The following is a 57,671-nucleotide window of genomic DNA, read 5'->3' as shown; positions in this document are numbered from 1 at the left end:
TAGTACTTCGTCACCTTTTGATAATTCAGACATCAAACTTTTATGCTCTTTCACACGTTTAGCTTGTGGACGATAGATCATAAAATAAAATACTAAACCAAATACAGCTAGCATAATTAACATTGACATACCATCAGCCCCTTGAGCGGGACCTGCAGCGGCGTGGGCTTGACTAATAAATAAACTCATAAATACCTCTTTTTATTTTTCTGATTAATTTTATAAAATGGCGAAATTACAGCTGTTTATGCTGTTTCATTGTCCGCTAATGAACTAGCTAATGGCGGAACAGGTAAATCACGTAGCGCATAAAACTCAGCAACAAACGTATCTAGTTTGCCTTGCTCTATCGCGTCACGCAATCCTTGCATTACACGTTGGTAAAAACGTAAATTATGCATGGTATTTAATTGCGAGCCTAAAATTTCATTACATTTGTCTAAATGATGTAAATAAGCACGCGAATAATTTTTACAAGTATAACAATCACATTCAGGATCTAATGGGCCAGTATCCGTTTTGTGACGAGCATTTCTAATTTTGATAACCCCGTTAGTAACAAATAAATGTCCGTTACGGGCATTACGTGTTGGCATCACACAATCGAACATGTCAATACCGCGGCGCACACCTTCAACTAAGTCTTCAGGTTTACCAACTCCCATAAGATATCGGGGTTTATTTTCTGGTATCAAGGGCGCGGTATGATCTAATATTCGAATCATATCTTCTTTGGGTTCACCAACTGATAAGCCACCAATAGCATAGCCATCAAAACCGATACTGGTTAAGCCATTAACAGAGACTTCACGTAGATCTTCATACATGCCGCCTTGTACAATACCAAATAAAGCATTGAGGTTACCCTCATGGGCATCTTTTGAACGCTGCGCCCAACGCAATGAAAGCTCCATTGACACTTTTGATTCTTCATGACTCGCGGGATAAGGGGTACATTCATCAAATATCATCACGATGTCAGCGCCTAAACTGCGCTGAACTTCCATTGAGCGTTCAGGTGTTAGCATAATTTTTTCACCGTTCACGGGCGAGCTAAATTTAACCCCTTCTTCGGTGATTTTACGCATTTTACCTAAGCTAAATACTTGGAATCCACCTGAATCGGTTAGAATGGGCTTATCCCAATTCATGAAGCCATGTAAGCCACCGTGTTGTTCGATAATTTCAGTACCTGGGCGTAACATCAAGTGAAAGGTATTGCCTAAAATAATTTCGGCACCTGTTTCTTCTACTTCTTCAGCTTTCATGCCTTTTACTGTGCCGTAAGTACCTACTGGCATAAACGCTGGGGTTTCTATTGTGCCACGGTCAAAGGTTAAGCGACCACGTCGAGCTTTACCGTCTGTGGTGAGTAACTCGTACTGCATAGCGTTTTTTTCTGTTTTATCTGTCATATTTCATCCTTCGCCCACTAGCGAAACAGGCTAGCTGCTTTTACGTTTAAGTGGCTAAACCTAGCCAACTTGTATTTTTTACGATTAAGTATTGTGATCTTTTTTCGTTAACAGCATGGCATCACCATAACTGAAAAAGCGATACTGCTGTGCAACCGCATGTTGATAAGCCGCGATAATATTGTCGTAACCGGCAAAGGCACTGACTAACATCAGCAAGGTTGATTCTGATAAGTGAAAATTAGTAATTAAACTATCAACAATTTGAAATTCATAACCTGGGGTAATAAAAATATCGGTATCACCATAAAATTCACTAAAGGCTTTACCTTGTTCTTTAGCCACTTTAGCGGCACTTTCTAGCGAACGAACTGACGTGGTGCCCACCGCAATAACTTTACCGCCATTGGCCTTAGTTTGCTCAATTTGAGTGACAACACTCGCGGGCACTTCAACATATTCAGCATGCATAATATGGTCAGCGATTTCCTCAACCTTTACGGGTTGAAAGGTGCCTGCACCTACATGTAAAGTCACAAAAGCAAAATCTACACCTTTGGCTTTCAGTGCGGCCATGAGTGCATCGTCAAAATGCAAACCGGCTGTTGGCGCGGCTACCGCACCGGGTTTTTCATTATAAACTGTTTGATAGCGTTCACGATCGCTGTCTTCATCAGGTCGATCAATATAAGGCGGCAACGGCATATGGCCAACGTCATCTAATATGGATAACACTGATTGTTCACCATGAAATTTAAGCTCAAACAAGGCGTCATGTCTTGCTACCATAGTGGCTTTAACTTTACCTTCTAATAGTATTTCACTACCCGGCTTTGGCGATTTACTGCAGCGAATGTGTGCTAACACCCGATGTTCATCGAGTAAACGTTCAACTAAAACCTCTAATTTACCACCACTGGCTTTTTGACCAAACATGCGCGCTGGAATCACCCGCGTATTGTTAAAAACTAACAAGTCTCCCGCTTTGACATGGGCAACAAGGTCAGTAAAATTTTCATCATTAAGCACGCCACTATTACCATTTAAGGTCATTAAACGGCTGGCTGAACGGTTGGCTTTTGGGTATCGAGCGATAAGCTCTTCGGGTAAATCAAATGAAAAATCAGCAACACGCATGGTAAATAAACTAGTTTAAAGGTTAAAAAACGCGTAATTTTAGTGCTGCACGTCACGAATAGCAAGTATTAACTTGTAAAACTCAGCATAGGTTATAACAGCAATATCACCTAAAGTACCTAACTGCTATCACGAGCATAAATAGCGACTATAATTTAAAATTAATCACCTAAAACCTTCATTTTGACGTATGCTGAAATAAAATAACTTAGTCAGGTAAGCACATGAAAAATCTTGCTTTCGCTATCGCAAAAACTATTATCAACGGTTTTGAGCGACATATTTATCTTTACAGTGAAATAACAAAAACGGCAAAAGAACGTTTTGAGCAACAACGTTGGCATGACATACAATTAGCCGCTAAAGCCCGTACTGACTTTTATGATCAACGTATAGAAGAAACACTCACCACTATTAAACAAGATTTTCTGGTCACTGAGTTAAGTGATGAACTTTGGCAATATGTTAAAAGTTGCTATATAGAGATACTTAGTAAACATCCTCAACCAGAGTTAGCTGAGAGTTTTTATAATTCAATATTTTGCCATCTGTTTGAGCGTGAATATTATCATAATGCCTATATTTTCGTGCAATCAACCGCCACACGCTTAGATACGTTACCGACACCAAAAATATTTACCAGTTACTTTCCTGCCGAACAAGGATTGTTTCAAACCATCAACCACATTATGAATAAACAAAATTTTTCAGTGCCATTTACGCACTTGAAAAAAGATATCAATATTCTGATAGCAAAATTTCGTCAACACGCAGATAAAACGCTCTATCAGTTATCAGATTTACAATTCGATATTTTAGATTCTGTTTTCTACCGTAATAAAGGCGCTTATATTATTGGCCGGGTCATTTCCCCAGGTGGTGAAACACCCTTTATTATTTCGCTATTAAACACTGAAAAAGAAGGTTTGTTTATTGACGCTTTGATCACCGAAGGTGAAGATATGGCGGTGGTTTTTGGTTTTGCTCGTGCTTATTTCTTTGTTGATTGTCAGCACCCACACGCGTTAATTGTTTTTCTTAATCGTTTAACCCCCCATAAAACTAGCGCAGATTTATATTCTGCCATCGGTTTTCACAAACAGGGAAAAACCCAGTTTTATCGTGACTTTTTAAACCACCTGAATAACAGTGATGACAAACTTGTACTCGCGCCGGGTATCAAAGGTATGGTGATGTCGGTATTTATGCTGCCATCATATCCCTATGTTTTTAAAATTATTAAAGACAAGTTTTCCCCCAGTAAAAATATGACTCGGGAAGATGTTAAAGGCAAATATCGTTTAGTTAAATTGCATGATCGAGTGGGACGAATGGCTGATACGATGGAATATTCAGAAGTGGCCTTTCCAAAACAGCGCTTCTCAGCCGAGCTACTTGAAGAACTCAATACCGTTGCCCCTTCGTTGTTAAGATATGAAGATGATTTAGTGATCATTAAACATATGTATATCGAACGTAAAATGACGCCACTGAATTTGTACTTGGCAACAGCCAATGATGCCCAAGTAGACAATGCTATGTATGGTTACGGCGAAGCGATTAAACAGCTAATTGCCGCCAATATATTTCCAGGCGATATGTTGTTGAAAAATTTTGGTGTCACGCGCCATGGTCGAGTAATTTTTTATGACTACGATGAAATTACCTATATGAATGAGGTTAATTTTCGCGTTAAACCAGAAGCCGTCACAGAAGAGCAAATTTACGCGGCAGAGCCATGGTACTCAGTTGACCCTGGTGATGTATTTCCAGAAGAAATAGCCACTTTTGCATTAGCCAATAAGCGTTATCGACAAGCATTTTTAGGTCATCATGCTAATTTACTGCAAGCTCAATATTGGCAAGACTGCCAAGCGAGTGTGGCTAAAGGCGTTTTTGCCGATGTTTACCCGTATCCTGAAGAATCACGTTTTTGTCATTGGCAAAGTAAATAAAACCACACGAAATAGCCAAACAACTTTAGTTGTCTGGCTATTTCGCCATTATACTTCAACCTGAACCTTGAAGTATAATGGCTATAAAACCAACAATAATTAATAAAAACCCGCACATCTGCTGTTTATTTAGCCGAACAGTCATTTTTTTTAAATTTACGCTTTACCTTTAGCTCGGCATCAGTATAATTCGAATCTGTTGCAGGGGTGTAGTTCCAATTGGTAGAACAGCGGTCTCCAAAACCGACGGTTGGGAGTTCGAATCTCTCCACCCCTGCCAATATCCTTTCTTATGTTAGATCATGTTAGTTCTTACTAATTTGATTAATTAACTAACAAATCGTATTTATAACAAATTCTAGTTCTTCCTATTTCAAAACTCTGTCATGATAACTGTGATTTCTAACTGTAGCTAAAATGATATGAGCATTAACAAAAGACAATTTGAATTATTACAAGCCATGGGCATCACCGTTTGGCAAAGGCGAGAATTATCCAGCCATAACTTATTGTCAGCTAATGCTACTGAGACTGCTCAAAATAACGCTACAAATAGCGACTCAAGCACCGCAGTTACCTCCCCCGCATTATCACAATCAAGTCCGGATACAACTAAGCAAACAGCACAAAGTGACTATATTGCTGTCGATCTACAGTCATTGCTTAAACAACCGCTATTTAAAGATATTATTCGTTGTTTAGGTGCGAATAGCGCCGATTTATCCATTAGCCATAATAAAATCGATTTAGGTATTATTAATTGGCAATTCACGCCAAATGAAAATATTGAATTTAAGCATAACTGCTTAAGTACACCCGATTTAACCACGCTTGCCAACTCGCCAGAATTAAAAAAATTATTGTGGCAATCAATAGGATCTTTAAGCTCAACATGAAACAAATAATAAACACTACTTTTACGCCTGTGCATCAGGATATAGTTGAACAGCTTATGGTGATTGAACTTGCCTGCCACCCACACCCGTGGAGTGAAAAAACCTTTAGAAGTTGTATCAGTGGGCGATATTTTGGTGATTATTTAACCATAGATAATAGTATTGTCGGTTTTTATGTTGGCGAGTTCATCTTAGGTGAAGCAACATTAATGGATATTTGTGTTAGCCCAGAGCAACAAGGTAAAGGTTACGGTAAAGCTCTGTTGTTACAGTTTTTCGCACACTGTAAAACACTCGCTAGCGACAGTATTTTCCTCGAAGTACGGGCAAAAAATATTAGCGCACAAATGCTTTATATTAATCAGGGCTTTACTGAAATATCACGCAGAACCGGCTATTACCCAAGCAATACCGGCTTTGGTTATGAAGACGCTATAGTGATGTCAAAAAAACTAAAATAAACTAAGCTAAAATTAGGTGAAGTTAGGTGAAGTTAGGTGAAGTTAAATTAAAGTCTGTGTGATTTTGCCATAATAACGCACAGTAAAACCCTGACCATTTCTCTCCTCAACACTTGGGATAATACTGACTTTATTATCGAGCCATTGTGTTTGGAAGATAGTGTCTGGAAAATAGTGTCAGGCAAATTCTGTCTGGCCAAAATTGTCTGGTTAAGCTGAGCAATTACCGCTTAACCTATCTCTAGCCGCCTCAGTAGAATTACACAGCCCTTAACAACTTATAACGATCACTAAATTTATAGCCAATATCAGCCATTAACTAAACCATTACTGCTTGCTATATTATCTTGAGTCATTACAATTATATTTTACCTATTATTTCTCATATTTTTAATAGTCGATTATTCAACACCTTGTCTAAAACATAATAATGTCTCGATTACTAGATTAATGCTAATTTTGGAGCTCTAATGAATAAAATAAATTACTTGCTAGCCATTATGCCACTGGCTTTATCACTCACTGTGCAGGCAAATTCAACGCACTTAAACACGGTTAGCGACGAGCTTGTTAGCCAGCAAAGAGCCGCACTTGCTCACAACACAAAAAATAAAGGTTTTGGCCCACAATCTCCTAGAGATATAGATGCTGTTGTGGGCACAAACACTATTGATTTTGGCACAGCACCCGCCTACGAAACCATGAACTTATGTAACATTCATTTTCACAAAAATGCTGAGCATACCGGTGGACAATTTACCCAATATGCCGGTAATGGTGATGGTCAAGGATATCAAAGCGGCTATCTATATTCAGGAAAGTTAACTGCACAGCAACTACAACCAGTATCTAAAAATGTTTGTCCTAGTAAACACGGCGGCTTACAATCTGGCGATACCATTGAAGTACATTACGTTCATTCATCTGCGCAGATAAAACCTGGAGCGACCTTAGGTGCTTGTTTAAGTGAGTCGATTAAAAACCCCCAACTACGAGTGGAAACTCAAGTCTATGTCCTGGTTAACGATAATAACGCCTTGAACTTTACTCAGTTAACCTTAGTTGGCGAACAAAACGAACAGTATCAAGCATTAAACCTGCCCAACAATACCGGTAAACCCGTGATATATAGTGGCTCAACCACTGGCCCTAGTTATAATGAAGTAGGCTCACCTTTTCAAGTCACTTGGAGTGTTCGACCTGAAGTGGCTAAAGTCAATATTGATACAATAGCTCAGTGGTGTGAAAGCAATGAGTTTAACGAAGATCATGCCCATGGGGTCAGAAACTTAATCACTAATCATGAACTACTTTCACCGATCAAGTAGTCAGATGTTAATAATATCAATAACTCAGTAACACAAAAATAAAAGGCAAAAAGCAAGCCATAGGGTTCGCTTTTTTACCTTAGGCGGTTCTAATTGACCGACAATACAACGCCTTCCTTTTCTTTGCTTTCCTTTACTTTACTTTACTTAAAACAAATCAAATATCTACTGCACTGAACAGACAAAAACTTTAAATAATATAAGCTTATTTAGAAAAATCACATCATCAGTTATAAAACATTCAAAGGCTGATCATACTTATATTTTCTTAACTACTTTCTTAACTATTTTTTAGTTGTTTATTAGTTATTCATTAGATATTCATTAGATAAAAAAGCTAACCCAACATTGATTAAGAGCAGATCAATAATTTAAATTTGCCTTAGCACAATTAAAGAAATGCCCTGGCTAGCAATAACTATTGCCTATCAGGGTAAAAAATAGCAAATAAAGTGACAATACAAGATATTGTTACTGCCCTTCGCACTTGTTTTCGCTATAATGTTGCGCTTTAAAATTTAAGTTAAATTTTTTTCATCCACTTTAAAAACAGGTAATTTGCATGTCTGTACAACAGCAAGAAGTCGACCTTAGACGCACCTTCGCTATTATTAGTCACCCTGATGCAGGTAAAACGACTATCACTGAAAAGGTCTTACTTTTTGGTCAAGCTATACAAAAAGCAGGTACCGTGAAAGGTAAAAAGTCGGGACAACATGCAAAATCTGACTGGATGGAAATGGAAAAAGAACGTGGTATTTCAATTACCACTTCTGTAATGCAATTTCCGTATAACAATTGTTTAGTCAATTTGCTCGATACCCCCGGCCATGAAGACTTCTCAGAAGATACTTATCGAACACTGACCGCAGTCGACTCTTGCTTAATGGTGATTGACGTAGCTAAAGGTGTTGAAGCGCGTACCATTAAACTGATGGAAGTTACCCGTTTACGCGACACCCCTATCATTACCTTCATGAATAAAATGGACCGCGATGTGCGAGATCCAATGGAAGTCATGGATGAAGTTGAAGACATACTGAAAATAAAATGTGCCCCTATTACTTGGCCCATTGGCATGGGTAAAGAGTTTAAAGGTGTCTATAATATTTTGACTGATGAGATATTTTTATATCAGACAGGTCAAGGTCATACTATTCAAGAAAAACGCGTCATTAAAGGCTTAGATAACCCAGAGCTAGATGCCGTTATTGGTAATTACGCTGAAGACTTACGTGAAGAATTAGCACTGGTTGTTGGCGCTTCTCATGAATTTAATCATGAAGAATTTTTAAAAGGCGAATTAACACCGGTATATTTTGGTACCGCATTGGGCAACTTTGGTGTTGACCATATGCTAAACGGCCTAACTCGCTGGGCTCCCAAGCCATTATCGCGCGAAACTGACACCCGAATTGTTAGAGCTGAAGAAGAGAAGTTTTCTGGTTTTGTCTTTAAAATTCAAGCCAACATGGACCCTAAACATCGTGATCGCATTGCCTTTATGCGCATTTGTTCAGGCAAGTACGAAAAAGGCATGAAGATGAAACAAGTCCGCATCGGCAAAGACGTTAGAATTGCGGATGCTGTAACTTTTATGGCCGGTGATCGCGCTAATGTTGAGCAAGCTTATGCCGGCGATATTATTGGCTTACATAACCACGGTAGTATTCAAATTGGCGATACCTTTACCGCAGGTGAAGATATGAAATTTAGTGGTATTCCAAATTTTGCGCCAGAAATGTTCCGTCGTATTCGTTTACGCGATCCACTCAAAGCCAAACAATTACAAAAAGGCCTGATCCAATTATCAGAAGAAGGTGCAGTACAAGTATTTAGACCTTTCAACTCTAACGATATGATCGTTGGTGCGGTAGGTGTATTGCAGTTTGAAGTTGTCGTACAACGCTTAAAAACTGAATACAAAGTTGACGCTATTTATGAACCGATCAGCGTAGCAACTGCACGTTGGTGTAGTTGTGATAATGAGCGTACTTTAGAGCAATTTCAAAAGAAAGCTTATGATAACCTAGCACTTGATGGTGGCAATAATTTAACCTATATCGCCCCTACTATGGTTAACTTAAACCTAGCGCAAGAGCGCCACCCAGATATTGAGTTTCACAAAACACGCGAGCATTAATAAGTGTCTTGTAAGTGAAAACCATTGATAGCCGATAATTTATCCATAAGCGTAATGAAAAGCATCACGCTTATTCACTCAAGTTATCGCCGCTCACTTGAGCCTTTAATCGAAGAAGAGTTAATTTAAATGAATATTAGCAACATCCTGAATGAAAAAGTTAGCGCAGCCATGACAGCGGCAGGTTTACCAGAAGGCACAAACCCTGCGATAAGTTTATCTAACCGAGCAAATTTTGGTGACTACCAAGCTAATGGTGTCATGGGTGCGGCTAAAAAATTAAAAACCAATCCACGTGAACTGGCAACTAAAGTAGTTGCCGCCCTGGACTTAACCGGTATCGCTGAAAAAGTTGAATTAGCCGGCCCTGGCTTTATTAATATTCATTTAGACAAAAGCTGGTTAGCAAAGCAATTAAATGCAATATCAAATGACAAAAATTTAGGCGTAATACAAGCAATAAAGCCTCAAAATGTTGTCGTTGATTACTCTGCTCCTAACCTGGCAAAAGAAATGCACGTAGGGCATTTACGCTCAACCATTATTGGTGATGCCGTTGTGCGCGCGCTTGAGTTTCGTGGTGAACATGTTATCCGCCAAAATCACATGGGTGATTGGGGTACACAGTTTGGTATGTTATTAGCCCATTTAAGCGATAAGTTGGCGGCTGATGAAGTAGCTGAAACGGCCCTATCAGATCTAGAAAACTTTTATCGTGAAGCGAAAGTGCGTTTTGATAACGAAGACGGCTTTGCTGATCGTGCTCGTGATTACGTCGTAAAACTGCAAAGTGGCGATGGCCATTGTGCAAAACTTTGGCAACAATTTATTGATATTTCAATTAGCCATAGCGAAGAGATTTATCAAAAACTCAACGTGACCTTAACCCGTAAAGATATTATGGGTGAAAGTGCTTATAACAATGATTTATCAAACGTTATTGATGAACTCATGGCACAAAAAATAGCGGTAGAAGATCAAGGCGCTAAAGTTGTGTTTATTAATGAAATGGCCAACAAAGATGGTGACCCCTCAGTATTTATCGTGCAAAAGTCTGGCGGCGGTTACTTATATGCCACCACCGACCTTTCAGCTTGTCGCTACCGCAGTGGTAAGTTAAAAGCTGATCGTATTATTATTTTTACTGACGCTCGTCAAGCTTTACACTTTAAGCAAGTTGAAATTGTGGCGCGTAAAGCCGGTTTCTTACCTGAGCATGTCAGTTATGATCATTGCCCATTTGGTATGATGATGGGAGACGACGGTAAGCCTTTTAAGACACGAACGGGTGGCACAATAAAACTAGCTGAATTGCTTGATGAAGCCGTTATTAGAGCTAAAGCTGTTATCGCTGAAAAGAACCCTGATTACAGCGAAGAGCATTTAACTGAAATTGCCAAAAAAGTGGGTATTGGCGCGGTCAAGTTTGCTGATTTATCAAAAAACCGTACCAGTGATTATATTTTCAACTGGAAAACCATGCTGAGTTTTGAAGGTGCTACCGCGCCCTACTTACAGTATGCTTATTCACGTATTCAAAGTATTTTTACTAAAGCCGACTTTTCAGCCAATAATAACTTACCCGCCATTGCTATTGTTGAACCACAAGAAAAAGCGTTAGCACTAAAGTTATTGCAGCTAGAAAATGTTATCGACTCAGTTATTAGTGAATGTACACCCAACTTGCTGTGTAATTATTTATATGAACTTGCCAGTCTTTATATGAGTTTTTACGAAGCCTGCCCAATATTAAAAGATGATATAGCCAGTGATGTACAGCAATCGCGACTGGCACTAAGCTACATAATTGCCAATACGCTTAAACAAGGTTTAGACATTTTAGGCATTGACGTAATGGAACGCATGTAAATAAAATAGCCATTCTAGGTAGTGTTGATTCGCTCATTAAAAAAGTGAATTAACACTTCGAAAATGGTTAGTTAACGTAAAGTGGGGGGAGCAAATGACAGACATGCTAAGCTTTACCGACAGCCATTGTCATCTTGATTTTGACGCTTTTTCTGCAAATTTACCCGACTTACTTAAGCAATGCCAGCAAGCGAATATTCACCATATCGTTATACCTAGCATTGGCCCTAAAAACTGGCATAAGACACTAACACTAGCAAAAAATCACAGTAGTGAAACACTAACATTGCATCCGTGTTTAGGTATTCACCCTTGGTTTCTCAATGACTTACATGCTGATAGTCTGACTGTTTTAGAACACTTAGTTAAAAGCCACCGCAATGAGATTGTGGCTATCGGTGAAGCGGGTATTGATGGCGTTATTGCTCAAGCAGAAAATAATTTAGCGCAACAAATTCAAATTTTTGAACAACAACTGACCTTAGCAAAATCTTACCAATTACCCATTATTGTTCATCATCGAAAATCGCATCAGCATATTGTCGCTATGCTACGACAAAAAAACCTCACTAAAGGTGGAATTATTCACGCTTTTTCAGGTAGTTACCAGCAAGCATGTCAGTATATTGATTTAGGTTTTAAGCTGGGTATCGGCGGCACAATTACCTATCCACGCGCGGAAAAAACCATTAAAGCCATAAAGCGACTACCACTAGCAAGCTTAGTGTTGGAAACAGACGCACCGTCAATGCCATTATATGGTTTTCAAGGCCAAGATAATTCGCCCTTACAGCTGATCAAAGTATTTCAAGCACTGGTAGGCATACGCTCTGAATCAGCGAGTGAACTTGCCCATGCATTGGAGTCGAATATAAACACTGTTTTAGCTTTCGCTAAAAGCTAGGTAAAACATAATATTAAAACATAAATGCTTTACACTAACGGCTAGGTGGCCTGAAACCTTGACGGCTGAAACGATTTAAACCACGGGTTAAGAGAAAGCCAATAACACCGGCAACCATCATCAACAAACGCATAATATCGTATTGATCACGGCTATTTTTAATCAGTTCATCGGCTAATATTGAGCGATAGAGTGAGAGTCGAATATAGCCGTGCAATTTATCTGTGCGCAGTTCCTGCACGAAAGGGATCACATCATCAGTTTGGTTGATTTTTCGCAGACTAAGACCAAAAAGATCATTAATAGATTCTGCTTGCTCTGAACTGGCGATGTTTTGTCCAGTAATACCATAAATATGCACACTCTTTACTAACGGCTGCTGCACTAAATTGTCGGTATATTGCTGTAACTGGCTAGGGTTTTGCGCCAAATAAGGCAATGTGCTTGTTGCTGCTTGTGCTAAATAAAGCTTGCCCATTTTCTTGGCATGAGCTTGGATCTGTAGTTGCTGACTATCACGACTAGTTACCCAAAAATCCATCAAAAATACCAACAATAAAATAGCGAGCGCTAATTGTAATATTTTATTATAAATCGGTGATAATTTAGGGTATAAAGGCTGTTCTATTTGCTTCATCAAACGAATTGCTTCCTATATTTCTATAACTGCATTATAGAACCATATTTCAACTTTTTATACTAGGACAGTTATTTTAAATCGTGTTTTTCATATAAGGCAGTATCGTGACAACCCAAAAAAAATCAGTTTCTTTAGACAATATCCAGCACTTAAATTTAACACAATGGCTACCGGTTGACTCAAGCTCGAACAATATCGCCATTGTTTTTGATAAAGCGAAACAAGCCTTTGTTTTATTTGATAATAATGAATCATCAACCCCAAAAAGTTCAGCAGAAACCCTAGAGCTTATTGTTTTTGGTGATCTTAAAATTATTACCTTAGTCAATTTGCTGAGCGAGTGTGAATTGACCCTGCACTGTCTGCATAAAGTTAATCAACGTAATAACGCCACAAGCTATCGATTTGGCGTACAAGTAAAGGATATTAAACAGGCACGAGATCGCCTCGCCAACTTTAATATTAGTGAACAAATTGAATCGGCGTTATTACTGAATGCGCCAACACTTTCAATACCTGGCTTATTGGTCATGGATATGGACTCAACCACCATAAAAATTGAATGTATCGATGAAATAGCGGCACTGGCCGGTGTTGGTGAAGAAGTAGCAGCAGTGACTGAACTGGCCATGTTAGGAGAGTTAGATTTCAGCCAGAGTTTACATCAACGTGTTGCTAAACTTGAGCATGCGCCTGAAAATATTTTGGCACAAGTCGCCAGTAACATACCGTTAATGGAAGGCTTAGAAACCTTAGTTAGCGAACTAAAAAAACATCACTGGCGCGTCGCTATTGCCTCAGGTGGCTTTACCTATTTTGCCGATCACTTAAAACAAATGTTATCACTTGACGCTGCTGTGGCTAACGTTTTAGAAATAAAAAATAATCTTTTAACCGGAAAAGTGCTAGGTGAAGTTATTGACGCAAAAGGAAAAGCAAATTGCTTAGTACAGCTGAAAAATGAATTTAATATTGCGCCGACACAAACAGTTGCTATGGGCGATGGTGCCAACGATTTAGTCATGATGGCCGCAGCACACTTAGGTGTTGCCTTTCACGCTAAGCCTTTAGTACTAGCGCAAGCTGATGCTTGTATTACCACCTCAGGCCTAGATTGTTTATTGCATTGGCTTAAGTAGATCTTTAGGGGCCGTTAGCCCTTAGCTAACTTGCCCCAACATTTTCAGCGTTAATATGTCATAGCCATTTGATTCATTATCTGCTCATGGTTAATGGTTAATGGTTAAGATGAGAAAGCTGATCACTTAATTAATCAACTTGGTATCAGCTTTAGCAATAAAACGTTAAGCGTTGCGCGTTAAACCATAGCGAAAAAGCGCTTCTTGGCTGATATCAAAAATTTGTGCAATGCCGGAAACACTCCAAATATTTTGTTCAATTTGTTTACCGCGATGAAGTGCATAAGCACTAATATAACTTAATTCATGATGAAGGTAGCTCATGTCAGGTTCGCCAACGCGTGAAAGCTTTATCATCAGACAGAAAAATTGGCCATTTTTCAGCGCCTGATGAATAAAGCCTTGTTTTAATGCTTCACTGTTTAACTCTGTAGACAATTTTATACTGACCGCTTTGTCTACCGTGTCAACACTAGCCTTAAGCGCAATATAAAGTACATGGCAACTGGGCGAGTCCATTTCCTGCATTTTTTTTAGCTTAACACTTAAGCTTGGCATTATATCCGCGTGACCCAAGATAGGATATAAGTTGTAATATAAATTCCCATCACTTAATTGCTGCATTACTGACATTAAGTTGCTATGACAGTCTCCACCAGCAATAACTTCTGATTTATAACGACTACCGCTTGTTTGCATAACAAGCGCAGGAACGGTTGAACTTGCACTGTAGATATTACGCAATGCTCTGGCTAAGTCGGGGCTAAACGTATCATATTCATCAGAGGTTAATTTATCGCTGTTTTTATCAATCAAAGCTTTAAAAAATTTACGGCCAATATGTTGATGCTGCTGAACAAAAACCCGTAAATTAATAATATTTTTAGCACTATTTACCCGCACAACTTCATAGGGTAAGTCAGTTAAAGCAAACGCTGAAGTTATTTTTTGTAGCTTAGGGAAACTTAAGTAAACCATGTCACCCTTGAGCAACATGGTTGTTTTATCGAGTGAAACCTTCAAACCAGAGGGAGAAAAATCAAGAGATACACCGGTTAAAATAACATCATTAATTTCAACATGAACTGGCGTTTTATAAGTAAAACGTAACTCTTGTCGCTTATTTCTATAGTTTATGCCGATGTTATCAACTATCAACTTTTCACTTAAGCGTTTATGACCAAATCTTTTCAATTTAACGCTGTTAATACCCTCATAAGACAAGGATTGATATGCCTGAATGCTTTCATTTTGTGTAACATCATTTACCACAACAATATAAGGTGTTTTAGCCAATAATGCCTGAATCTCATTAGATAGTGGCGCATTTAAATACGCGTTTTTCTCAGTCATACTATTAGATAAAGTAAAATTTGACTGGCCGCGACTTGGCACTACATCCAACAAAGCTAGTTGGGTAATTAAGAAGTTTTCTTTTGACGCTGCAAAAGCCAAAAATTGCGTCATAAATTCAGCATCATCGCCAAGCTGTAGTTCATCGGCAGTATAAAAATATGACTTACCTTGGCTTTGATGAATAAAACTAAACACTAATAGCGACTGTCCAGATAGCGCCAGCTTTTTAAGTCGAGTGATTCGTTCTGGTGTAATTAAACAAAATAATGTCGAATTATGTTGTTCATCCTGCCAATACTGATAAAGACCTTGGTTATTAGGGCAAGTCAGCGCATATTTTGGCGTTAAGCTAGTATTGTTTTTTTCAATAAAAACAGGTAGTTCATTAGATTTAGGTAGCACATATTGTTCAAAACTGCGAGCTTGCAAGGCACTAATAGTATTATCTAAATTTATTTTGTAGCGACGTTTATTCTCTTGAATAAAGCTAAGCATATATTGTGTAAAACTATTGGGGCCAGACTTGTCTTGATGAGCTCTTTTAACACCCACTAGCTGCATGTTATCCAATACGGTCAAATTTTTAACTTCATAAGTAAAGTCGCTCTCAGCCATCAGTTGAAACTGGTCTTCCAAGCCACTGAAACGTATTGTGATTTTTTGACCAATAGCAATAGGCCTTAGGTCATTCACTTTGAACTTACAGCCACTGACACTTAAATCTAAAGTGCTACATTTAAATGTTCGATCATTACCGATAGTAACTTGAATCGAGATGACAAAATTCATCCGCTCTTCAATGCGATTATGATAAGGACCAAAACTATAAAATTTTGCTGGATATTGTGATTTTTCAAATACTTTAGTGCTGGCTTCTGGCGAGCCTTTACTGACTTGAGCTTTCTCTTTTTGATAAATAACCCGAAAGTTATTTTCGGTATTCATCGTTGCTTCGTAGACAGCCAAACTATAGCTGCCATAACGCGTAAACGCTTCTGTAAAAACCAAGCTGGCCACATTGTCTAAAAAATGTATCCTTTGTTCATGTTGAAAAATCTTACATTCACCATCGACAAGACCTCGTAAATCAATCAAACGAGTACAAGGTGCAGCAAGACGTTTTAATTCCATTTTTAACAGAAAACGTTCAGTCTGCGGAAGGTTCTTAGAGACAGCATAAAATTTAGTTTCAAAGTCACTGTTTAAGACTTGGCCACTAAATTCATCAATAATTTTTTTATATTTTGAAAAATCTTTATTCATTTACGCTTCAATATCTTTACAATAAAGCCAACTACGCATCGTATATTAACTTAGTATCCGTACCATGTTATAAAATCAACACCACAACACTATATTCAACGTTGAATAGTAAACAATTTATCTTTAACTGTTTCAAAGCAATAACTATACCTGTTAACTTGCTCTAAAAGCAGTAGAACTAAAAAACTTTGTTTACCATAAACTAAATACTGACATTAGTTCAACTAAAACCCTGAATATAAAGCATAATAATTTTCCTGACAAACAGCATTTAAGCATTTCACCTTGATGTTTTGTCATAATTTTGACTGATTGCATAGCAAGAGGTTAAAAAATTTAAATTTAGACAATAGGCAGCCCAATGGCAAAGTTAGCAAAATTAGAATTCGTTTGTACCGATTGCGGCATGAACTACCCTCGTTGGCAGGGACAATGCCGATGCGGGGCATGGAATACCTTAGCTGAGATGAAAATCCCCGCCAGCCAAAGTAAAAACCCAACAAAAAGTCGTATCTCAACCGGTGGCTATGCCGGTGGTACTGGCGGTGGCTCTAAAAAAATTAATGAAATAGCCTCTACTGAGGCTGAAAAGCAATTAACCGGCATAGGTGAGCTTGACCGAGTATTATGTGGCGGCGTTACCACAGGCTCTGTCAATATCGTATCAGGTGATCCAGGCGCGGGGAAAACTACCTTACTGTCCGATTTAGTTGCCCGTATGTCAAAAATAATGCCGTCACTTTATTGTACTGCCGAAGAGTCGCTTTCGCAGTTCAAAAATAGGGTCCAGCGTTTAAAGCTTGAGTATAATCCAGACGAATTGTACTTGTTGTCAGAAACCAGTGTTGAAGCCATTATTGAAGAACTAGAGCTAAAAAAAATCAAATTTGCCGTTATTGACTCCATTCAAGCTGTAGTTACCGACAATGCCAATGGTAGCCCGGGTTCACCATCACAGGTAAAAGGTGCCGCTCAGTTGTTAACGCAATACTGTAAACAAAATAACGTCACTATGTTTCTGATTGCCCATGTTAATAAAAACAATGAAATTGCCGGACCTCAAACCTTAGTGCATATTGTTGACGCCTTACTGCATATCGACACTAATGATGGCCAAATACGCACCTTAAGAGCGAATAAAAATCGCTTTGGTGACATTGATACCGTGGGCATTTTTAAAATGTGTGAACGCGGTATGCTCAGTGTTGATAATCCCAGTGAAATATTTTTATCCGGTTCGAGCACTGAATCACCTGGCTCAGCCATTACTTGTATTCGCAAAGGCAATCGAAACTTATTATTAGAAATTCAGTGTCTCACCACAGAAACCGAAGCTGAGTTTCCACAACGCGTTTGTGTTGGCCTCAATATGAACCGTATTAAGATGTTAACCGGAATTTTACGCAAACATACCAAAACCAAAATTTATCATGATACATTTTTCAATATTATTGGCGGTCTAAAAATAGACGAGTCAGAAACCTGTATTGATCTTGCGTTAGTGACAGCATTGTTAAGCAGCTTGAATGAATTTGTTATCCCAAGAACCACCTGCATCATGGGTGAGTTGAGCTTAAATGGTGATGTCCGTCCGATTGACAGTGGTGTGCCGCGGGTTAAAGAAGCGGCCCAACATGGCTTTACTGAAATATTTATTCCGTTTCGAAATTATCATAAATCGATGGAAGGCTTAGGCGCTAAAATATCGCCCGTAAAAACTATTCATGAGTTAATTGAACTGATTAAATAGCGCCTATTTGACAGACATCGTTAGCGAGATTATTGCACAGTAAATGGCATAAAATAGCATTAGATCAATTGGCACTAATGCGACAAAATGCGCTACATTGTGATAAAAATCACTTTGTTTAACGATCGCTTTAATACGATAGCGACGGTTCAGGTTGAAAAATTGAGAGGGATTAGAGATTTTGATTTTGATTTTGATTTTGATTAAATATTATATTGCTAACGCCGGCTTCAGTTATGCCACAATTTGAGCTTTTGCTATCAAACTGTAAACGCTGGTGACTATATGAAGTAGCTCATTTTACTTTAAAGCATGTCTCGTAAGGATAAAAATGTTTTCTTACCACGGTTCGGATTCTCTTTAATCATGGTAATAGGAGACATTTTTAGGTTAAATTCCTCATAACCAGCTGAAATCATTTTGATGATATTTTCGTCAAGTAGCTTAAATGCCATTGACCATTCACCAAAAGCTCTATCTTTGATATTCCCTTCATAGATCACTTCAATACTTCTATGTCGATTATCCATAAGAATAGTTTGAAACAGTGCTTTAACTTTATCTTCTTCTCCTTCTAGAATTTGCATGATCTCACGGTCGTGATATAACAGCATTCCGGTTATATCGAGCGCTTGGTTTTTTAATCGCCACTGTTTTAGCATACCCATTAATTCGACCTCTGATAGGCCTGCAGGAGAGATACTGGTATAAAGCAATTCAAACATAATAAGTTAACCCCATTTTAATCATTCTAAGTAGATTGAAACCCTAACAATATTATGCAAACTTCTCAGTAATATCTGCTGAACAATATTTCACAATTTTAAATAATTAGAAAGAGTAAATTTAATGTTTATTAACATCTCACAAAATATTCTTTAGCTATCATGACAATCGTTTTACAGGTTTATTTACCCCATGAGATTGGCCATACAAAATGGAGCCGTGTTATCTCGATAACGCCTGCTAAGAATTTAAACCTCTGATTCACCTAGTTGATGCGAAATAACGGCAATTAGCGAGCAGAAGCACTAGCGTTAAAGCAATAGTCAGCACTTTAAATGCACAAAAAAGTCGTTAATTTTTTCAGTGCAACATTTTCAGTCCAACAACCGCTCACTAAATCTGAATCTGAATCTGACGACTTAAAATTCAACTTAGCTCAACCACCATCACTGATGAAACACTTGCCTTAGCTGAGTCTGCTTGTTGAGATAGTGTCACTCAATATAACTATTGATATCATCAAAGCTACATTATTGCTGAAAGTAATTTAACTCCAACATAGGTTCACTTAAGGGGGGCGTTATTGTATAACGTGAATTAAGTACACAATGACCTGAATCTTACGACATTATCTTGTCCAAAGATAACGCTGATAGCCAATGTTAAAAAAACGCTATAGCTTGTCTTGCTATAGCGCTTTTTAGCTTTTATACCGTTTATTTATTATCTTATCTTTGCTATTACTTCTGCGCTGTTACTTCTACGCTATAAGATAGGCTAATAAAACATCTCCCCTCGTCACTTCAAGCTAAAGCTTATAATTTATAGTTTACGAAGGTTCATAATCTAAATTAGCCGACAACCAACGTTCAGCTTGTGGCATGGTCATTTCTTTACGTGCGGCATAACTTTCAACTTGGTCTTGTGCCACTTTTGCCACAGCAAAGTATTTAGACTCTGGATGCGCGAAGTACCAACCACTTACCGCGGCACCAGGCCACATAGCAAAACTTGAGGTTAAGTCCATACCAATGTTTTCTTCGACATTAAGTAAGGTCCAAAGCAAGCCTTTTTCTGTGTGTTCTGGACAGGCAGGATAACCTGGCGCAGGTCTAATACCCTGATATCTTTCACGAATTAAACTATCGTTATCCAAGGTTTCATCTGGCGCGTAGCCCCAATATTCTTTGCGAATTTGCTGGTGTAAATATTCAGCGCTGGCTTCAGCTAGTCTATCGGCAACCGCTTTAATTAAAATACTATTATAATCATCGTGATCGGCATTAAAGGCTTTCACTAACGCCTCAACACCAAAACCAGCCGATACGGCAAAAGCACCAATGTAGTCATCAACGCCTGAGGCTTTATCAGCGACATAATCGGCTAAGCAACGATTATATTGGCCCGTAGGCTTTTTACTTTGTTGACGTAATTGGTGTAATTTCATTAAAGGTTCAGTACGCGAGTCGTCGGTGTAAAGTTGTAAGTCATCTTGCTCACGATTGGCTGGAAACAAACCAAATACCGCTTTTGCGGTTAATTTTTTATTATTAATAACATCATCTAACATCGCATTAGCGTCATTAAATAACTTGGTTGCTTCCACGCCGACGACTTCATGCTTAAGAATTAAGGGATACTTACCAGATAACTGCCAAGTCATAAAAAATGGCGTCCAATCGATATAGTGCCTAACAATATTTAAGTCGATATTATCCAGTACAGTCACACCTAATTTATTTGGCACCTTAGGGGTATAATTATCAAAGTTAATCGGCACCGCATTGGCGCGCGCGTCTTTCAAGGAAATCAAACTTGAACGCGGGCCTTTTTTGTAATGGCGCTCACGCACTTTAACGTATTCAGCGTTTTGGCGCTCAACAAAAGCCGCTCTATGCTCATCAGAGAGTAGTGTACTTACCACAGAAACCGAACGTGAAGCATTAGGTACATAAACCACAGGATGTTGATATTGAGGTTCAATTTTAACGGCGGTATGCGCTTTAGAGGTTGTAGCGCCACCGATAAGCAAGGGTAAGTTAAATTCTTGGCGCTTCATTTCTTTAGCAACATGCACCATTTCGTCAAGTGAGGGAGTGATCAACCCTGACAAACCAATAATATCGACCTTTTCAGCACGGGCAACACGTAAAATCTCTTCACATGACACCATCACACCTAAGTCGATAATCTCGTAATTATTACACTGTAAAACCACGCCAACGATATTTTTACCTATGTCATGAACATCACCTTTCACCGTTGCCAGTAATATTTTACCGTTAGATCTTACTTCAGTTTTTTCTGCTTCAATAAAAGGGTTTAAATGTGCGACCGCTTGTTTCATGACGCGGGCAGATTTTACCACTTGCGGTAAAAACATTTCGCCAGCACCAAATAAATCACCGACCACATTCATGCCGTCCATCAACGGCCCTTCGATAACATCTAATGGCCGTTTAGCGACTAATCTAGCGGCTTCAGTGTCCTCAAGAATAAACTCATTAATACCTTTAACGAGCGAATATTCTAGGCGCTTATTCACTTCTAATTCACGCCAGGTTAAATCAGCTTTGCTATTTTGACTACCCGCTTGGCCACGATATTCTTGTGCCACATCGAGTAGGCGTTCAGTAGCACCATCATCAGAGTTTTGTATCACGTCTTCAACGGCTAAACGCAGGTTGTCGGGGATATCAGAATAAATCGCTAACTGGCCGGCATTAACTATACCCATGTCCATACCATTTTTTATCGCATGATAAAGAAAAACCGCATGTATCGCTTCGCGCACTGGGTTATTGCCGCGAAATGAGAACGAGACATTAGAGACACCACCAGAAATCATGGCATGGGGTAAGTTTTGCTTAATGTCACCTACCGCTTCAATAAAATCACGCGCATAATTGTTATGCTCGTCGATGCCAGTAGCAACCGCAAAAACATTAGGATCAAAAATAATATCTTCAGCGGGATAGCCAATTTCATCGACCAAAATATGATAAGCGCGCTGACAAATTTGATACTTACGTTCACGAGTATCGGCTTGGCCTTTTTCATCAAACGCCATAATAATCACCGCAGCACCATAACGGCGCAGCAGTTCAGCTTGTTCACGAAAGTTGTCTTCACCCTCTTTTAAACTGATTGAATTTACAATGCCCTTACCTTGAATACATTTTAAACCCGCTTCTAAAATATCCCATTTAGAAGAGTCCAACATAATCGGCACTTTGGCGATATCTGGCTCACCCGCAATTAAATTCAGGAATCGAACCATGGCTGCTTGTGAGTCCAACATGCCTTCATCCATGTTGATATCGATAATCTGTGCGCCGTTTTCAACTTGTTGCAAGGCTACTGCGATGGCTTGATCGTAATTTTCGTCGGTAATTAAGCGTTTAAAAACCGCAGATCCTGTCACATTAGTACGCTCACCTACGTTAACAAACAAGCTATCGTCTTTAATGGTCAGTGCTTCTAAGCCGGATAATCGACAAGCTATTTCTTTCGCTTTAATTTCTCGAGGTGCGATATTCGCTACGGCATCAGCCATGCCTTTAATATGCGCTGGTGTGGTGCCACAACAGCCACCAATAATATTTAAAAAACCTGCATTGGCCCATTCAGCAACATGCTCGTCCATATCTTCAACGGTAAAATCATATTCACCAAAAGCATTAGGCAAACCCGCATTAGGATGAGCAGAAATCGCCACATCTGAAATATGGCTTAATTCCTCCACATATTGGCGTAATTCAACCGGGCCAAGCGCACAGTTCAAACCAAATGAAATCGGTCTAGCGTGACGTAAAGAATTGTAAAAAGCTTCGGTGGTTTGCCCTGATAACGTTCGCCCTGAGGCATCGGTAATCGTGCCTGAGATCATCACAGGTAAACGTTCACCGCGACTTTCAAAGACGGTTTCAACAGCAAATATAGCGGCTTTAGCATTGAGGGTATCAAATATTGTTTCAATTAAAATGATGTCACTGCCGCCGTCAATCAAGGCGTTGGTCGATTCAATGTAAGCGTCTTTGAGCTGATCAAAGGTGACATTACGATACGCTGGGTCGTTAACATCAGGGGAAATTGAACAAGTGCGGTTTGTTGGCCCTAACACGCCAGCCACAAAACGGGGTTTATCTGGATTTTTCGCGGTGAATTCATCAGCCACTTCACGTGCTAATTGCGCCGCCGCGAAATTAATATCAGCACTGTACTCCGCCATATCGTAATCAGACATGGCAATAGTGGTGGCGTTAAAAGTATTGGTTTCAAGAATGTCAGCACCGGCAACAAGGTATTCGCGGTGAATAGCTTTAATAACCTCAGGTTGAGTCAGCACCAACAAATCGTTGTTACCTTTAACATCGCTATGCCAATCAGCAAACTGCTCGCCACGATAATCTTGCTCTTCAAATTTATACGCTTGGATCATAGTGCCCATAGCACCATCTAAAATAAGAATGCGCTTTTTTAATTCGGCTTGTAATCGGCCATAAGAAACTGACTGCACCACAGGTGCTTTTGATTGAGTATTTACTTGCTTAGACACGAGATTTCCCTGGATGGATGGCTTTAATATGGTTTGCATCTAATTGATACGGCGTAATTTGATAAACGTAATAATTTAACCAATTGGTAAAAAGCAAACTACCATGGCTGCGCCAGGTGTTTGCTGTGGTTGAATGGGGATCATTTTCAGTAAAATAATGCTCAGGCATTGACGTGGTACGGCCCATTTCAAGGTCACGAAAATACTCTTCACTCAAGGTGGTTGCGTCATACTCTGGATGGCCGGTAAGGTAGACTTGCTGCTTATTTTTACTCGCAGATAAATACACCCCTGCCTCAGCTGACTCCGCCAATATTTCTAGATGTTCCAGTGTTTGATAATCCGATTTATCGATATAACCATAGCGAGAATGAGGCACATTAAAACTTTCATCGAAGCCTCGGGTTAACTGCTCTTCTGGTTTTAAACAATGGTGGTGGTAGACGCCAGAGAGCTTTTTTTTACGCAAATGTCGCTTCAAACCATAATGATGATAAAGCGCTGCATGTGCTGCCCAACATGAAAACATGGTTGAAGTCACATTTTTTTCTGCCCAGTCAAACACTTGACAAATTTTGTCCCAAAAGGTTACTTGCTGATAATCCAACAACGCCAGCGGCGCACCGGTAATAATTAAACCGTCATATTGTTTATGTTTTATATCGTCGAATAAGCGGTAGAAATTATCTAGATGTGCTTGCGGCGTATTCTTAGATTCATTGGCATGTATGCGGACAAATTCAACATTAATTTGCAATGGTGTATTGGCCAACATGCGCAGAATTTGCACTTCAGTTTCAATTTTATTGGGCATTAGGTTAAGAATAGCCACTTCCATTGGGCGAATTTCTTGATCTGCAGCGCGACGTTCAGACATAACAAAAATATTTTCTTTGTCTAAAATCGTTAAAGCGGGCAATTCATCGGGGATTTTTATGGGCATAGTAATAACCTAATGTCGGGTAATTCGTTATATCTGTAATAGTAATAAAATAACGCTGAAAAAAAATATTGCTCTTTACCATTTATATCTAACTACAATGTGACTTGGATTGCTAGCTATGTCAACCTCTAAACGTATAGACGTCTAAACATTTTAATATGATTTAGCATTTTATCGTTTAGTCGCAAAGAAAATTCGCGACAAAAAAGCTATATCAGCTAAATTATAGCGCACGAAATATATTGTCATTTAAGCTAAACACTGTACTCTTAGCCGACTCGCGCACTTTGTCATTTGTCTTAAGAGACTTGGCTCCGCGCCTACCTAGGCAGCACAATGACAAACCTTCGTTACAGTTATCAAACCATCGAGTTTGGTAACACTGATATCCATCTTTGTACCTTACGTGATAAACAAGAATTTTATGACCCTGAAGACATCGCCCAAAACTTAGGCATTTCATCGGCAACTTGGTCTTTATTTGGTGTTATTTGGCCATCAAGCTTAGTGCTGGCACATTTTATTTCGCAATACCCCGTTGGCACAAAACGGGTATTAGAAGTAGGCTGTGGCATAGCGCTTAGTAGCTTACTATTAAACAAACAAAAAGCGGATATAACCGCAACAGATTACCACCCCGAAGTAGGGAAATTTTTACTGAGAAACACCCTGCTTAATCAAGACGGTCCGATTAACTATGAGCAAACTAATTGGTCAAATAAACAAGATAGCTTAGGACTTTTTGATTTAATCATAGGTAGTGACCTACTATATGAAAATGAACATATTGAATTGCTTGCCAACTTCATCCAAGCCCATGCAAACAAAAGTTGTGAAGTTATTCTTGTTGATCCGGGTCGCGGGCGCAAAACTAAATTAAGTACAAAAATGCTAGATTTTGGTTTTAGCTCTACCCATATTAAACCTGAGCATACCGATTACATTAAACAAGACTTCAAAGGTCATATTCTTAAATTTAAAAGATAGAAGCTTAGCTGTTTGTTGACTTATATATTAACAAGCAGCTAAGGCATTGCTCTACACACCTAGAAGTTTTATTACCGCTACGCGTTGCGTAACCAGCCTTTTTCTACGGCAAAATCAATTTGCTCAGCAACATAAATCCATAATTTTGGGGCTAAACCATCTAAGAGATTGTTACGGGAAATAACTTCAGATCGGCTAACATTATGCTTAGCCCAACTCCCTCCGTCATTTTTCATATTTTGCAGTAAAGGTAAGACCCGATCCATTGCTTTGGCAAATTTAGCATCGGTTGTTTCTGCCGCTTCAAACTCTAGCCACAAGTTTAACATTTCTGAGCATTGCTGTTCAGGCAACAAACCAAAAATACGCTTTGCCGCTGCAAGCTCTTTTGCTTCTTGTGCATCAAGTTCGGCTTGTGCTGCAAAGGCAAAAGTATCGCCGGCATCAATTTCTACTATGTCATGAATAAGTAACATGCTGGTAACTCGAGCAACATTGACTGGCTCTGCGGCATAAACATGTAAGGTTTGCGCCATCATGGCAATATGCCAGCTATGCTCAGCACTGTTTTCTGGTCTATTTTTATCCGACTTTACCATCACTTTTCGGTAGACAGCTTTAAGACGGTCTAACTCTAAAATAAAATCTAATTGTTGCTTCAAGTCTTGCATTACTTCTCCTATATGAAAGCTAGCACGATGATTTTATACTCACATAAGTTGATATGGGGTCTTTCATCGATAACTCCACCTTAGTAACAACACAATCTGCTGAAGTGTCGATAAAGCGAGCTAATATACTAGTGATAAATTTACCACCTACCTTGGTAACCTGAAAAAATGGTAAAAGTGCTAGCTCTTAGCTTGGGCATTAGCATTATAAATTGAATAGATTAAGGCTAATAAAATACAAATACCTGCGGGTACAAATAGCGCATAAAATTTAAACAAACTAAATAAATAAGTACCTAAGCCCCCACCGACAATAAATCCTATAATAATTAACAGAAATAATAATGCCTTTCTATTATCAAATGTATCGCCCCTTAATTTTGCACCTAACATAATACCCAAATCAGTAAAAATACCGGTGACATGAGTTGTTCTGATCACCGCACCACTATAAGTAGTGGCTAAGGCATTCTGCAATCCACACGCTGCTGAGGCCAAATAATGGCCATTTAAAGAATCTTTGGTTAAGAAATAAATAGCGCCAAAAAGCAATGCCGCTTCTAGGTAAAGCAAACCACTATAATTGCGGCCTAATTTTAAGGCCCCACCATGAATAAAGTAACCCGATATACCCGCCCCCATTAAAAAGCTAAATAGAATAAGCAGTAAATGAAAAGCATCAGTAAATGTTGAGTTTACGACTCCTGTGCCAAGCAGTGTAGCCGTGCCAGATAAATGCGAAATAGATTGATGTTTAAAGCCTAACAATCCAACCGCATTAATAAGTCCTGCCACTAAAGCAAGCACAAATGCACCGTATTCTACCCATCGGGGTAATTTTGAAGTCACTATATTCCTTAGGCTGCTAGCACCTATTTGAGTATAAAATTAAGCTCAGCTGAAATTAAATAAGTTAAATAAGTTAAAATAAAAACTAGCTAAAATAATTAACGCTATCAAAATAGCGAGTTACTCCCCTAGTGACAAGTTGATCAGCATTTATATTGCCTTACATGTTTAAAAAACTTTCGAGGTCTATTGTTTAATTAACTCGAGTTAATCATCTTGAATAACCGCTTAAGTTTCTTTAACAGCAAATAATCAACTTGATATAAATTCATCGGTACATATATCTGAGTTAAATATATCTGACTTAAATATACCTGACTTAAATAAGGCTCAGTAAGCACAACTAAGGCCACCTAAGTTGTGCAATTACTCATCTATTTTAAACCTTACTTTATACCGAGTTAAATAAACCCGCTAACCACTCAAAAGTTAACACTGTGGTAAATACCTTTAAGCCAACCAAGCTTAAAAGAAAAACAATGAGCAGGGTTTTATTTCTCTTACTTTTTATATTACGCCAATACAATAGTTTTGCTTTAATTTCATCCGTAACTTCATTTTTTACATCTTTCATCATAAAACTTCTCAATATAAGTAATAACTTAGTCTTATTTTATAGCTGATAAAACCTCAACTGCTCATCAGATTTCCTTACTTATTGGCCAAGTACGTGTAATAGAGTTTCAGTATTCTTGGCAATAATATTAAATAATACCTGCACTGTAACATACGAGTTTTTATTAACTCTTACCAATGGCATAAAATCGCAATATCTAGACAGATTTAGCGAAAAACGCCAAATTGTGCTGAACTTCAACCAAATTAATCTCTGACGATCTATCCGTTTTAATTGCTCTGTTGTCGTTCATTATGTCGTCTAGATGAAATTAACTTGGCCATACATATTCGGCCCATCACATTAAGCGCCGGCTTAGCGCTTGATGGACTGAAGTGGCACCTAAAAAATGCCCAACGCTATAAAGTGTTTAATACAAATGAGTGTTTTTATCAATAAGTCTGCTTTCTAAACTAATATTTGCAGCTATATTTTAGCAGTGTTAATTTAGTAATGAGTTTTGTTCATGTTATCGATATAGGTGTTATTAGTCGCTTTTTAGGCTATTTTACGAGAATATTTTTAAGGTGGCTGTTTAGGGAATACTCATGGATTTAATGCAAGGCTTACTATTAATAACCTCCATACATTTGTTGGCGGCAGCATCACCAGGGCCTGATTTTGTTTTGGTGTCGCAACAAACTTTGTCTAACGGCAAACAAACAGGTTTTATGGTCAGTATTGGTATTGCATTGGGCTTGTCGGTGCATATTATTTATTCTGCGCTAGGTTTAGCTGCTGTTATCGCTAACTCAACAACCGCATTGTGGGCGATAAAAATTATCGGTGGTGGTTATTTAATTTACTTAGGTGTGCAAGGTTTAAGCGCTAAACCGGTCAGTAACCTTGACCCTATTGGCAAAGCCAGCGAGCAAAAAGTGCTGAAAAAACACACCCATTTAAGCGCAATTGCGAAAGGGTTTTTATGCAATGCCTTAAACCCAAAAGCGCCAATATATTTTGTAGCCTTGTTTACTGTGGTTTTATCACCGAATTTACCACTATTACACTTGGTTATTTACGGTATATGGATGATGATATTACAACTGCTGTGGTTTTCTACTGTGGTGGTTTTACTTTCTCGGCCAAGTGTTAATGAAAAATTTCAACGCTTAGGCCATTGGATCGACCGTGTACTTGGTGGCGCTATGATTTTAATCGGCTTAAAAGTATTGCTCAGCAAAATAAATTAGGTGATTTTCATGACAAATACAGCCGTTAAAAAATATAAAAATTTCAAGTCGTTTTATCCGTTTTATTTAAGCCAACATGAAAATATTACCTGCAGACGGTTACATTTTATTGGCTCTAGTTTAATTATAATTACTCTGGCCTATGTCTTGATTAATGCTGCTTGGATATTGCTCTGGACCTTACCTTTTCTAGGTTATGGCTTTGCTTGGCTTGGTCATTTTTTCTTTGAGAAAAATACACCAGCGACCTTCACTTATCCTTGGTATAGCCTGTTAGGTGACTGGGTTATGTATAAAGACATCTTGATGGGTAAACTTAAGTTCTAAGGGTTTTTTCTTGGCTTTAGTTTGCTTAGCTTTAGTTTACTTGAGTATAGCAAAAGGTTACTTAGTAGGATTGAGCTTGCCAACCAACATAAAATTAAAATAGTAGACTTGATAGCGCAGTCGCAACAATAGCGCTTTAAGAGCAATAGAATCACATAACAAATGTTGGCTGACATGTCGGGGCTGGTGACAAATTATAGTTGTGATTCAAAGCTATTCGCCGTCATTAGCGCTCACATTTAACAAAGCGTCAGACTTAAACACCCCCTTAGAAACACAGTTTAACTCCCCATAAGCTTGCTTAAATACCGCTTACCATAGCACCTGGTCTATTTCATTCAACAATTGTTGGGTGTGATGATTGATCACCAAACTTTGATTTTTTTGATTGCTTTTAATGGTTATTTCTAGTTGCAGGGCACATTTAGATAGCTCCGCAAAGCCAAACATTTGCGCAGCTCCAGCAATGCGATGCGACAGTCTGCCCAGTTGTTCCAAGTCATTATTATTAATGTGTAACACTAAGTCTTGCTGCTCTAATACCAAGTTTGATTTAAATTTCTGCACTAAGTCTGACATATCAAGGTTACTAAAAATTTCACTGGCTTTTTCGTACGAAAAACTGCCATCGTAAAATTTTGTAATCGTTGGTATAAAAACATTTCGTTCAATGGGTTTAGATAAATGGCCACTAAAGCCCAAGGATAAATAATGCGTTATTTCATGCGACATGGCGTTTGCCGTTAAGGCAATAATCGGCGTTTTACAGCCCTTTTGCCGCAAAATATTAAACGCTTCGATACCATCCATTTCTGGCATTTGAATATCCATTAAAATTAACGTCGGCTGGTGTTGTTCAAATAAAGCGACCGCTTCTAAACCGTTACGGGCGGTTAACACCTCTAGCCCCAATGACGCTAATAATCGAGCAATAAGTCGTCGATTATCCTTGTGATCTTCAGCCAGTAAAATGGTGCCTTGTAATGGCGCAGCGGCTTCTTCAACAGTGACTTTGGTAGACGATATGCTACTTTCACGGCATTGCTCACTGAAACTGGCTGTACAAGGTAAACTAAAAGCAAAAACACTGCCCTGATTTAGCTCACTTTCAACTTCAATTTTACCGCCCATAATTTTGGCTAACTGGTCTGACAAACAAAGTCCTAAGCCTGTACCACCAAAGCGTCGGCTAATACTGCTATCCCCTTGGGTAAAGCTTTCAAATATACTTTGCAGCTGCGAACTGCTCATACCTATGCCACTGTCGGTAATTTTAAACATTAAGTTATTTTCACTTTGACTAATGTTTAATTCTACATGCCCTTTTGGGGTGAATTTAACCGCATTAGCGCATAAGTTGATCAAAATTTGTTTAACTCGAAAACTATCCATCTTGATCAAAAAGGGCTCTGGCAAGTAATGAATAATTTTAAAAGTTAAACCTTTTGAGCTTGCTTGCAAGCTGAACATATTCGCGAGTTCTTGCAAAATATTGTGCAAATTTTGCGTTTGTATTTCAAGTTCTATTTTGTTGGCTTCAATTTTACTTAAATCTAGAATGTTGTTAGTCAGTTCGAGTAAATGTAAGCTATTACCATGGATAATTTTAACTTCTTTACCAATAAACTCCTCTTCAACATCACCACTCATTATCGCTTCGGCTTGACCAATAACTGTGGTTAATGGTGTTCTAATTTCATGACTCATGTTCGCTAAAAACTGACTTTTAATATTATTAGCACTTTGCAACTCTTGCATTAAATATTCGAGTTCGGTGGTTCTTTGTTTTACTTTTGACTCAAGTGCTTGCTTTGAACGCTGCTCTATTAGTCGACGTGCAATTAAAAAACCAATCATTAATATGGCAATAACCACAATAATTATAATAATACGCGTTTGTGAAGACTGCTCTACTTCGAGTGCTTGTAAACGTTTTTGTTGCTTTAATTGTTCTACTTCTTGTTTTAATTGATCAGAGTTAAATAAGGCTAATTTTGAATTAAGTTCGTTATTATCTAACTCAAATTTTACTTGCAAAAAATCACGTTGACTTTTAACTGCTTTAAAGTTTTCATGCTGCGCGGCATATATAAGTGATTGTAGTGAAAGGTTATATTGCATTTGATCTTTATGATCCCTCTTTTCAGCCATTTCACTTGAACGCTCAGTATATTCTAATGCCAAGTCATATTTCCCTTGATAAAAATAGGCTTTAGCTAAACTATATAATGCAGCTACATAAGCAGTGTCGTGTTCTTGCTCAATACTTAAGCGAAGAGCTTCTGTGGCATAAGCTATAGCTTGGTCGATATTATAAAGGTCGTTATGTAGTTCGGCTAAGTGATATAACACTGTCGCAGTATAAAAATCATATTTATTTTTACGGGAAGAGTTAAGCGACAGTGTCATGTAGTACTCAGCTTTTTCATAATCACCGGCATATTTGTAAGCCTTGCCTATATCACTATATGCCATAACGATACCTTTTTTATCTGAAATTTTTATCCGACTTTCTATTACGTCCAGATACATAGATATCGCTATATCGTAGCGTTTTAGCTCTAAATGAAAGTCGGCAATATTAAATTTCACATCAATTTTATCGGTTTCATTACCAAATTTTTGATATATTTTTTCCGCTAGTTGATAGCTCAACAGCGCACTTTCAAACTCACTGGTTTTTGCATGAACTAAGGCAATATTATTATACAAATTTGCTTGGGCAATGGGCTCATCGAGGATAAAGTAATAATTAAGTGCTTGCTGATATGAATGTAAAGCCAAAGCATATTTACCTTTATAGTAGGCATAAACTCCCACTCTTTTATAGGCGTCAGCTTCAAGTTGTTTTAAGTCAAATTCCTGAGCAAGTTGTTGCTCTTTTTGGGCAACGTCAATGGCATGGTCAAGTTGACCTAATTGATGAAGTATTCTACTTTGACTAGCTAAAACCGAGATTTTATCTAAGGTAGATAAGGTTTTATCTGTACTGAGCGAGGTAATTAAAACCAAAGCTTGTTTTTTGTCTGCCATGGCTTCGATTATCGATAGCTGCTGGCCAAAGTTTTTACCTATATATTGACTTTGGTTCTGACTGTGCACCGCAGAACTGGTGAACAAATTGGTCAATAAAATGAATAAAGGTAATAACAATATTCGCTTGAAAATTACTTTCGATGACAGCTTAAAATACGCGTGTTTTTTACTAACAAGTAAATTATTCTTTGTGCTCATTTAGCTTTAGTCTATTATTTCAATTGATAAATATATTATTTAGCCGCTAGTTATAGCATTTTAGTATTCGACTAACAACGCTCTAGGTCATTGATTTATTTTGTTGCTTTAACCAGATATAACACCAACATTTAATCAACAATAAAACACAACTTAATAATTAAAAAATAACCTTTAATTTACATAGCAAAGCTTATTTAGTTACGTTTTACCATAGCACTTGGTCTATCTCATTCAATAATTCTTGGGTGTGATGACTAACACTCGAGTTTTGATTGTTTGGATTATTTTTAATCACTGTTTCTAATTGCAGGGCACATTTAGATAGCTCAGCAAAGCCAAACATTTGCGCGGCACCAGCAATGCGATGCGACAGTCTGCCCAGTTGATCCAAGTCATTATTATTAATGTGTAAGACTAAATCTTGTTGCTCTAACACTAGGTTTGATTTAAATTTTTGCACTAAGTCTGACATATCAAGGTTATTAAAAATTTCACTGGCTTTTTCGTGCGAAAGACTACCGTCATAAAATTTTATAATGGTTGGTATAAAAATATTTCGTTCAATAGGTTTAGATAAATGGCCATTAAAGCCCAAGGATAAATAATGCGTTATTTCATGCGACATGGCGTTTGCCGTTAAGGCAATAATCGGCGTTTTACAGCCCTTTTGCCGCAAAATATTAAATGCCTCGATACCATCCATTTCTGGCATTTGAATATCCATTAAAATTAACGTCGGTTGGTGTTGTTCAAATAAAGCGACTGCTTCTAAACCGTTACGGGCAGTTAACACCTCTAGCCCCAATGACGCTAATAACCGAGCAATGAGTCGTCGATTATCGTTGTGATCGTCCGCCAGTAAAATGGTGCCCTGCAATTTTGGGTGTTCTTCCTCAATAGTAACTTCGGTGGACGATATTTTACTTTCACCGCATTGCTCACTGAAATTGGCTGTACAAGGTAAGCTAAAGGCAAAAACACTGCCCTGATTTAACTCACTTTCAACTTCAATTTTACCGCCCATGATTTTAGCTAACTGGTCTGATAAACATAAGCCTAAGCCGGTACCACCAAAGCGTCGACTAATACTACTATCCCCTTGGGTGAAGCTTTCAAATAGGCTTTGCAGCTGCGAACTACTCATGCCGATGCCACTGTCGGTAATTTTAAATATCAAATTACCTTTGCTTTGACTAATGTTTAATTCTACATGTCCTCTTGGGGTGAACTTAACGGCATTAGCGCATAAGTTGATCAAGATTTGTTTAACTCGAAAACCATCCATCTCGATTAAAAAAGGCTCAGGCAAGCAATGAATAATGTCAAAAGTTAAGCCTTTAGAACTTGCTTGTAAGCTGAACATATTCGCGAGTTCTTGCAAAATGTCGTGCAAGTTTTGTGTTTGTATTTCAAGTTCTATTTTATTGGCTTCAATTTTACTTAAATCGAGAATGTTGTTCGTCAGTTCAAGTAAATGTAAGCTATTGCCATGAATAATTTTAACTTCTTTACCAATAAATTCATCTTCAACATCACCACTCATTATCGCCTCAGCTTGACCAATAACTGTGGTTAAAGGTGTTCTAATTTCATGACTCATGTTCGCTAAAAATTGACTTTTGATCTTGTTAGCACTTTGTAGCTCTTGCATTAAATATTCGAGCTCGGTGGTTCTTTGTTTGACTTTTGACTCAAGTGCTTGCTTTGAGCGCCGCTCTATTAGTCGACGTGCAATTAAAAAACCAATCAGTAAGCTGGCAATAATCATAATCATAATCATAATACGCACTTGTGACGAACGGCTCATTTCCAGTACTTGTAAACGTTTTTGTTGCTTTAACTGCTCAACTTGTTGCTTTAGTTGCTCAGAATCAAAAATAGCCAATTGAGAGTTAAGTTGGTTATTGGCTAATTCAAGTTGTGTTTGCATAAAATCACGTAGGCTTTTAACGGCTTTAAACGGATGATGTTGCGCTGCATATATAAGGGCTTGTAGTGATAAGTTGTGCTTAAGTTGTTCTTTATTGCCGATTTGGTTGATCACTTCAGTAGATTGTTCAAGATGCTGCAATGCTAGATCATACTTTCCTTGATAAAAATAAGCGGTAGCTAAGCTATATTTTGCCCCCAGATAGGCATTGTTGTGTCCCTGTTCAAGACTTAAGTTAATACCTTCCTTAGCATAAGTTATCGCTTGGTCGATGTTGTGAAGATCATTATTAAGTTCGGCCAAGTTATGTAATGTAGACGCAGCATTATAATCATCTTTATTTTGACGATGTAAACTAAGTGCCAATTTCATGAAGTGTTCAGCTTGTTGATAATCGCCAGCATACTTATAGGAGGAGCCTAAATCACTATACGCCATTGCTAACCCAATTTTATCTGAAATTTCTTTGCGTTTTTCTATAATGTCATAAAACATTTGAATTGATGCATCGTAGCGCTTTAAGCGTAAATGCAAATTGGCAATATTATTTAAGACGTCAAGTTGATCTTTTTTACTGCCAAACTTCTGATAAATAGGTTGAATTTTCTGATATATCGCTAGCTCAAGTTCATTTTGGGCTGTTCTACCATAAACCAAAGCAATGTTGTTGTATAAGTTGGCTTGGGCAATAGGCTCGTCGAGAGTAAGGTAGTAATTAAGTGCTTGTTGGTATGAGTATAAAGCCAAGCGATTTTTACCGTTATAATAGGCATAAACGCCCACTCTTTTATAAGCATTAGCAGCAAGCCTTTTTAAGTCAAATTCATTGGCAAGTTGCTGCTCTTTTTGGGCCGTTTCAATGGCGTGCTCAAGTTGGCCTAATTGATGATATATTCTACTTTGACTGGCTAAAACGGAAAGTTTATCTAAGGTTGATAAGGTTTTGTCTGCACTGAGTAAGGTGATTAAATCTAAAGCTTGGTGTTGATCCACCATGGCTTCGATTGTCGATAGCTGCTGACCAAAATTTTTATCGACGAATTGGTTTGGTTCTTGGTTTTTGTTTTGATTTTGATTTTGACTTTGCGCAGTAAAGCCGACGAATAGGTTTGTAAATAAAATCAAGAAAAATACTAACAACGTTCGGTTGGGAACCGTCATCCATAACACCTTAAAATACGCTGATTGTTTACTACCAAGTGAATGCTTATGTTTGCTCATATAGTTATAATCTATTATTTCAATTGATAAAAGTATATGTGGTTGGTAGTTATAGCATTTTACTATTCTACTAACAATGCAAAGGGTAATTGATTTTTACCTTATCTTACATTGTCTTATGTTTTATTATATTGTGTTATATTTTATTATATTGTCTTACTTTAACATTAGAGCTGTACGACCTCGACAATTTATCCAGAAAAATGGCTGTTATTTCAACATAAATAGTTACTAAAACTTTACTAAAAATTTCACTAAAAACTTAGCCAAGAGCGTAACAAAAGGCTTATAATCCGAGGTTAAATATCCCCATAATCCATGATTAAAGTTATCCCAATGTATCAGAAAACTAAAGTTGCATTCACCCAGTTAAAAAACAATAAATTTTTCGAATTAAGTGTTATCTGTGTCATTATAATTTCTGCACTTGAAATTGGCGCTAAGACTTTCCCGCTTTCAAATACAGCTATTTCTATTACCTCACTGCTCGATACTTTCATCACACTTTTTTTCTTATTTGAAATTTCGTTACGCTTTCTGACAGAAGAAAAGAAAATAAACTTTTTTAAATCAGCTTGGAATATCTTCGATACGCTAGTTGTTGTTATCAGCCTTATCCCGATAAATGATTCTGAAATGGCTTTACTGGCTAGATTAGTGAGAGTGTTTCGTGTTTTAAGAATGGTTTCTGTTGTGCCTGAACTTAGAATACTCATTAACTCACTGGTTAAGGCCATGCCGCAATTAGGCTATGTCGTGTTGTTGATGTTTATAATTTTTTATATCTATGCGGCTGTTGGTAGTTTTTTGTTTAATACCATTAACCCTAAATTATGGGGTGACATCGCGATATCGATGCTAACACTTTTTAGGGTGATGACGTTTGAAGATTGGACCGACATTCAATATGAGACGATGGAAATTTATCCTTATAGCTGGATTTACTACATGACCTTTATCTTTTTTACCGCATTCGCCTTTCTCAACATGGTCATTGGCATTGTGGTTAATGTGATGGAAGAAGAGCGCTCAAAAGTAAAGAACAAAAATCAGCCAACGTTGAGTGACTTAAAACAAGAGATAACAGAATTAAAAACACTTATTTTGCAGCTGGATAACAAAAAGGATCACTAGGTAAGTGGCTTTTTGGCTACGCGCGTTACAAGTTAACGCCTTAGCCATACTGATAACTTTATCGACAACTTTTAATTATCAGTATGAATGACATAAAATCTGGCGTCACTGCAAGTAACAGCAAATTTAACCCTATCTTTTAACCAGTCAAGTCCTATTTAACATGGCTAAAAATCGCTAATACCCTGTGAATATCCGTGGCGTCATTATCAATAAAGCGAGTGATAATATTGCCACAATAGCGCTATTTATCTAAACCACCCAGGCATAAATATTTAATTTCTAAATAATCATCTAAGCCATATTTCGAGCCTTCACGGCCACTTCCTGATTGCTTAACACCACCAAATGGCGCAGCAGCATTAGAAATAATGCCTTCATTAATGCCAATCATTCCATACTCAAGCCCTTCAGCAACACGCCAAATTCTGCCAATATCTCTGGCATAAAAATAAGCGGCTAGACCAAATTTTGTATCATTAGCCATAGCGATGACCTCGGCTTCATTATCGAAGGCGATAATGGGAGAAACTGGACCAAATATTTCATTTTTAGCAACGGGCATATCATTGGTAACATGACTCAAAATTGTTGCTTGGTAAAAGTTTTCGCCCGCGGGGTCTTTCTTAGCACCCAAAATGACTTTCGCGCCCGCGGCAATAGATGCTTGCACTAATTTATCAACATCATTAACCGCCTGGCTAGAAATCATAGGACCAATAATAGTCCCGTCATCTAAACCATTACCTATAACTAATTTCGCCACGCTAGCTGTGAATTTTTCAGTAAATTCTTCCAACACTTGGTTTTGAACGAAAATACGATTAGTGCAAACACAAGTTTGGCCAGCATTACGATATTTTGAAAGCAACGCCCCTTGTACAGCCGCATCAATGTCAGCATCGGCAAAAACGATAAAAGGCGCATTGCCGCCCAACTCCATTGATACCTTCTTCACGGTTGTAGCACATTGGCTCAACAACGTTTTTCCTACGGGCGTTGACCCTGTGAAGGTAAACTTAGCAACATCAGGGTGCTGAGTTAACACTTTGCCTATACCACTAGCATCGTCACCAACCACCACATTAAATACCCCTGCAGGAATGCCTGCTCGCTCGGCAAGCTCAGCCATGGCTAACGCTGAAAGTGGTGTTTGTGTTGCCGGACGAACAACGAAGGTACAACCGGCGGCTAGTGCAGCCGCGGCTTTTCTGGCGATCATAGCATTAGGGAAGTTCCAGGGTGTGATCGAGGCAACGACACCTACCGGCTGTTTAATCACTATAATGCGCTTATCCCCTGATGGTCCTGGGATAGTATCACCATAAACCCGCTTGCCTTCTTCTGCAAACCATTCAATAAATGCCGCGCCATAAGCTACTTCGCCTTTAGCTTCGGCAAGTGGCTTACCTTGTTCTAAGGTTAATATTCGCCCAAGATCGTCTTGATGTTGCATCATCAAATTAAACCAATTACGCATTATGCCTGCACGTTCGTTAGCCGATTTTCCCGACCACATTTTTAATGCACCTTTAGCGGCATTTACCGCTAATTCTGTTTCAACAACACCAGCATTACTGACCTTCGCCACTTCACTGCCATCAGCTGGATTGGTCACAATGATCTGAGCTTCACTGCTACGCCAATGACCATTAATGTATGAACAATTTTTAACTAACTGACTATCTTGTAAACCAAGATCTGAGTTATTTTGCATATTAAGCTCCATTGCAATCTGTTTAGTTATGAATATCAATTAAAATAAGGAATACGTCAACTGACATCTCTGCTGATGATCTTAAAATAAGTAAAAGCTATTTATGCCCATTTGATTAATTACTTGCTCACGTTAAGGGTTAACATAAACAGCTGCTCTGTGATGAGATTTATAAGTAGCCTAACTACTGACTACGTTTTATGACTGGTCATTATTCATTTTCAGTTATAAAAAAGCTGAGTTCCTCATTAATCAAATCGATACTAACGATGACTTTAATAAAAAGTTATAAAATAACAGGCTCTAGCAGTTTCATTAAGTTTGTGATCTTGTTGTGCGGGGAAATATAGTGATCATCAGCCTAGCTAAAACTTAAACTCAGTTATGCCAATTAGCACTTAAGCATTTAAGCTAAGAGTAAAAATAAAGGTTATTAAATTTTTTGAAGTGAAAATAAATTAGGGGTAGTAAGAATTTTTAAATAAAAATAAGGCCGCTTGAATACGACAGTAACGCAGATAAAGCGAAATTAGTATTCAACAGCGGCCCTTGTTGTTATATCAAAGTGATTAACTATTCACCTTGAACAGGTTCATCCCAAGAAAGATGATGTTCAGCCAATACGACTAAATTTTCACTGTTAATCAAACGATGTGATGCAGCATAGCCAAGTATATTCTCAACAGTCTCTTCTGGACGGCTTGAAATAATAGCAGTTTCATCTGATGAGAAATTACACAAACCACGTGCTATTTCTTCACCTTTTTCATCATAGACGTGAAGTACGTCTGCACGTTCGAAATTTCCGTGTATAGAAACAACATCATGGCAGGTAAAACCATCGTCACCACCATATAATGAGTCAGCTACATCTTGTTTTATCACTAGGCTACCAGCCATTTGCAAGCGATCTGTTAACCAAATATTCCATGCCGATGAAGGAGATGAATGGGCAATACATTTGGTGTGCTTGCGTTCGCCACGTAGTATTGCAGTAACAGGATCTTCCATTGTTCCTCTCGCAATAATGGTGGTGCAACCGGCATTCTGTGCCATATTTGCTGCTTGCAATTTAGTTAGCATACCGCCGGTACCTAAAGAACTGGTACTGCTTGCCGCTTCCATATAACTGCTCACATCTTCAATAGACTCAACAAATATCGCACCTTCTTCTGAAGGGTTTCGGTCATAAACGCCGTCGATACAAGTTAAAATAAACAGATACTCAGCACCAATCATTTGAGCGACTTTCGCTGCTAGTCTATCGTTGTCACCAACACGAATTTCTTCGGTGGTCACGGTATCATTTTCGTTGACAATCGGCATTACACCCTGTTTTATCAAACGGTGTACCGTATTTTTGACGTTAAGAAAGCGACGTCGATTTTCGAGATCATCTAAGGTAACTAATACCTGTGCAATATCAAAACCATACTCTAATGCAATTTGCTTATAAGCATGCATTAAGATGGGTTGTCCACAAGCCGCTGCTGCTTGCTTGTCTTGAACGCTGGCGTTTTCAATGGTACAGCCAACGGTATTAAGACCTAATGCAACTGATCCTGAAGACGTAAGTACAACTTCGTATCCTTGATCACGTAACGCAGAAATATCACTAAGCAAGCCATGCATGAAGGCGAAACTAGGTGTTAAATTCTTAACGTTTGCTAAAAGGCTCGAGCCAACTTTAATGACTATACGAGGTTTGATTCGTGAAACTTTTTCTGATTTTGGTTGTTCGAATGAGGGCAAAATGACTCCGTTTTCTGATTAATATAATTAAACATCTGGGCTGAACCAATAAAAAGTTGGTGCATAAGTCTACAGATATTTCCGTAATATTTTTTGTCGTTGTGCGATTATCTTATTATCAAAACATCAGTTTTACTAGCAATATATTGCCTTGGGGATGATAGATAAAAGATAGATAAAAAATTGCTGAAACGTTTTAAAAAACGTTAAAATTTGACAACAATCGACAAATGAGTTGGGAGATTATATACTAAAAACCCTATTTTTTCAATTGAACTTAAAATCACCTTTGCAAAACGAATGCAAAACGAGTTTTTAAGATTATATTGAACACTTGCAAAACAGGCTGTATTTCATTCAACAGCAAACTAAAAGCATGAGGAGTTTTGTGTCATTAATTATGATTGGTTGTAGGACGATTGTGCTTCATTGTTGACTCACTGGGTAACTTCTACTGATCAGACAATGACCATCATTAACCCTTCTTTAGTCAAAACGCCTCCCAGTATTGTTGTCACACAAGCAATTAAAGAGCTGTCTAATCAAGGTTATGGCGATTAAAGCGCACTTATTGAAAAAGTATGGTTAGCCTATTGTCGCTACCTTACTGATTCAGCTTACCTTATTGCTATCGCCGAGGGCTACTCGGTATCTTCAATAGAAAAGCGGGTTGGCAAACAAACGATTCTGTCTTTGATGCAAAATGTGCTGGCGCAAATTGGTCGAGGTGTTAGCGCAATTAGACACTGTCGTTGGGTTAACTAAAGCATTGGGTTATACGGATTTGGCTGCCAGCGAAGCTGAGCTAAACCGAGTGACAGTATTGGTGAGAAACGGCTCTGTTTATGCTTTTAAAATTACGCGCTACTGAATTGAATCAGCGATAACAATGGGGTTTTTACCTCGCACCACCAAAGCATAGTTACTCGACACACTTGGTGGTTCAATGGAACTGCCAATGACGCACGAACAGCACGTCTAAATATGATGCAACTAAGTGATCAGTAAAAATGGTACAATGGAAACAGAATTAGCAGCGTCTAAATAAAATGTCAAATGAGATACACTCATTAACTCGACCGTTTTAGCGACTGCTCAACAGCCAGTCGCGCTGCGTTGATACTTCTTCGCCAAGGCGATGAATTGGCTCAAGGTTAAATAAATAACGATTAAATTAACATCTAAAGTAGTATTGAGCGCAATGAATACTACTAAGTGCTTTAAGCTGAACTTTTACTATTGTTTTAATATTATTTTTAATATAAATATTGGCAATAAAAATAAAAGTTAACCATTCAATAGCATAACCTTGAATTTACCAAACAGTTTAGAGTGAAGCGAATAAGCAAAAGGAAACTCATTTATGTCAAATAGTAATAAAATTATCGATACTGAAACTATGATTGAAAATCTTGGTAAGCAGGCTAAAGCCGCAGCTAAGATTCTGGCCAGTGCCACTACCGAACAAAAAAACCAAGCATTAACCGTTGCCGCCGATGCTTTACGTCAGAATACGCCAGCACTACTCGAAGCAAATGCTTTAGACGTTTTAAGTGTTAGAAAAGCGGGTAAAGCTGAGTCATTTATTGATCGCCTTGAATTGAACCCTGAAAGAGTCGAAGCTATGGCTGTCGCTTTAGAAAGCATTGCCAAATTACCCGATCCTATTGGTCGAGCTCTAGCAGAATTTGATCGTCCCAATGGCCTAAAAATAACCCGTGTATCAACCCCTATCGGTGTTATTGGCATGATCTATGAGTCTCGCCCCAATGTGGGTGCAGATGCTGGTGCCTTATGTTTAAAATCAGGTAATACGGTGATATTGCGTGGCGGCTCTGAAAGTCTTAATTCTACTCGCATTATTGTTGAGTGTATGGCAACAGGCTTGCGTGCAGCTAATTTACCAACCACTTGTATACAACTCGTTGATACCGATGACCGTTCTGCAGTTGCTGCATTACTGCGTTGTGCTGAATATGTTGACTTAGTTATCCCTCGTGGTGGCCGTGGCCTTGTAGAGCTAGTGAGAAACGAAGCTCAGGTGCCAACATTATTGCATCTCGATGGCAACAACCACATTTATATTGATAAAGACGCCGACTTAGCAAAAGCATTGAGTATTGTTAAAAATGCCAAACTACGTAGAACCGGTGTTTGTGGTGCGACCGAAAGTTTAGTCGTAAACCAAGCAATAGCTGCTGAGTTTTTGCCTAAATTGCTTAATACCTTAGAGCATTGTGAAGTTCGAGGTGACCTTGCAGCTCAAGCCTGTGACGCACGAATTAATCCCGCTAATGACGCTGACTGGGACACCGAATATCTTGACGCTATTTTATCGGTCAAAGTTGTAGCCGATTTAGAAGAAGCGCTTGATTTTATCGACCAGCACTCGTCTAAACATACTGACGCTATTATTACTGAAAACGCAGAAACCGCAGAAATTTTCATGCGCGCCGTTGATTCAGCGGTAGTGATGCATAATGCATCAACCCAGTTTTCAGACGGTGGTGAATTTGGTATGGGCGCTGAAATCGGTATTGCTACCGGTAAAATTCACGCACGTGGACCTGTAGGTCTTGAGCAACTAACCATATTTAAATATCGTGTTGCTGGCCAAGGACAAATCCGTCCTTAATCCTAAGCACAAGATGAACTAAGTAAAACATAAAGCTATTAATCGCTATTGATTAATAGCTTTATGTTTATTTTATCTTTGTGCAGGCCATCGATTTCGACAAAATGATGAAATAGAAAAATGTCTTAGCAATTTATTTATAAAAACGGTCTATGTTTTTAAACCCTTATTGTACATTTAAAATTTTTAATCCTTAACGTTTTATTAACTATTGCTTACTTAATAGCCCATAAGTCAGCCTGCAAAAATAAAATGATAAAAACATAAAATCAAAACCAACAAATCGTTAAAAAAACTTTGCTAACCCGTGTTAACTAGGTAAGCTCAAACCAAAGCATTAACAACCACAATAATAATTATCATTTATGAGTAATATCAGAGATTCATTTCATTCGAGAATAGGTTTTGTTCTCGCTGCCGCAGGTTCGGCCATTGGTTTAGGCAATATTTGGGGTTTTCCAACTCAAGCAGCCAATAATGGTGGAGGCGCCTTTTTATTTGTTTATTTAGTCGTTACCATATTACTTGCCCTACCGGCACTTTATGCCGAAGTTTATATTGGCAACCAAGCACAGAAAAACCCAGTTTCAGCATTAGAAGATGCTTGTCGCGATACCGCACCAAGGCTTGGTAAATATGCCGGTCTGATTGGTTTAGGCGGCGCTATCATGATGTTAAGTTTCTACACCATTGTGGCTGGCTGGATGCTCGCACATGCAATATCACCACTTGCAGAGTTATTGGGTTATCATGATATTTCTCAGTGGCTTGCTACATCAAGCACGTTAAGAAATTTATTATTTACACCCGTTTTTATATTACTTGGCGCGGCTATTATTCATCAAGGGGTTAACGCCGGCATTGAAAAGTGGTCTGCGCGATTAATGCCAGTTTTATTGATCATGCTAGTCGCGTTAATTACTTACATATTGCAACAACCCGGGGCTGAAAAAGGTTTAAGAACATATTTAATACCCGATTTTTCACAGGTCACTAATCCAAAGTTAATTATTTCTGCCATGGGCCAAGCCTTTTTCTCACTCTCTATTGGCGTTGGTGGCATGATGGTTTACGGCTCATATATGAAGAAAGATGACGATATAGGTAAGCTCGCTATTTCTATTACCGTACTCGATACCTTTATTGCTTTTATGGCTGGTTTATTAATTATTCCAGCACTTTATGTTGCAGAAGCCGCCGGACAGCAAGTATTTCAAGGTGATAAGTTAATTGGTGAGGGTCAACTTATTTTCAACATATTGCCTGAGCTTTTTAACTCTATGGGCAACATAGGTATGGTAGTAGCCATAGGCTTTTTTTCGTTATTATCAATTGCTGCCCTCACCTCAACCATTTCTTCAACAGAAGTACCTGTGGCTTATCTTGTTGAAGATAAAAATCTTAGCCGTTCTAAGGCAACTTGGTTGGTATCAGCCATTGTATTAACCGCCAGTATGACCATAATCACATTTTTTGATAGCCTGTTTGGCATGGTAATTCGTGTACTTACGACTATTTTACAGCCACTGAGCTGTTTGTTTTACTTTATTGTTGTTGGCTGGTTATGGAAACGCGGTAACAAGCTACGCGATGTGTCTTTGCAAGAAGGCAGAAAATGGTTACCCATATGGGGCAATTATTTACGCTTTGTTTGTCCGTTATTGTTAACGGTAGTTTTTGTCAATGTGGCTATATTAAATTAAAGTCGCTTCACTTAAATTAAATTAAGGTAAATTTAGGTAAGTCAAATAGATGGAATTGCTAATTGTGCGATTAACTTTACTTTAGCGCTATTAGCGTAAACCATCATTTAAAAACGTCCCTATACCAGTGTATAGGAACGTTTTTAAAAGCATCATCATCCAACTATAGCTCGGTATTTATGCCGTAAACTTAACTGGCAAGCCTTATTAATCCTATAGGCATATAAAGATGTACCTATAAGTACTTAAGCTAAGCGTTTACTATCTCAATTATTGGCTCATATTATTTCGAGCGGTTTTAGGTCGGTATAATATTGGACGGGCTAACTTTACACTTTGTTTAGGATTGAGCTTTGATGTTATTGCCCAAGCGTAATACCGAGGTAAAATATCGACGTGGGCAACTTGGTATTTAGCGTTCGCTGTTAGCACTTACTGTTAGCTATGAGCATATAATTTATAGCTCTGATAATGATGGAGCATTAACCTACTGCTGCTAGAGCACTCAAGTTATAGTCGTATTTATTCCGATGTTATCGCTACACTCTCTTCTTCCTCTGCTTCTTTTTCACTTTCTTCTTTATCTTCTTGCTTTAATTCTACCTGCTCTATTTTATCAAAACGGTTGCTAATCTTATCCGCTGAGGTATGGATTTGTTTTACGTCACTTGCCGCTTGATCAATATGTTTTGCTAAATTGGCAAAGCGGCCCTTAAAGCGAGCAAAATCAGCTGAAAGATGCGACAAATGCGCTTGAATAACATGTATTTGTTTGCGGGTTGCTTCGTCTTTTAACACTGAACGTGCGGTGGTTAAAATCGCCATCAGTGTTGTTGGCGAGGCTAACCAAACGCGTTTTTTATTGGCATAATCAACCAAGTCACCGTGGTGTGCATGTATTTCTGCAAAAATAGCTTCTGCTGGAATAAACATTATCGCGCCATCGGCGGTTTCTTTTTCAATGAGATATTTATCGCTGATATCATTAATATGCTTCTTAATATCAATTTTAAATTGCCGCTCGGCTGCTTTACGCTCAAATTCACCTAAGGTATTGTCAGCCATTTTTTTAAAGCTTTCTAGCGGAAACTTGGAGTCAACCACCACATTACCGGTTGGCTTAGGTAGAAACAAAATACAGTCAGCAATTTTACCGTTTGACAAGGTATGTTGCAGTGAAAAGTGCTGTTCCGGTAATACGTTACGAATTAAAGCATTTAACTGTACTTCGCCAAAAGCACCACGTGAGCGTTTATCTGACAGTACTTCTTGCAAGCTCACCACATTCGTGGACAGTTCAGTAATTTTTTTCTGTGCATCATCAATCAAAGCTAATCGTTGTAAAATGTCATTAAAGGTTTTGGTGGTTTTTTCGAAGCCTTCGGCTAAACGCTTTTCGACCTGGCCACTAATATCTTTTAGACGGTTATCAGTTGAAATCGTTAAGTCATCAATTCTTTTAGCCATTTGCTCACTGGATAAATGCAGTGATTTTGCCATTTCTTCTCGGCCAAGTTTAGAGGTTGCTGTAAGTTGGCTGGATAATTGTTCTGTGGCGTTGCGTTGATTATCATTAAAAGTGATGTGGTGTTCATATAAGGTCTTTTTAAGTTGCTCACTATGGCTATATAGTTGCTGTGCTTGTTTTTCACCTTGCTCACCATGTTGGCGTAATAATTTTAATTTAAAATCGGAAATTTGCTGCTCAAAGTAGGTTTTCAGTTCACTTTGCTGATGAGCTAATTGTTGATGATTAAAACTTAATTGTTGTTGTAGTTGCTGCTGATTATTGCCGTTAACTTCATAACTAAGGTTTACTTTTTCAACTAACTGCTGCAAAAGTTGCTGCTGTGCTAAAGAGGATACTTGGCTATTTTTTACTTGGCGAAATAAAACTAAAACACTGATAATTAAACTAATAATTAACACTAACACCATCAAAACCAAGACAGGAAAATTATCTAAAGCTAACCAAGGTGAATTGAATGGGAAGTTAAGTGGCGGGTTAAGTGAAGAAGTGAGTGAAGAGTTGGATAGTGAATTCATTGTAAAGCCAAATACTGTAAATATTAACAGTTATTAAAGCATACTTTATTAATAAGGTTAATCGTTATTTAACATCAACTCGGGTCAGTTAATGAAGACATCTTTAGCCAATATAAACAATTTATCAATAACCTAAAAAGACACGTTTAAATTTTGGTGTTTTTGGCTAGTTGTATTGATATTAAGTTGCCTTTATTTTGACCAAAAAAAAACGCCCTAATGGGCGTTTAGACTAATCTAACGGGTTATTTTTCTTTTGATTTTCTGTCTAGCTCTTCAATTTTTACTTGCCAAATTGCTGGACCAGTAACATGAACTGATTCACCTAAACTATCCACGGCGACAGTGACTGGCATATCTTCAACCACAAATTCGTAAATAGCTTCCATACCCATATCTTCAAAAGCCACTACTTTTGCTTTCTTAATAGCTTTAGAAACTAAATAGGCTGCGCCGCCCACCGCCATTAAATAGACCGACTTATGATTTTTAATCGACTGAACGGTTTCAGGGCCACGTTCGGCTTTACCGATAGTGCCTAGCAAACCCGTTTCTGCTAGCATCATTTCAGTAAACTTATCCATACGGGTTGCTGTTGTTGGTCCTGCTGGGCCTACTGCTTCATCACCTATCGCATCAACCGGACCCACGTAATAAATAAATTTATCAGTAAAGTCAACCGGCAGTTTCTCTCCGGCAGCTAACATGTCTTGAATGCGTTTATGGGCCGCGTCACGACCGGTTAAAATGGTGCCGCTAAGTAAAACGGTTTCGCCGGTTTTCCAGCTACTTATATCCGCTTTTGATAACTCATCAACGTTAACACGACGAACATTTTCACCCACTTCCCAGGTAATTTCTGGCCAATCTTCTAATTTAGGTGGCGTTAAGTCGGCAGGACCCGAGCCGTCAAGATGAAAGTGTACATGACGAGTTGCCGCGCAATTTGGGATCATCACTACGGGTTTTGACGCCGCATGAGTCGGCACTGACATGATTTTGATATCAACAACCGTTGTTAAACCCCCTAAGCCTTGCGCGCCAATACCGAGTTTATTTACCCTATCGTAAATTTCTAAACGTAATTCTTCTTCCGCATTTTCTGGACCACGGTCGATAAGGTCTTGAATATTTACGGGTTCCATTAAGCTTTCTTTAGCTAATACACCCGCTTTTTCAGCCGTTCCACCAATACCTATACCCAGCATGCCGGGCGGACACCAACCAGCGCCCATAGTGGGTAAAGTTTTAACAACCCAGTCGGCAATAGAATCACTTGGGTTTAACATCGCCATTTTAGATTTGTTTTCACTGCCGCCGCCTTTGGCCGCGATCATCACGTCTATCTGATCACCTGGCACCATCTCAATATGCACAACCGCTGGCGTATTATCTTTCGTGTTGATGCGCTTACCTGCAGGGTCAGAAACGATAGATGCACGTAATGGGTTATCAGGATTAAGATAAGCACGACGAGTACCTTCATCCACCATTTGCTGCACTGTCATATCCGTGTTATCCCACTGCACAGCCATACCCACTTTGACGAAACAGGTAACAATACCGGTATCTTGACAAATAGGTCGCTTGCCATGAGCCGACATACGCGAATTAATTAAGATTTGCGCAATGGCATCTTTAGCTGCCTGGCTTTCTTCTTTGTGGTAAGCCTTTTCAAGTGCTTGAATAAAATCTAGCGGATGGTAGTAAGAAATATATTGCAGCGCGTCTGCAACACTTTCGATTAAATCTTTTTGTTTAATAATGGCCATAACGGTCTCTTTTTTATTAATTGGGCGAGAGAAGAGTTGAAAGTTATAAATTTGCCGATATCATACCTTGCTTGTTAAAGACCTACTAGTATCAAATGGTCTAATAATAGCGATCAAATATAGCAACCCCACTTCGAACTGCAGCATTGAATAACTCAAGGTAGTTTGAATATAATGACTTAACATAAAACCTGTGAGAATATTTTGCCGACTAATTCCCCAACGCAGCTATCCGCTAAATTACTGCAGCTTGATCTAAGCTTTGATAGTCAGTCACTTTTTGCCACACTTGCTGAGCAACCTTGGGCAATGTGGTTAGACTCCTGTGAAAGTAGCCATGTTGATAGCCGCTATGACATTATGGTTTGGCAACCTCATACCACACTAACCACTGTCGGTAATGTGACTCGCATTAATCATAAACTCGACAACAGTGAGTATCACAGTCATGACGACCCATTATTGTTGTTAAAACGTGAACAAAAGGCGATCTTTAGTCATCTCGAGATTACTGAACACGACTTGCCTTTTAAAGGCGGTGCAGTCGGCTATTTCGCCTACGATTTAGGTAAACGTTTTGAGGCCATAAAACAGCAAAACAGTAAAGATATTGATATACCTGAAATGGCCATTGGTATCTACCAACATGCGGTAATCTATGATCGAAAATTACAACAATTTTGGTTGTTATGTCTTGATGAACAAAGAGCGGATTTTATTGCATTTTTTAACCGCGCCCTTTTACAAAATAAAGCGCAAGCTACTGAACAAGTCGTTGAGCTAAAAGCGCCAGAAAATAATTTCAAGTTAACTACGCCCTGGCAATCAAATATGGCGCCTGAACAATATCGCGATAAATTTAAGCAAGTGCATGACTACTTGCTGTCAGGCGATTGTTATCAAATCAATCTAGCCCAGCGTTTTACCGCCCAGTATACCGGTAGCGAATATCAAGCGTATTGTGCCTTGAGACAAGCAAACATAGCACCTTTCTCAGCTTTTTTACGTTTTGAGGAGAGTGCCATTTTAAGTATTTCACCTGAGCGATTTTTACAACTGGTCGATAATAAAGTACAAAGTAAGCCGATTAAAGGTACCCGCCCACGCAGCGATGATCCAGCCCAAGATCAAGCTAACGCCATTGAACTGCAGCAGGCCAGTAAAGATAAAGCAGAAAACCTGATGATAGTTGATCTGCTACGTAATGATATTAGTCGTGTTTGTCTACCCGGCACAGTAACCGTGCCAGCACTTTTTGCCATTGAAAGCTTTCCAGCCGTGCATCACTTAGTAAGCACGGTTGAAGGTAAGATAGACCCACAGTATGATGGCAGCGATTTATTACGTGCTGCGTTTCCTGGCGGTTCTATTACCGGTGCACCAAAAATAAGAGCCATGGATATCATAGAAGAATTAGAGCCTCACCAACGTAGTATTTATTGCGGCTCTATTGGATATTTGTCAGCTTGCGGTAATATGGATTCTAGCATCACCATTCGCACTTTAGTTTGTCACAATCAGCAAATACATTGTTGGGCTGGCGGTGGCTTAGTCGCCGATTCAAATGTTGACAGCGAGTATCAAGAAACTTACGATAAAGTGCGTAAAATTTTGCCGGTATTAAGCCAACTAAACTCGGCATAATCTAAGGTCGAGTATCAAAGATAAAGCCCCCCCCCGAACGCCAAGTAGCCCCAGAGAACTTGGCACTTTTAGAGTAGCGTTAAGGTGTGTATGACTAGAGAAGAATTTATACAGCGCTTTCAAATGCAAGCATTACCCGCTTCAGCACATAAATTTCGCTACCAACATAAGCTTAAAAGTGCCGCGGTGTTGATCCCCATTGTCAATCATCAAGGCCAGCTTGAAGTGGTATTGACCAAACGTGCCAGTCATCTTACCCATCACCCAGGACAAATCAGTTTTCCAGGTGGTAAAGTCGAGCGCTATGATGATGATATGATCGCAACCGCACTGCGTGAAACACAAGAAGAAATAGGCCTACACGCTAGCTGCATAGAGGTACTTGGGCAACTTAAACCTTACCAAACTATATCAGGTTATGAAGTAACGCCGATTGTCGCCCTTATTTCAAATAACAGCAGCTATCAAATTGACCTAAATGAAGTTTCAGAAGTGTTTCATGTGCCTTTATCACACTTTTTGCAACGACAACATCATATTCAAGTACCGGTTTATCATGATGGCAAGCAACACAATGTGCACTATATGCCTTATCAAGACTACAATATTTGGGGAGCAACCGCCGCTATGTTGCATGACTTGAGTATTTTATTAAACCAAAGAAACTAGCGTGATACGCATTAAATGAACAGTCAATTAATGAATATCACGCTTGAGCCAACCGATAAAAAATATTAGCTATAGTTATACCCATTGAACCAAATTTTTGTTTTGCATGTTGAAAGCTTTCAGCTACAATAACCGAACAAAATTTTAATTCCACCCACTTATAACAGTATATATTCAGGTTTTCTTATGATTAGTGTATTTGATATGTTTTCAATCGGAATTGGCCCATCCAGTTCTCATACCGTTGGCCCAATGAAAGCAGCAAAATTGTTTGTTCAAAATCTTATAGCAGATAATAAATTAATTAAGACAGATCGCGTGAAATGTGAACTGTTTGGCTCATTAGGTCAAACAGGTATTGGTCATGGTACCGGTAAAGCCGTTATTCTGGGGTTAACGGGGCAAAGCCCTGAAACCATTCCAGTTGATTCTATAGAATCTATTTTAGCTGAGGTTGTAGCGAGCGAAAAAATAAACCTGAATATGCAGCATTTTGTCGCTTTCCCTAAAGCCAATGCCATTATCTACCATCGCAGAAAATCCCTGCCCGCACATGCTAACGCCATGACATTTTTTGCTTATAGTGGTGATCTTGTCATCTTCGAAGAAACCTATTACTCCATTGGTGGCGGGTTCATTGTTAAAGATTGCGACTTTGAAAAAGAAAAAGACAAAGCCTTATCAACTCATGCAAATATTGATCGCCCTCACCGCTTTTCTAGTGCTGATAAGCTGTTAGAAATAGCCAACGAAAAAGGCTTAAGTATTAGTACCATCATGATGGATAACGAGAAGTGTTTGCAAGATGAGTCAAGTATTCGCTCGGGTCTAATAGAAATATGGGATGCCATGAAAGCAAGTATTGCACGTGGCATAGTCACCGAAGGTATATTGCCTGGCGGTTTAAAAGTCACTCGCAGAGCGCCCGCTTTACACAGAGCACTATGCGTTGAAAAAAATGCCGACCCACTGTCAGCCATGGATTGGGTTAATTTATTTGCCTTAGCGGTAAATGAAGAAAATGCAGCCGGCAGTCGTGTGGTAACCGCGCCAACCAATGGCGCGGCAGGAATACTTCCTGCGGTATTATCCTATTATGATAAATTTATTAAACCCGTAGATGACCAAGACTGTATTCGTTATTTATTAACCGCAGCAGCCATCGGTATTTTATATAAAACCAATGCTACTATTTCTGGCGCAGAAGGCGGATGCCAAGCAGAAGTAGGCGTTGCATGTTCAATGGCAGCCGGTGCATTAACAGAAATTATGGGTGGAACCCCAGAGCAAGTAGAAAATGCCGCGGAAATAGGCATGGAACATAACTTAGGATTAACTTGTGACCCCGTAGGAGGCCTAGTACAGGTTCCTTGTATCGAACGTAATGCCATGGGTTCAGTAAAAGCAATCAACGCTTCTCGTTTGGCACTTAGAGGTACAGGTAAGCAAAAGGTATCATTGGATAAAGTGATCAAAACCATGTGGGATACAGGTAATGATATGAAAACTAAATATAAAGAAACCTCACGTGGTGGCTTAGCGGTTAATATTACCGAGTGTTAGTATTCACTTTCATGTAAAAATCAGCTCTTAAAAACAAAAAAAACCGTATTAAATAATACGGTTTTTTTATAGCTACTTTTACGTTTAACGCATAGGTAACTTAATATTGGCAAACATTTCATCTATCTCAGCATTATTCTTCAATAAGATAGCTTTGGTGACTAAGTCTCGATTTAAATGTGGCGCAAAACGCTCAATAAAGTCAAACATATAACCCCGTAAAAAAGTACCACGCCTAAAGCCAATTTTAACCGTACTTGGACTAAATAGATGACTTGCATCGATAGTCACTAAATCATGGTCTATTTTTGGATCCATCGCCATGGTGGCAATAACTCCAACACCGACCCCAAGCCGCACATAAGTTTTAATCACATCAGCATCAGTTGCTGTAAAAGCAATTTTAGGTTCAACACCCATTTCATTAAAAGCAGCATCTAGTTCTGAGCGACCAGTAAAGCCAAAGACGTATGTTACTAAGGAATATTGAGCGATATCTTCAATAGTGATATTTTGTTTACTAGCGAGTGGATGATCCGCTTTTACAATAATACTGCGATTCCAATGGAAACAAGGCAGCATCACTAAATCGTTGTACAAATGTAAAGACTCGGTGGCAATAGCAAAGTCAGCATCACCTTTACTTGCCGCATCACTAATTTGAGCTGGTGTGCCTTGATACATATGCAATGAAACTTTTGAATATTTCTTCATGAAGCCTTGAATAACTTCAGGCAAAGCGTAACGTGCTTGAGTATGAGTCGTTGCAATACGCAGCTTGCCCTCATCGGGTTGCGTATGTTCTCGAGCAACCGCTTTAATCGCTTCAACTTTCGACAAAATCTCTGTCGCTATGTTAATAACTTCATTACCCGCAGGTGTCACATGAGTTAAGTGCTTGCCACTGCGGCCAAAAATTTGAATACCGAGTTCATCTTCAAGCATTCGTACTTGCTTACTAATACCAGGTTGCGAGGTAAAAAGACTTTCAGCGGTGGCGGAAACATTTAAGTTATTATTAAGTACTTCGACGATGTAGCGGAGTTGTTGCAGCTTCATAATTACCATTCAGAGTTTTCTTAGACGAAAAATATATACTTAAATAGACATTTATTCCATATTATTTTTTACATTAGGTGTAAATAACTTACTGATTACCCATTTGTTCACAAAATAAACCGCTAATCTGTTAGTCGAATTGAGCACATAAAATGTCACAAACAAGCTAATGTAGCCAAATACTTAAAAGAAGCCGCTTTATCCTTTGCATCATCGAACAATTTTTGTAGACTGGCGTATTAGTAATTTATATTTATCATAATAGAGAATTAAACATGGGCATTATCTTCGCTTTAATTATCGCTTTAATTATCATTGTCGTGGTACTGGGTGCAATTCAACAGCACAAAGAAAAAGTACAACGTGAAAAGCGAACTAAAGCAGCAAAACAAAAAGCCATCATCGATGAAACGGAAGAATTACTTTTAAGTATTGCCAACCTGCCAAATAATCCACATTTAGTTCTGATACTTAATAACCGCAGTTTAAATGCAGCAAAATCTATGGCGAGAATATTACCAGATGATAAGCCGTTAATTAAACGCATAAGAGAAATGCAAGAGCGTGTCAATACTAGCCAATCTAACACTAGCCATCAAGCCGGTGAGCAAATCTTTATTTTGCCTGACAATGAGCAACAATTAGTCGCTGCTTTGCAATGCATAAAAAAATTGCGAGTGATATTAAAGTCAGAACAGTCAAAAGGTAATTTAGATGCACAAACCCTTGCTCAAGAAGATAATAAATTATCTGCTATGCAACTTAAAATTGGCGTAGAAACCTTGCAAAAACGTGGTGTAATAGCCTATCAAAAAGAAATGCTGGGGTCGGCAAGACAATATTTAGAAAAAGCACTACAAACGATATCAGAAAGCCCTATTCAAACTGAATACTGTCTTAGCAAGCGTGAGGAAATACAAAGCGTGCTAGAAGATATTACTTCTTCGTTGAACAATACAAATGCTAAAGATGCCGCTAAAAAAGCCAAAACAGAAGAAGATGATTTAGACTTACTATTTCAACCAAAGAAAAAGTGGTAATTTTTTATTTGAGGCAAATAGCTGTCAGCAATGCCAGTTGTTATGGCTAACTTCTGATGAAAACGCCAAAAAATCATATCCCTTATATTACTCTACCCTCTTTTTTGCGTCGGGTGCTAAAGGCCTACGCACTTAAAGCCTTAATCCGTGAGCAAGGCTGCGAAATTAGCCGCATTGGTCGCTCACGGAACTGGCAGTTAAAAGCAACTTTTGAACAACTAGAACAAACCATTAGCCTGATAGAGCAAAGTGAAGAAACAAGTTGGCAATGGCTAGCAACACACCTATCCAAACAGCGTAAAAATTTAGGCTTTGACATGTTATTAACTATTGCTCAAAACAAACCTGAGATAACAGTCTCTGAGCTCATGCAGCGTACCGACTGCACAATAGCGGAAGCGAGACGGGTAATCGATACCCTAGAATTTGGTTAACATAAAGCTTCGCAGCCATTGCGTTAGTTAACTACCTAATTAGCCATAGTTAAGCTCAGTTTACGTGAATAAGTGTTCATTGTAGCTTTGGTTCAACGCAGATCTGGATAATTCTAACGGGCACAGGTGGCCAATAATTGAAGAAAATAAGTATGCCGAGAATGTTTTTTGTTATTGAGAAATTCCAGTTTCAGGTGCCTCAGCTTTTAGGCTTAACTCATTAAAGTTAAGGACTGAGCTAAAGTTAGAAGTAAATCAATACAACAAATAGATTAGCAGAAATAGCTCGCAAAAATAATCGGATAACATACTGATAAATTAATGCATTTTATAAAGAAAGTGATACATCAGCGCAATAAATCACTTTATTACAGAAGAGATTCAGATGAACCCAGAAAATAAAACCGTACTGTTATTCGATCTTGATGGCACTTTAGTTGATAGTGCTCCCGATCTTGCTGCAGCGATAAACAAAATGCTACTAGCATTAAACTTAACGACATTTCCCCAAGAAATTATCCGTAGTTGGGTAGGTAATGGTGCAAAAACCTTAGTTGAACGTGCTTTACATCACTCTTTGAACAACAATACAGCTGTAAATAACAGCTTAAGTGAAGCAAAAGTAAACAAAGCTTTGGCGATTTTCTTAAATTACTACCGACAGTGTTTATGCGTTGAATCAAGGTTATATAAGGGAGTAAGAGAAACCTTATTAGCCTTAAAGAATCAGGGCTATCGGTTAGCGATTATCACCAATAAACCCACAGAGTTTATCGAACCTATTGTTAGAGGTTTTGGACTTGAAGGTTTATTTGAGTTACAACTGGGTGGCGACAGTTTAGTCGAACGCAAACCGCATCCTTTACCACTTTTACATGCCTGTGAAACATTAAAAGTCTCAGTAGCGCAATGTCTAATGATAGGCGACTCTAAAAACGATATATTGGCGGCAAAGGCAGCAAATATACAAAGCATTGGCTTAACTTATGGATATAACTATGGTGAAAATATTAGAGTCTACCAACCTGACTGGTGCTTAGATAATTTCGCTGAGTTGTTAGACTTGCTCAGATAACGTCAAATCAGCTAACATAAAATTTTTCGCTAACGCTGCAGGATAATCCCGTTGGCGAGCAAACATAATCGCTTTATTAGTCACCTCTACTTCTGAACATTGTAAAGTGATAGGAAAATAATAGTCATGTAAATGCTCTCCCACTTGTGCTGAGCTAACTAAACCAACATCAAGCAAATTTTGTAAAATAACATCCGCGGCTGTCAATGCAGAAGATGCTTTTACTATTTCGGTACGAGCATAATGCTTACCATAAAAAGAAACGTCTGCCGCACGTAAGGTGGCATCATCGCCAGGTATTTGTTGTGCACCAAACATAGGCTTAGCTGCAACGTTTGCTTGCGAAAAATTAGTTATGTATTGTGCAAGGTATTCAATAGAACCGACTGTTCTATCCTTTATTAACTTTTCCGGCCATTGTTGCTCGATTTTTTTAATAAACCGCGATAACAATCTAGGCTGTGCACTCTGCTCGGCGCTGGCCACTAACCCTTTGTCAAATAAAGTAATGTCTTGTGTCATACCATGTAATTGAAAATAACCATCTGGGTAAGGCGTTAGCTGTGCCATGCCATTGGGTGTGCCACGTTCACCATAAAAAACCACTTCTGGCCACAAGCCCTGGCATTGCGCCCAATGAGCAACATATGCAGCTTTAAATTCAACCATACGTTCGCGCTTAGCGTGCAGCATGTCATCAATCTCACCGCTCTTAAAGCCACAGGCGTTAATAACATAATCAAAATCAGCCTGTTGTTGATTGTTATCTTGAGAGTTTTTATAAGTTACACGCCACTTTTTTGCGCTAGCTTGGTGTTCAATATTGACGACTTGGCTATTAAGTTTTAGCTGACAACAAGGTAATTTTTCAATCGCGAGTGTGGCAATAGCAGCCATACGAAAAGCAGACCAACCATATTCTTGCACAAGCAGAACGGGAAATTTTAATTTGTCTAAATCCACTTGTTGAGCAAAAGCCACCAACCAGTCTTCATTGGCTTCAATCTGAGTGGGTAAAACTCGTTTCGCTAAGCTATCTAAAGCATTACGGTCAAATAACAGAAAATATTGCTCAGGATCACCCAGCACTTTATTACTAATATTTTGCTGTACGAGTTCAGCGTAACGTTCACGCAGTTTATTTAAGCGAGGTAATAGATCAATAACCTCACCTTGATCTGTTTTCGGTAAGGCAATAATAGTCGGGCGATAGTTAACACTATGCGGAAAAACTTTTACCGTGTCTATTGACTGCTCCAACAGTGTTATACATTGTTGTTCAGAAATCTCTCGATATAAATTACCACCGGCATGCAAATGACAAAAAGGAGGGCCATTCACCAAACTCTTGCCTTTTTCTATCAACGTAGTGTTAATGCCTAGTTCAGCAAAACGTAAAGCAATAGTTGATCCCGCCACTCCGCCACCAATAATACCGACTTTTACACTTGAGTTTATAAATGGCTGTTCAGGAGTTAAGATTTTATTCATAAAGTTGACAATATAATACTTTCATTGGGAAGTTTCACGTAGAAGAACGTCATTTACATAGGGTATATGGACTATAAAACTATTTTGATGTACTTTTTTATATTGAAAAATAGTGCTTAAATAATCACGATACATAATAAAAATTAGTAGTTAAATAATCAAGTGATTCTGCATTAATATCTTGATATAAGTTATTCAAAACTAGCAATTGACTGAGGTTGGAGGGTTTTCTTAACGCTTTGTCACCTTTTATATTGTATCAAGCTAACTCAAGCTTTATTTATCAAATCCCAGAAAGCAAAAAACCCGTAGCGTCAGCTACGGGTTTCTCTAAATAGAAGCCTAGCAATGTCCTACTCTCACATGGGAACTCCCACACTACCATCGGCGCTAACACGTTTCACTTCTGAGTTCGGAATGGGA

40 protein-coding genes, 1 tRNA gene and 1 rRNA gene (1 of these 42 running past the window's edge) are annotated in these 57,671 nt (G+C 38.6%); 22 read left to right on the top strand and 20 right to left on the bottom strand.

The features are described 5' to 3' along the window. The 3 genes from yajC to queA all read right to left on the bottom strand — a co-directional run. Positions 1-189 carry the 5' portion of a preprotein translocase subunit YajC gene (gene yajC, locus H4J61_RS05375; protein WP_182184258.1) on the bottom strand. Its footprint begins 147 nt before the window's first position, so the window shows 189 of its 336 coding nt (coding positions 1-189); the start codon lies at positions 187-189; its stop codon lies beyond the left edge, outside the window. 56 nt (positions 190-245) lie between these two features. Continuing rightward, complete coding sequence (gene tgt / locus H4J61_RS05370) at positions 246-1,388, bottom strand: tRNA guanosine(34) transglycosylase Tgt (protein WP_182184271.1); 1,143 nt, start codon at positions 1,386-1,388, stop codon at positions 246-248. A 111-nt stretch (positions 1,389-1,499) separates the two neighbouring features. Beyond that, on the bottom strand, positions 1,500-2,552 hold the full coding sequence (queA, locus tag H4J61_RS05365) for a tRNA preQ1(34) S-adenosylmethionine ribosyltransferase-isomerase QueA (RefSeq protein WP_182135643.1): 1,053 nt from the start codon (positions 2,550-2,552) through the stop codon (positions 1,500-1,502). Between the two features lie 224 nt (positions 2,553-2,776). On the opposite strand from queA, the gene aceK reads away from it, so the two are divergent. The 8 genes from aceK to H4J61_RS05325 all read left to right on the top strand — a co-directional run bounded on the left by aceK (position 2,777) and on the right by H4J61_RS05325 (position 12,108). Continuing rightward, positions 2,777-4,507, top strand: a complete 1,731-nt coding sequence (gene aceK / locus H4J61_RS05360) for a bifunctional isocitrate dehydrogenase kinase/phosphatase (protein ID WP_182184257.1) — start codon at positions 2,777-2,779, stop codon at positions 4,505-4,507. 203 nt (positions 4,508-4,710) lie between these two features. Then, positions 4,711-4,787: transfer RNA gene (locus H4J61_RS05355), tRNA-Trp, on the top strand. Between the two features lie 142 nt (positions 4,788-4,929). Further along, complete coding sequence (locus tag H4J61_RS05350; protein ID WP_182184256.1) at positions 4,930-5,403, top strand: hypothetical protein; 474 nt, start codon at positions 4,930-4,932, stop codon at positions 5,401-5,403. Further along, positions 5,400-5,864 (top strand): ribosomal protein S18-alanine N-acetyltransferase, encoded by a 465-nt coding sequence (gene rimI / locus H4J61_RS05345; RefSeq protein WP_182184255.1) that lies wholly within the window; start codon positions 5,400-5,402, stop codon positions 5,862-5,864. The genes H4J61_RS05350 and rimI overlap by 4 nt, the downstream gene beginning before the upstream one ends. 470 nt (positions 5,865-6,334) lie before the next feature. After that, positions 6,335-7,192 (top strand): delta-class carbonic anhydrase, encoded by an 858-nt coding sequence (locus H4J61_RS05340; RefSeq protein ID WP_182184254.1) that lies wholly within the window; start codon positions 6,335-6,337, stop codon positions 7,190-7,192. Positions 7,193-7,754: 562 nt separating this feature from the next. After that, positions 7,755-9,335 (top strand): peptide chain release factor 3, encoded by a 1,581-nt coding sequence (gene prfC / locus H4J61_RS05335; RefSeq protein WP_182135630.1) that lies wholly within the window; start codon positions 7,755-7,757, stop codon positions 9,333-9,335. Positions 9,336-9,464: 129 nt separating this feature from the next. After that, positions 9,465-11,204, top strand: a complete 1,740-nt coding sequence (gene argS / locus H4J61_RS05330; RefSeq protein WP_182184253.1) for an arginine--tRNA ligase — start codon at positions 9,465-9,467, stop codon at positions 11,202-11,204. Positions 11,205-11,298: 94 nt separating this feature from the next. Beyond that, complete coding sequence (locus H4J61_RS05325; RefSeq protein WP_259363119.1) at positions 11,299-12,108, top strand: TatD family hydrolase; 810 nt, start codon at positions 11,299-11,301, stop codon at positions 12,106-12,108. Positions 12,109-12,142: 34 nt separating this feature from the next. On the opposite strand, the gene H4J61_RS05320 is transcribed toward H4J61_RS05325, so the two are convergent. After that, a complete protein-coding gene (locus H4J61_RS05320) occupies positions 12,143-12,745 on the bottom strand; it encodes an AhpA/YtjB family protein (protein ID WP_259363123.1) in 603 nt (200 codons plus the stop codon). Positions 12,746-12,852: 107 nt separating this feature from the next. On the opposite strand from H4J61_RS05320, the gene serB reads away from it, so the two are divergent. Next, a complete protein-coding gene (gene serB, locus H4J61_RS18065; protein WP_310650033.1) occupies positions 12,853-13,887 on the top strand; it encodes a phosphoserine phosphatase SerB in 1,035 nt (344 codons plus the stop codon). A gap of 165 nt (positions 13,888-14,052) precedes the next feature. Here the strand turns inward: serB and H4J61_RS05310 are convergent, their stop codons facing one another. After that, on the bottom strand, positions 14,053-16,506 hold the full coding sequence (locus tag H4J61_RS05310) for a PilZ domain-containing protein (protein WP_182184251.1): 2,454 nt from the start codon (positions 16,504-16,506) through the stop codon (positions 14,053-14,055). Between the two features lie 361 nt (positions 16,507-16,867). Between H4J61_RS05310 and radA the strand changes: the two genes are divergently transcribed. Further along, entirely contained in the window at positions 16,868-18,256 is a 1,389-nt protein-coding gene (gene radA, locus H4J61_RS05305; protein ID WP_182184250.1) for a DNA repair protein RadA, read from the top strand. Between the two features lie 305 nt (positions 18,257-18,561). On the opposite strand, the gene H4J61_RS05300 is transcribed toward radA, so the two are convergent. The 3 genes from H4J61_RS05300 to metA all read right to left on the bottom strand — a co-directional run bounded on the left by H4J61_RS05300 (position 18,562) and on the right by metA (position 24,483). Beyond that, complete coding sequence (locus H4J61_RS05300) at positions 18,562-18,981, bottom strand: BLUF domain-containing protein (protein ID WP_182135626.1); 420 nt, start codon at positions 18,979-18,981, stop codon at positions 18,562-18,564. 830 nt (positions 18,982-19,811) lie between these two features. Further along, a complete protein-coding gene (gene metH, locus H4J61_RS05295; protein WP_310650034.1) occupies positions 19,812-23,504 on the bottom strand; it encodes a methionine synthase in 3,693 nt (1,230 codons plus the stop codon). Between the two features lie 28 nt (positions 23,505-23,532). Continuing rightward, a complete protein-coding gene (metA, locus tag H4J61_RS05290) occupies positions 23,533-24,483 on the bottom strand; it encodes a homoserine O-succinyltransferase (protein WP_182135624.1) in 951 nt (316 codons plus the stop codon). 336 nt (positions 24,484-24,819) lie between these two features. Between metA and H4J61_RS05285 the strand changes: the two genes are divergently transcribed. Beyond that, positions 24,820-25,470: a methyltransferase gene (locus tag H4J61_RS05285; RefSeq protein ID WP_182135623.1), complete on the top strand. Its 651-nt coding sequence runs from the start codon at positions 24,820-24,822 to the stop codon at positions 25,468-25,470. A 77-nt stretch (positions 25,471-25,547) separates the two neighbouring features. Here the strand turns inward: H4J61_RS05285 and H4J61_RS05280 are convergent, their stop codons facing one another. The 3 genes from H4J61_RS05280 to H4J61_RS05270 all read right to left on the bottom strand — a co-directional run bounded on the left by H4J61_RS05280 (position 25,548) and on the right by H4J61_RS05270 (position 27,567). Continuing rightward, positions 25,548-26,141: an HD family hydrolase gene (locus H4J61_RS05280; RefSeq protein WP_182184248.1), complete on the bottom strand. Its 594-nt coding sequence runs from the start codon at positions 26,139-26,141 to the stop codon at positions 25,548-25,550. Positions 26,142-26,321: 180 nt separating this feature from the next. Beyond that, positions 26,322-26,990, bottom strand: a complete 669-nt coding sequence (locus H4J61_RS05275; protein ID WP_182184247.1) for a YoaK family protein — start codon at positions 26,988-26,990, stop codon at positions 26,322-26,324. Positions 26,991-27,381: 391 nt separating this feature from the next. Next, positions 27,382-27,567: a hypothetical protein gene (locus H4J61_RS05270; RefSeq protein WP_259363118.1), complete on the bottom strand. Its 186-nt coding sequence runs from the start codon at positions 27,565-27,567 to the stop codon at positions 27,382-27,384. Between the two features lie 587 nt (positions 27,568-28,154). On the opposite strand from H4J61_RS05270, the gene H4J61_RS05265 reads away from it, so the two are divergent. Beyond that, a complete protein-coding gene (locus tag H4J61_RS05265) occupies positions 28,155-28,799 on the top strand; it encodes a LysE family translocator (protein ID WP_182135620.1) in 645 nt (214 codons plus the stop codon). A 9-nt stretch (positions 28,800-28,808) separates the two neighbouring features. Next, a complete protein-coding gene (locus H4J61_RS05260) occupies positions 28,809-29,126 on the top strand; it encodes a DUF962 domain-containing protein (protein WP_182135619.1) in 318 nt (105 codons plus the stop codon). 312 nt (positions 29,127-29,438) lie between these two features. On the opposite strand, the gene H4J61_RS05255 is transcribed toward H4J61_RS05260, so the two are convergent. Both H4J61_RS05255 and H4J61_RS05250 read right to left on the bottom strand, forming a co-directional pair. Next, entirely contained in the window at positions 29,439-32,360 is a 2,922-nt protein-coding gene (locus tag H4J61_RS05255; RefSeq protein WP_182184246.1) for a response regulator, read from the bottom strand. A 208-nt stretch (positions 32,361-32,568) separates the two neighbouring features. After that, positions 32,569-35,454, bottom strand: a complete 2,886-nt coding sequence (locus H4J61_RS05250; RefSeq protein WP_182184245.1) for a response regulator — start codon at positions 35,452-35,454, stop codon at positions 32,569-32,571. 396 nt (positions 35,455-35,850) lie between these two features. On the opposite strand from H4J61_RS05250, the gene H4J61_RS05245 reads away from it, so the two are divergent. Beyond that, positions 35,851-36,648, top strand: coding sequence for an ion transporter (locus H4J61_RS05245; protein ID WP_182184244.1), 798 nt, complete (start codon positions 35,851-35,853; stop codon positions 36,646-36,648). 244 nt (positions 36,649-36,892) lie between these two features. Here H4J61_RS05245 and H4J61_RS05240 read toward each other — a convergent pair whose 3' ends face one another. After that, positions 36,893-38,365, bottom strand: coding sequence for an NAD-dependent succinate-semialdehyde dehydrogenase (locus tag H4J61_RS05240; protein WP_182184243.1), 1,473 nt, complete (start codon positions 38,363-38,365; stop codon positions 36,893-36,895). Between the two features lie 573 nt (positions 38,366-38,938). Next, the gene (gene proB / locus H4J61_RS05235; protein WP_182135614.1) at positions 38,939-40,117 is read right to left on the bottom strand and encodes a glutamate 5-kinase; all 1,179 of its coding nucleotides are present in this window, start codon (positions 40,115-40,117) and stop codon (positions 38,939-38,941) included. Positions 40,118-41,480: 1,363 nt separating this feature from the next. Here proB and H4J61_RS05230 point away from each other — a divergent pair. Both H4J61_RS05230 and H4J61_RS05225 read left to right on the top strand, forming a co-directional pair. Continuing rightward, positions 41,481-42,752: a glutamate-5-semialdehyde dehydrogenase gene (locus tag H4J61_RS05230; RefSeq protein WP_182184242.1), complete on the top strand. Its 1,272-nt coding sequence runs from the start codon at positions 41,481-41,483 to the stop codon at positions 42,750-42,752. Positions 42,753-43,117: 365 nt separating this feature from the next. Continuing rightward, complete coding sequence (locus H4J61_RS05225; protein ID WP_182135612.1) at positions 43,118-44,455, top strand: sodium-dependent transporter; 1,338 nt, start codon at positions 43,118-43,120, stop codon at positions 44,453-44,455. Between the two features lie 522 nt (positions 44,456-44,977). On the opposite strand, the gene H4J61_RS05220 is transcribed toward H4J61_RS05225, so the two are convergent. Both H4J61_RS05220 and H4J61_RS05215 read right to left on the bottom strand, forming a co-directional pair. Further along, a complete protein-coding gene (locus H4J61_RS05220) occupies positions 44,978-46,501 on the bottom strand; it encodes a DNA recombination protein RmuC (RefSeq protein ID WP_259363117.1) in 1,524 nt (507 codons plus the stop codon). 245 nt (positions 46,502-46,746) lie between these two features. Continuing rightward, on the bottom strand, positions 46,747-48,273 hold the full coding sequence (locus tag H4J61_RS05215) for a fumarate hydratase (RefSeq protein ID WP_182184241.1): 1,527 nt from the start codon (positions 48,271-48,273) through the stop codon (positions 46,747-46,749). A gap of 204 nt (positions 48,274-48,477) precedes the next feature. On the opposite strand from H4J61_RS05215, the gene pabB reads away from it, so the two are divergent. The 3 genes from pabB (at position 48,478) to H4J61_RS05200 (ending at position 52,149) form a co-directional block, all read left to right on the top strand. Further along, positions 48,478-49,917, top strand: a complete 1,440-nt coding sequence (gene pabB, locus H4J61_RS05210; protein ID WP_259363116.1) for an aminodeoxychorismate synthase component I — start codon at positions 48,478-48,480, stop codon at positions 49,915-49,917. A 90-nt stretch (positions 49,918-50,007) separates the two neighbouring features. Then, the gene (locus H4J61_RS05205) at positions 50,008-50,586 is read left to right on the top strand and encodes a CoA pyrophosphatase (RefSeq protein ID WP_182184240.1); all 579 of its coding nucleotides are present in this window, start codon (positions 50,008-50,010) and stop codon (positions 50,584-50,586) included. 186 nt (positions 50,587-50,772) lie between these two features. Continuing rightward, a complete protein-coding gene (locus H4J61_RS05200) occupies positions 50,773-52,149 on the top strand; it encodes an L-serine ammonia-lyase (protein WP_182184239.1) in 1,377 nt (458 codons plus the stop codon). Positions 52,150-52,233: 84 nt separating this feature from the next. Here H4J61_RS05200 and cysB read toward each other — a convergent pair whose 3' ends face one another. Further along, positions 52,234-53,208, bottom strand: a complete 975-nt coding sequence (gene cysB, locus H4J61_RS05195; RefSeq protein ID WP_182135694.1) for an HTH-type transcriptional regulator CysB — start codon at positions 53,206-53,208, stop codon at positions 52,234-52,236. 275 nt (positions 53,209-53,483) lie between these two features. On the opposite strand from cysB, the gene H4J61_RS05190 reads away from it, so the two are divergent. The 3 genes from H4J61_RS05190 to H4J61_RS05180 all read left to right on the top strand — a co-directional run bounded on the left by H4J61_RS05190 (position 53,484) and on the right by H4J61_RS05180 (position 55,757). After that, positions 53,484-54,248 (top strand): hypothetical protein, encoded by a 765-nt coding sequence (locus H4J61_RS05190; RefSeq protein ID WP_182135607.1) that lies wholly within the window; start codon positions 53,484-53,486, stop codon positions 54,246-54,248. Positions 54,249-54,304: 56 nt separating this feature from the next. Further along, the gene (locus tag H4J61_RS05185; RefSeq protein ID WP_182135606.1) at positions 54,305-54,682 is read left to right on the top strand and encodes a ribosome recycling factor family protein; all 378 of its coding nucleotides are present in this window, start codon (positions 54,305-54,307) and stop codon (positions 54,680-54,682) included. Between the two features lie 385 nt (positions 54,683-55,067). Next, entirely contained in the window at positions 55,068-55,757 is a 690-nt protein-coding gene (locus H4J61_RS05180) for a phosphoglycolate phosphatase (protein WP_182184238.1), read from the top strand. Here the strand turns inward: H4J61_RS05180 and H4J61_RS05175 are convergent. Beyond that, a complete protein-coding gene (locus H4J61_RS05175; protein ID WP_182184237.1) occupies positions 55,740-57,248 on the bottom strand; it encodes an FAD-dependent oxidoreductase in 1,509 nt (502 codons plus the stop codon). The two genes, H4J61_RS05180 and H4J61_RS05175, sit on opposite strands and share 18 nt — an antisense overlap. A gap of 340 nt (positions 57,249-57,588) precedes the next feature. After that, positions 57,589-57,671 (bottom strand): 5S ribosomal RNA (gene rrf / locus H4J61_RS05170); the annotation flags it as partial.

Origin of the sequence: Colwellia sp. MB3u-4, assembly GCF_014077065.1 — a bacterium.
Classification (GTDB): domain Bacteria; phylum Pseudomonadota; class Gammaproteobacteria; order Enterobacterales; family Alteromonadaceae; genus Cognaticolwellia.
Note: the sequence above shows the minus strand (reverse complement) of the source record. Positions and strands in the feature narration are given on the sequence as shown.

Coding starts and splice junctions, on each gene's coding strand:
- tgt (WP_182184271.1), bottom strand. CDS start 1,388: ATGCAGTACGAGTTACTCACCACAGACGGTAAAGCTCGACGTGGTCGC.
- queA (WP_182135643.1), bottom strand. CDS start 2,552: ATGCGTGTTGCTGATTTTTCATTTGATTTACCCGAAGAGCTTATCGCT.
- aceK (WP_182184257.1), top strand. CDS start 2,777: ATGAAAAATCTTGCTTTCGCTATCGCAAAAACTATTATCAACGGTTTT.
- H4J61_RS05350 (WP_182184256.1), top strand. CDS start 4,930: ATGAGCATTAACAAAAGACAATTTGAATTATTACAAGCCATGGGCATC.
- rimI (WP_182184255.1), top strand. CDS start 5,400: ATGAAACAAATAATAAACACTACTTTTACGCCTGTGCATCAGGATATA.
- H4J61_RS05340 (WP_182184254.1), top strand. CDS start 6,335: ATGAATAAAATAAATTACTTGCTAGCCATTATGCCACTGGCTTTATCA.
- prfC (WP_182135630.1), top strand. CDS start 7,755: ATGTCTGTACAACAGCAAGAAGTCGACCTTAGACGCACCTTCGCTATT.
- argS (WP_182184253.1), top strand. CDS start 9,465: ATGAATATTAGCAACATCCTGAATGAAAAAGTTAGCGCAGCCATGACA.
- H4J61_RS05325 (WP_259363119.1), top strand. CDS start 11,299: ATGACAGACATGCTAAGCTTTACCGACAGCCATTGTCATCTTGATTTT.
- H4J61_RS05320 (WP_259363123.1), bottom strand. CDS start 12,745: ATGAAGCAAATAGAACAGCCTTTATACCCTAAATTATCACCGATTTAT.
- H4J61_RS05310 (WP_182184251.1), bottom strand. CDS start 16,506: ATGAATAAAGATTTTTCAAAATATAAAAAAATTATTGATGAATTTAGT.
- radA (WP_182184250.1), top strand. CDS start 16,868: ATGGCAAAGTTAGCAAAATTAGAATTCGTTTGTACCGATTGCGGCATG.
- H4J61_RS05300 (WP_182135626.1), bottom strand. CDS start 18,981: ATGTTTGAATTGCTTTATACCAGTATCTCTCCTGCAGGCCTATCAGAG.
- metA (WP_182135624.1), bottom strand. CDS start 24,483: ATGCCCATAAAAATCCCCGATGAATTGCCCGCTTTAACGATTTTAGAC.
- H4J61_RS05285 (WP_182135623.1), top strand. CDS start 24,820: ATGACAAACCTTCGTTACAGTTATCAAACCATCGAGTTTGGTAACACT.
- H4J61_RS05280 (WP_182184248.1), bottom strand. CDS start 26,141: ATGCAAGACTTGAAGCAACAATTAGATTTTATTTTAGAGTTAGACCGT.
- H4J61_RS05270 (WP_259363118.1), bottom strand. CDS start 27,567: ATGATGAAAGATGTAAAAAATGAAGTTACGGATGAAATTAAAGCAAAA.
- H4J61_RS05265 (WP_182135620.1), top strand. CDS start 28,155: ATGGATTTAATGCAAGGCTTACTATTAATAACCTCCATACATTTGTTG.
- H4J61_RS05260 (WP_182135619.1), top strand. CDS start 28,809: ATGACAAATACAGCCGTTAAAAAATATAAAAATTTCAAGTCGTTTTAT.
- H4J61_RS05255 (WP_182184246.1), bottom strand. CDS start 32,360: ATGAGCACAAAGAATAATTTACTTGTTAGTAAAAAACACGCGTATTTT.
- H4J61_RS05250 (WP_182184245.1), bottom strand. CDS start 35,454: ATGACGGTTCCCAACCGAACGTTGTTAGTATTTTTCTTGATTTTATTT.
- H4J61_RS05245 (WP_182184244.1), top strand. CDS start 35,851: ATGTATCAGAAAACTAAAGTTGCATTCACCCAGTTAAAAAACAATAAA.
- H4J61_RS05240 (WP_182184243.1), bottom strand. CDS start 38,365: ATGCAAAATAACTCAGATCTTGGTTTACAAGATAGTCAGTTAGTTAAA.
- H4J61_RS05230 (WP_182184242.1), top strand. CDS start 41,481: ATGTCAAATAGTAATAAAATTATCGATACTGAAACTATGATTGAAAAT.
- H4J61_RS05225 (WP_182135612.1), top strand. CDS start 43,118: ATGAGTAATATCAGAGATTCATTTCATTCGAGAATAGGTTTTGTTCTC.
- H4J61_RS05220 (WP_259363117.1), bottom strand. CDS start 46,501: ATGAATTCACTATCCAACTCTTCACTCACTTCTTCACTTAACCCGCCA.
- H4J61_RS05215 (WP_182184241.1), bottom strand. CDS start 48,273: ATGGCCATTATTAAACAAAAAGATTTAATCGAAAGTGTTGCAGACGCG.
- H4J61_RS05205 (WP_182184240.1), top strand. CDS start 50,008: ATGACTAGAGAAGAATTTATACAGCGCTTTCAAATGCAAGCATTACCC.
- H4J61_RS05200 (WP_182184239.1), top strand. CDS start 50,773: ATGATTAGTGTATTTGATATGTTTTCAATCGGAATTGGCCCATCCAGT.
- cysB (WP_182135694.1), bottom strand. CDS start 53,208: ATGAAGCTGCAACAACTCCGCTACATCGTCGAAGTACTTAATAATAAC.
- H4J61_RS05190 (WP_182135607.1), top strand. CDS start 53,484: ATGGGCATTATCTTCGCTTTAATTATCGCTTTAATTATCATTGTCGTG.
- H4J61_RS05185 (WP_182135606.1), top strand. CDS start 54,305: ATGAAAACGCCAAAAAATCATATCCCTTATATTACTCTACCCTCTTTT.
- H4J61_RS05180 (WP_182184238.1), top strand. CDS start 55,068: ATGAACCCAGAAAATAAAACCGTACTGTTATTCGATCTTGATGGCACT.
- H4J61_RS05175 (WP_182184237.1), bottom strand. CDS start 57,248: ATGAATAAAATCTTAACTCCTGAACAGCCATTTATAAACTCAAGTGTA.